This is a genomic window from Streptomyces mangrovisoli (genome assembly GCF_000974985.2).
In the GTDB taxonomy this organism is placed as follows: Bacteria; Actinomycetota; Actinomycetes; order Streptomycetales; family Streptomycetaceae; genus Streptomyces; species Streptomyces mangrovisoli.
Window position 1 is genome coordinate 1 of record NZ_LAVA02000048.1, and the last position, 53,742, is coordinate 53,742.

Consider the following 53,742-nt stretch of genomic DNA (forward strand, 5'->3'; position numbering starts at 1 on the left):
GCGAGGAACTGCGCGACCAGCCACCGGCAACCCGCACCCGAACACGACGCCCAGCCACCCCAGGGGCGCGAGGAACTGCGCGACCAGCCCCCACCCACCCGCACCCGGGACACCGCCCGAGCCGCCCCACACCCCCCAACCCCCAACCCCCCAGCCGAACCGCCCGTAGGGCTACCCCGCGTACTTGGTGTCCGCCGCCGGATCCAGCGCCAGCCGATACCCCCGCTTGACGACCGTCTGAATCAGCTTCGGCGCGCCGAGCGCGGTGCGCAGCCGGGCCATCGCCGTCTCCACCGCGTGCTCGTCACGCCCCGCGCCCGGCAGCGCGCGCAGCAGCTCCGCGCGGGCCACCACCCAGCCGGGCCGGCGGGAGAGCGCGCGCAGCAGGGACATGCCGGCCGGCGGCACCGGCCTGAGCTCGCCGTCCACCAGCACCGCGTGCCCGCGGATCTCCACCCGGTGCCCGGCGATCGGCAGGGTCCGGGCCCGGCCCGGCAGTTCCTGGCAGAGCAGCTGCACGAGCGGCCCGAGCCGGAAGCGCTCGGGCTGCACCGTGTCCAGGCCCCGGGCCTGCAACGGCAGCGCCGTGACCGGTCCGACGCAGGCCGGCAGCACGTCGTGGTGCAGGGCCCCGATCAGCTCGGGGAGCAGGCCCCGCTCCTCCGCCCGCGACATCAGCGACGCGGCGGCGGGCGCGCTGGTGAAGGTCACGGCGTCCACACCGCGCGAGACGACCGCGTCGAGCAGCCGGTCCACCGGCCCGATGTCCTCCGGCGGCATCCACCGGTACACGGGCACCCCCACCACCTCCGCGCCACCCGCCCGCAGCGCCTCCACGAACCCGGGCAGCGGCTCGCCGTGCAGCTGTACGGCGACCCGGCGGCCCTCGACGCCCTCCTCCAGGAGCCGGTCGAGCACCTCGGCCATGGACTCGCTGGACGGCGACCACTGCTCGGTCAGCCCGGCGGCCCGGATGGCGCCCTTGACCTTGGGGCCGCGGGCGAGCAGCTCCACCCGCCGCAGCCGGTCGAGGAGTTGCTCGCCGAGCCCCCAGCCGTCGGCGGCCTCCACCCAGCCGCGGAAGCCGATGGCCGTGGTGGCGACCACCACGTCCGGCGCCTGGTCGATCAAGTCCTTGGTCGCGGCGAGCAGTTCACTGTCGTCGGCGAGCGGCACGATGCGCAGGGCGGGGGCGTGCAGGACGGCGGCGCCGCGCCGCTTGAGCAGTGCGCCGAGCTCGTCGGCACGGCGCGCGGCGGTCACGCCGACGGTGAACCCCGCGAGCGGGCCGGGCCCGTCAGCCTCGGGCCGGTCCGGTCGGTCCGGTCGCTGCTGTGCGTCGTCCATGGCTTACGTCCCGAACTCGAGTGGTGGTACCCGCCGCACGGGGGCCGTACGGGGTCGTGCAATGCCGGTCGAGCCTGTCAACGCCGCGTGACAGGCTCGGTTCGGCTCCGTGTCGCCGGTGTTACGTCACACCTCGGCGTAGCTGAGCTGGGGCTTCGCCTCGGCGGCCGTTTCGGTGCGGGTTTCCCCGGCCGGACGTCGAAGGTATACGGCCCACGTCACCGCGAAGCAGGCGCCGTAGAAGGCGAGGAAGGCGACGAAGGCGCCGGTGCCGGAGCCGTAGGAGAGGAAGGACTGCCGGAAGGCCAGGTTGATGCCGACGCCGCCGAGCGCGCCCACCGCGCCGATCAGGCCCATGGCGGCCCCGGAGATCCGGCGTCCGTGGGCGGCGGCCTCCTCGCCGTCCAGACCCCGGGCGAGCGCCTTGGCGTGGAAGATGCCGGGGATCATCTTGAAGGTGGAGCCGTTGCCGATGCCGGCGAGCGCGAACAGCACGACGAACGCGGTGACGAACAGCGGCAGCGAGGTGTTCATGCTGGCGACGACGAGGACACCGGTCGCGGCGGCCATGGCGACGTAGTTCCACAGCGTGATCCGCGCGCCGCCGAGACGGTCGGCGAGCAGGCCGCCCACCGGCCGGATCAGGGAGCCGAGCAGCGGGCCCATGAAGGTCAGGTACGTCGCCTGCAGCGGCGTACGGCCGAACTGGGTGGTCAGCACCTGCCCGAAGGCGAAGCTGTAGCCGATGAACGACCCGAACGTGCCGACGTAGAGGAAGGACATGATCCAGGTGTGCGGGTCCCGGGCGGCGTCCTTGGCCGCGCCGGTGTCGTTCTTGACGTTCTCGATGTTGTCCATGAACAGCGCCGCGAGCACGGCGGCGACGACGATCAGCGGGATGTAGATCCCGAGCAGCACCCGCGGTCCGCCGCTCGCGCCGATGACGGCGAGGGCGGCCAACTGGATCGCCGCGACACCGATGTTGCCGCCGCCCGCGTTCAGCCCGAGCGCCCAGCCCTTCTTGCGCAGCGGGAAGAAGGCGTTGATGTTGGTCATCGAGGAGGCGAAGTTGCCGCCGCCGATGCCGGCGAGCAGCCCGGTCCACAGGAACGTGGAGAACGAGGTCCCCGGGTGCATCACCGCGAACGCGGCGATGGTCGGGACGAGCAGCAGACTGGCCGAGATCACCGTCCAGTTGCGGCCGCCGAAGACCGCCACGGCAAAGGTGTACGGCACCCGGACGACCGCCCCGACGAGGGTGACCATCGACGTGAGCAGGAACTTGTCGGCCGGGGTCAGCCCGTACTCCGGTCCCATGAACAGGACCAGTACGGACCACAGGGTCCAGATCGAGAAGCCGATGTGCTCGGAGAGGACGGAGAAGGCGAGGTTGCGCCGGGCGGTCCGCTCCCCCGTCGTGTTCCAGAAGGTCTCGTCCTCGGGATCCCACTGCTGGATCCAGCGGCCTGTACCAGCGACGGTCATGACGCCTCCACGGTGCTCCGGGGCTCGGATGGGGTGCTGAGCGGTGACGAGACCCGAAGGTAGAAAGGGCGCGTTTCCCTCATGTGGCTGTGAGTGACCGGAAGGGAACGTTGCTCTCACTCGGCCGGGGGTCCTCCGGTGAGAACGAGCGGCCTCCCCCCGCCGGTCACGCGCGCCCGCGCCCGCGCGCGGGACGCGCGAGGGCGCCGCCGCCCCGGATCGGGGGCGGCGGCGCCGTGGTCGCTCGGGGTGACGGGTGGTGCGCTACGGCCCCGCCACCGCATGGCGCTTGGCGCGCCCGCGCGGTGCGCCGTCCGGCCAGAGCCGGGGGCTGCGCTTCGCCGCGAGGTCCTCGATCCAGCCGAAGGCGAGGATGGCCAGCGCGATCAGCGGCCAGACCAGCAGGAACATCAGCCAGGTGTACGCCGAGGTGATCGCCGAGGCGTCGGTGTCGCTCTGCAGGAACGGCAGGCTGTACAGCTGGTCGATGATCGGGACCGTCAGCATGATCAGCAGGTTGTGCCAGAGGTAGATGGTCATGGCCCGGCTGTTGGAGAGGGTCACCAGCCGGTCGTAGCGCGCCAGCCGGCCCGGCAGTTCCTGCCACGACGGGGAGTACTGGAGCAGGATCACGACGAACCCGAACGACCAGGTGGCCTGGGCCAGCGGGATGTCGTTGAGGTCCCAGCCGTCCGGGCCGTGATGGCCCGAGGCCCACCACAGGCCGAAGGCCATCAGCAACGTCGAGCAGGAGACGGCGAGATAGCGCGGGACCTTCTGGAGCACGCCCTCGTGGTGGGCGATGCCGAGGGTCCAGCAGCCGCCGAAGACCACGAAGTCGGTGACGGCGTTGCCGGTCTCGCCGGGGATGGTGACGATCCCCGTGCCGACGACGGCCGTCAGGGCGAGCGGGGCGAGCAGGGTCGCCCAGGGCACCCGCCGGAACGCCCACAGGATCAGCGGGGTCGCGATCACGAACCACATGTAGGCGCGCAGGTACCACAGCGGGCCCGCCGCCTGCTCGGCCCAACTGGCGTCCAGAAGTCCGGAGTCGGAGCCGAGGTGCTCGGGGTAGGGCGGAGCGCCGACGGGCAGGAAGTAGTCCAGCACCTGTACGACGTGCCAGCCGCCGCCCAGGTCGGGGTCCTTCGACGGCTTCCATCCGGCCGCGAACATCATGGTCAGCGCCACCGCGCTGAAGGCCCACAGCGGCGGCAGCAGCCTGCGCAGCCGGCCGCGGATCACGCTGAGCGCGGGCCGCTTGAGCGAGCGCGCCATCAGGGAGCCGGCGAGCGCGAACATCACGCCCATGGACGGGAACACGATGGACAGCCAGGCCCAGCCGAGCAGGTGGTAGACGACCACCCGGATCAGGGCGAGGGTGCGCAGCAGGTCCAGGTAGCGGTCGCGGCCCGGCACCGACCGCCGGGCGGGCGGCTGCTCCTCGGGGGCGGGCGGCATCTCCGCCACGGGCTGGCGCGGGATGCCGAAGGCCGGGGTGGCGTCGGCGCTCGCGCCGGTCGGGTATCCGTGGGTCATGCCACGGGCCTCCGTTCACCGCTGCTGCGGGACTCGCGGTCGGACACGGGGCCGCCGCCGGGCGCCCCCAGGACGCCGGTGCGCCGCAGTTTCTGCCAGCGCAGCCGGCCGCCGGTGAGCGCCGTGATCCAGGACTGGAGCAGGACGACGTACATCAACTGCCGGTAGAGGAGTTGCTGGAGGGGCAGCGAGAGCAGATGGGTCATGCGCTCGCGGTCCAGGCGGAAGGCGTAGGCCGCGCAGACCAGTTGGACGGCGAGGACGCCCAGCCAGGCGATGATCGTCTTCTGGGTGGGGCCGAAGATCACGCCGTAGAGCAGGAAGATGTCGATGAGCGGCGCGAGCAGCGGGGCGACCACCATGAACAGCGAGACCAGCGGCAGGCCGACGCGGCCGAAGCGGCCCGAGGGGCCCCGGTCGAGGAGCGCTCCGCGGTGCTTCCAGATCGCCTGCATGGTGCCGTAGGACCAGCGGTAGCGCTGGGACCACAGCTGCTGGACCGACTCGGGCGCCTCGGTCCAGGCGCGGGCGTTCTCCGCGTACACCACGCGCCAGCCGTCGCGGTGGATGGCCATCGTGATGTCGGTGTCCTCGGCGAGGGTGTCCTCGCTCATGCCGCCGACGCGTTCGAGGGCGGTGCGGCGGAAGGCGCCGACCGCGCCCGGGATGGTCGGCATGCAGCGCAGGACGTCGTACATGCGGCGGTCGAGGTTGAAGCCCATCACGTACTCGATGTGCTGCCAGGCGCCGATCATCGAATCGCGGTTGCCGACCTTGGCGTTGCCCGCCACGGCGCCGACGCGCGGGTCGCCGAAGGGCTGCACCAGCTCGCGGACGGTGGACGGCTCGAAGACCGTGTCGCCGTCCATCATCACGATCAGGTCGTGACTGGCGTTCGCCACACCGCGGTTGAGGGCGGCCGGCTTGCCCGCGTTGACCTGCCGGACCACCCGCACCCCGGGCAGGTCGAGGTCCTCCACGATCCGCGCGGTGCCGTCCGAGGAGCCGTCGTCCACGACGATCACCTCGATCGGATGGTCGCTCGCGGTCAGTGAACGGACCGTGGCCTCGATGCACTTGGCCTCGTTGTACGCCGGCACCAGCACGGTCACCGGTTCGGTGACGGGCTTGCCCCAGCGGAAGCCGCGGCGGCGCACCCGGCGCGCGTGCAGCACGGAGAGCAGCAGCATCAGGCCGAAGCGGGCGATGACCAGGGCCCCGACGACGGCGAGGCAGACGGTCAGGGCGTCGGTGACGTCGTCGGACGCCGTCACCAGGAAGATCCAGGCGCGGCCCTTCCACAGGTCGATCCCGGTGACCGGGGTGAGCGCGCTCTTCGCGCCGAGGGCCTCGGTGATGTTGTCGAACCGGTAGCCCTTGGCCTGGAGTTCGGGCAGCAGCTTGTCGAGGGCCTCGACGGTCTGGTGCCGGTCGCCGCCGGAGTCGTGCATCAGGACGACCGCGCCCTTGCCGTTCTTGGGCTGGGCGTTCTGGACGATCTTGTCGACGCCCGGCTTCTGCCAGTCCTCGGTGTCCATGTCGTTGACGACGGTGATGTAGCCGCGGGTGCCGATGTACTCGGTGACCGGCCAGGACTTGTCGTCCATGGCGTCGGCGAAGGAGGAGTACGGCGGCCGGAACAGCGAGGTGCGCACGCCCGCGGCGCCGCTGATGGCGAGCTGGGTGGTGGACAGCTCCCAGTCGATGCGGCTCTTGGACTGGTAGGAGAGGTCGGGGTGGTCGAAGGTGTGCACGCCGACCTCGTTGCCCTCGTCGACGATCCGCTTGACCAGCTCGGGGTAGCGCGAGGTCATGGTGCCGGTGACGAAGAAGACCGCGTGCGCGTGGTGCTTCTTGAGGACGTCGAGGACCTTCGGGGTCCAGGTCGGGTCGGGGCCGTCGTCGAAGGTGAGGACGATCCGGTGGTCGGGCACCCTGAGGCTGGTGGTGCGGCCGCTGCGAGTGTCGATCACCGGGCCGCCGTCGAGGATCTTCTCCGGCACCTTGTCGGTGGCGGCCTCGGGCTGGATGCGGTGGTCGGCGAGGATCTCGCTGTGCACGTAGCCGCGGAGCATGAGCATCGCGACGATCGAGAGCAGCAGGGTGAGCGGCAGCAGCAGGCGCAGACGCAGCCGGGGACGGGAGCGGCCGGTGCCGGCCGCCCGGTGCTGGTGCTGCTGGCGGCGGGAACGGGAGGGCATCAGGCGAGGCTCCCCGTCGGGGTGGCTGCGGCGGAGGTCGTGGCGAGGGGCGCGGGGTCGCTGCCGCCGTTCGCCACGGTGCCCGAGCCGTTGCCCGAGCCGCCCGTGCTCTCGGTCGGGGTGGGCGTGGAAGTGGCGGGCGTGCTGGACTGGTTGGCCGCGGGCGTGGTCGCCGTCGTGGCCGGTGTGGTCGGCTGGGTGACGCCCGAACCGCTGCCCGGTGCCTTCGTCGTCTTCGACGCGCTCGGCTTGGGACTCGTCGACGCCTTCGGGGAGGCGGACTTGGAGGCCTTGGGCGAGGCGGACGCCTTGGCGCCGGGCGGCGCGGAGCTGGTGGCGTCGACGGTGGGCGCGGCGCCCGGGACGACCGGGGCGGCCTCGTCGCCGGACCGCTTCGCCGAACCGGAGGGTGACGGGGAGGGGTCGACCTTGCCCGCGGGTTTGCCGCCGCCCTGCCCGGGGACGGGCAGCCAGGGTGCGCTGGAGTTGCCGGACATCAGGGTGACGACGATGACCGCCGCGTAGACCGCGCAGGCCACGCCGACGAACAGGCCGATCCTGCGGAATCTGCGGCTGCGGCGGCCGGACGCGTCCACGAAGACGGGGCTGTCCGAGGCGCTCGGGGCCGGCGCGCCGCCGGACGGGTCCGGGGCGCTGTCGAGCTGGACGGTGACCTCGTTCGGGTCGGGTGCCGGTTCGTTCCACGGGTCCCGAGGCTGCCGCACGTCCATCAGATCGGCGCGCGGCTCCGTGCGCCGGCCGCCGCGGGCCCTCGTGCTTCCGGTCTTGTGGAGCGCCGTCCGGTCGGTCTTCGCCCTCGACGACTCTCGTGTCGCCGATGTGCTGAAGGGCCGATCCGGTTGGGCGTCTTCTCGCCAGTCTTTCACGTGCGCAATTCCCCCCATGGGATGATCCGGGTGCGCATATGGGTCGGAGCACACACCACGGAACCAGGCCCCCACCTGGTCCCAAGCGCCCCATTTATCACGGTGTGCTCAGGTCTCATGACTGTAGCCCACTTGGGGTGATCCGTGTGCGTCACATGTCAATATTGCGATTTCGCCATGTTCACGTCTATGGCCGGAATCCATCCATCCGCGGGCCGCTCCAGCCAGCCTTCACGAGCCGTCAATTCGGCGGCGGCGCGGCGCAGAGCGTCGAACGCCGGATGCACCAGCCCCTTTCGCCACACGAGCGACACGGGCGACAGCGGCACCGGGTCGATCAAGGGGCGCACCACCATGCCGCGCAGGGGCGGAAAGTCGACCACGGCGAGAACGGGATTCCGGGTCCGGGCCATCATGCGTTCGAATTCCTCGTCGCCGACGGCGAGCGGCAGCGCCGGGGCGACCCGGATGCCGCGCCCCTCGAAGAGCCGGTGCGCGAGATCGGTCCACTCCGGGGTGCGCTGATTGCCGGCGCCCGCGTAGACGGACTCGCCCGCCAGCGCGTCGACCGGTACGGCGGCCAGGGCGGCCAGCCGGTGCTCCTCGGGCAGCACGACGGCCATCCGCTCGTAGCGCACGGGCTGGTGGGCGAGGCCGGTGCGCAGCGCCGCGTCGAGGCCCGCGAACCGCCCGAACGAGGCGTCGAGGCGGCCCGCGAGCAACTCGGCCGCCGCGTGCGTCAGTCCGCTCTCGAAGCGGGCCATCAGCTCTTGTTCGGGGGCGAGTTCACGGGCGCGGTGCAGCACCTGCCGACCGGTGCTCAGACCAGGGGAGTTGAGGTCGACCAGCAGCGGGCGGCTCTCCCCGAGCGCGGCGAGCAGGGCGTCCTGCGCCTCCAACACCCGGCGCGCGTAGGGCAGCAGGCGCTCGCCGTCGCCGGTCAGGGTCACCTGACGGGTCGTACGGACGAACAGCTCGCGGCCGAACTCGCGCTCCAGGCGCCGCACATCGCGGCTGAGCGCCTGCTGGGCGACGTAGAGACGGGCGGCCGCGCGGGTGAAGTGCAGCTCCTCCGCGACGGTGACGAAGGCGCGCAGGAGGCGGGGGTCCAGGTGGGCGGGCATCCGGTGAACCTAGCAAGGATTCACAACCGAAGTGCGTGAATAGGCGCGGAGAAGGTGTTGGACCCCTTGATCCCTTTCGCAGGACCGTAAGGGCATGTCCACGTCGACCTCCGGCGCACGGCCGGACCCTCCCCTGCTGCTCACCGTCGTCTCCGACACCCTGGTCGCCGCCGACTTCGGCCCCCGCTTCGGGCACGGCGGCCGGGGCGGCGGACGGCCGCCGGGCCCGTACCGCCGGCTGTTCGCCCGGCGCGGCGCCCGCGCCTTCGCGTTCGGCGGCCTGATCGCCCGGCTGCCCAGCGGCATGTTCGGGGTCAGCGCGGTCACCATGATCGCCGGGGTGCGCGGCTCCTACGCGCTGGCCGGGGCGGTCACCGCGGTGGGCCTCGCGGCGAACGCCGTGACCGGGCCGTGGATCGCCCGCCTCGTCGACCGGCACGGCCAGGCCCGCGTCGCCGTGCCGGCCGCCGCGTGCTCGGCGCTCGGCAGTCTCGCGCTGCTGCTGTGCGTGCACTACGGCACCGCCGACTGGACCCTGTTCGCCGCGTACGCCGCCACCGCGACCACCCCCAACACCGGGGGCATGTCCCGCGCCCGCTGGGCCCGCCTGGTCGCGGACGACCCCGCGGCCCTGCACACCGCGAACTCCTTCGAGCAGGCCGCGGACGAGGTCTGCTACATGCTCGGGCCGGTGCTCGCGGCCTTCCTGTGCGGGACGTTCTTCCCGGAGGCGGGCACGCTGGTGGGGGCGGTGCTGCTGCTGGCCGGGATGCTGCTGTTCGCCGCGCAGCGCTCCACCGAACCGCCGCCCGGCGGCCGCGCCCGGTCCCGGTCGCCGCTGCGCGCGCCCGGCATACCGCCGCTGCTCGCCCAGTTCGTCGCCACCGGGGCCGTGTTCGGCTCGATGGAGGTGGTCACCATCGCCTACGCCGACGCGCTCGGGCACCGGGCCGCCGCCGGGGTCGTGCTCGGGCTCCAGGCCGCCGGTTCGGGCGCCGCGGGCCTGCTGTTCGGCGCGCTGAAGCCGGCCGGTCCGGCCGAGCGGAGGCTTCCGTGGTGCCTGGCGGCGATGGCCGTGCTGATGTCGCTGCCGCTGCTCTCGGCGCGCACCGGCGGCTCGCTCCTGGCGCTCGCGCCCGCCCTGCTCGTCGCGGGGATGGCGACCGCGCCGACGATGGTGACCGCGATGACCGTCCTCCAGCGGCGCACGCCCGAGGGCCGCCTCAACGAGGGCATGAGCCTCGCGGTCACCGGGCTGCTGGGGGGCATCGGCGCGGGGTCGGCGGCGGGCGGCTGGACGGCGCAGCACGTGGGGGCGGCGGCGGGGTTCGGGGTGCCGGTCGTGGCGGCGGCCGTGGCCCTGGCGGTCGGGGCGGCGTCGGCCACCCGTCCCGTCCCGGCCTAGCCCCGCCCCACAGCCCTCCGACCGGGGCCGGCCACCCACCCCGCACAGACCTCCGACCGGGGCCGGCCACCCACCCCGCACAGACCTCCGGGCGGGCCCGGCCACCCGCCCCGCCCGGACCGTCCGGCCCCGTCCGCCGGACACCCCCGCCGGGCCCCGACCGGGGCCCGGCGGGCCCATCCGCGCCGTCGACACCCGCGGCCCGGGACCCTTTCGCGCCGTTCCCTGCGCGGCTGGAGCGTGCGGCCCGGCGGGGCCCTTTCGCGCAGTTCCCCGCGCCCCTTGCAGGGGCCACCCGGCCTGTGGACGATCCCGCGGCCCGGTGGGGCTCCTTCGCGCAGTTCCCCGCGCCCCTTGCGGGGGCGCAGGTGGCCGTGCCCCGAAAGGGGCGCGGGGAACTGCGCGACCAGCCACGACGGCGCCGCACGGGGGCACTGTGCGAACTTCGCCGACCGCGGCCCGGCGGGGCCCCTCCGGGGCACGGCCACCCGGGCCACCCCAAGGGGCGCGGGGAACTGCGCGACCAGCCACGACGGAGCCGCACGGGGGCACTGTGCGATGCTCGCGGGCCGCGGGCCGGTGGGGGCTGGGCGCGCAGTTCCCCGCACCCCTTCCGGGGCACCGGCCCCGCACGCCCCAGCGGCGCGGGGACCGGCGCGAAAAGCACCCGCAGGGGCGCCGGTGCCGGCGGCGCGGGTGGGCGCAATCGGGCCATCCCGGGCGAACCCACCCCCATTTGTCGACCCGCTTGGCAAATTCCTGCCGGACCCATTGACGTCGTCGCAGCCCCTACATACCTTCCTCCGTCGAAGCGCTTCGACGTTTCGCGTCGAATCGATTCGATGACCGAATCGACAACCCGCGAAACATCCCCGCGCCTCACGCTCGACCCCTCCCGACCCCGACCCACCCCATCCGATTCCCCAGGAGGAACGGGATGTTTACGGCACGAAGGCGTGTGGTGGCCTCGGCACTGATCCTGACCGGATCACTGCTCCTGACCTCCTGCGGCAACTCGGACAGCGAGTCGTCCGACGGCAAGACGCTGACCCTGTGGCACTACGAAGGCTCCGACAGCGCGATGGGCATCGCCTGGAACGAGGCCATCAAGGAGTTCAAGGCCACCCACCCGGGCGTGACGGTGAAGTTCGAGGCGAAGGGCTTCGAGCAGATCCAGAAGACCGCGTCGATGGTGCTGAACTCCTCGGACGCGCCCGACATCATGGAGTACAACAAGGGCAACGCGACCGCGGGCCTGCTCTCCAAGCAGGGACTGCTGACCGACCTCACGGCCGAGGCCACCAAGCGCGGCTGGGACAAGAAGCTCAGCGCCGGCGTGAAGACCACGAGCCAGTACGACAGCAACGGCGTCATGGGCTCCGGCAAGTGGTACGGCGTGCCCAACTACGCCGAGTACACGATGGCCTTCTACAACAAGGACATGTTCAAGAAGTACGGGATCGCCGAGCCGACCACGTACGACGAACTGACCGCCGCGATGGACAAGTTCGTCGCGAAGGGCATCACCCCGCTGGCCAACGCCGGCGCCGAGTACATGGCCCAGCAGTACCTCTACCAGCTCGCCCTCTCCAAGGCCGACCGCACCTGGGTCGACAAGTACGAGCTGTACAAGGGCAAGAACGACTTCCACGACGCGGCCTGGACCTACGCGGCGAACACCTTCGCCGACTGGGTGAAGAAGGGCTACATCGCCAAGACCTCCAGCGGCACCAAGGCCGAGGACGCGGGCGTCTCCTGGATCCAGGGCAAGTCCCCGATCCTGTTCTCCGGCAGCTGGTGGTACGGCCGCTTCGAGTCCGAGGCCAAGTTCGACTGGGACTCCGGCCTGTTCCCGGGCTCGAACCTGACCCTGGGCTCCGGCGGCAACCTGTGGGTGGTCCCCAAGGGCGCCAAGAACAAGAACCTGGCCTACGACTTCATCGACATCACCATGTCGAAGAAGATCCAGAACCTGCTGGGCAACAAGGGCGGCGTCCCGGTCGCCGCGGACGCCTCCGCGATCACCGACCCCAAGACCAAGACCCTGATCTCGAACTACAACACCCTCTCCAGCCGTGACGGCCTGGCCTTCTACCCCGACTGGCCGGTGGCCGGCTTCTACGACACCCTCGTCTCCGAGACGCAGAAGCTGATCACGGGCAGCGAGAAGCCCGACGCCTACCTGGACAACCTCCAGAAGGCGTACGACAAGGGCGTACCGCAGCAATGACGGTGACCGCCGAACGCGGCGGGCAGGTGACCGGCCGACAGGTGAAGGCCGGTCACCCGCGTCGCCCGCGCGACTCCTACGCACTGTTCCTGATCCCCGGGATCATCGCCTTCACGGCGATCATCATCGTGCCGTTCCTCATGAACACCGGGATCAGCTTCACCAACTGGCAGGGCGTCGGCACCCCTTCGTGGACCGGCCTCGCCAACTACCGCGAGCTGTGGGACGACAGCGAGTTCTGGGCGTCCTTCCGGCACAGCCTCTTCATGGTGCTGGCCATGGCCGCGATCCCCACCGCGGTCGGACTCGTCCTGGCCGCGGCCCTCTTCGACTTCGTCGGCAAGCACTTCGGCAGCCGGATCGTCGCCGTGCTGCGGGCCTGCTTCTACCTCCCGCAGGTGCTGCCGATCGCCGTCGCGGGCATCGTGTGGAGCTGGATCCTCGCCCCCGAGAACGGCTCGCTCAACGCCCTGCTGAAGGCGATCGGCCTCGGCTCCTGGCAGCAGGACTGGCTCGGTGACCCCGACATCGCGCTGTACAGCGTGATGGGCGTGATGGTCTGGGTGCAGCTCGGCTTCCCGCTCGTGGTCTTCATGGCGGGCCTCCAGCGCGTCGACCCCGGTCTGCACGAGGCGGCCGAGCTGGACGGCGCGGGCTGGTGGCGCCGGTTCTGGCACATCACGCTGCCGCAGATCCGCCCGGAGATCTACGTCGTGCTGACCTGGTGCTCGATCGCCGCGCTCAAGGTGTTCGGCGCCGTGTACGTGCTGACCAAGGGCGGACCCGGCGGCGCGACCGACGTGCCCTCGTACTTTTCCTTCAGCACGTTCTTCGAGAAGACCCAGGTCGGCTACGGCGCCGCGATCTCCACCGTGCTCACGGCGGTGATCCTCGTCCTGGCCCTGATCGGGCTGAAACTCCAGACCCGCGCCGAGGACGCGGAGGAAGGGGTGCGCTCATGACGACGGCCCTTCGCCGCTGGCCCGTTCTGGTGGCCCTGTGCATCGCGGCACTGTTCATGGTTCTGCCGTTCCTCATCGTGCTGATGAACGCGATCAAGTCGCCGGCCGAGTACTCCCAGCACGGCCCGCTGAGCATGCCCCACGGCCTCTACCTGGACGGCCTGAAGGACTTCTGGCAGCGCGTCGACTACGGCCAGAAACTCTTCAACTCGGTGCTGATCAGCGGCTCGGTGGCGATCCTCGCGGCCCTGCTGTCGATCCTGAACGCGTACGCGATCGGCATCGGCCGGATCAAGGGCCGTACCTGGGTGCTGGCGTTCTTCGTGCTCGCCAACATGCTGCCGCAGGAGGCGCTGGTCTACCCGGTGTACTACCTCGCCAAGGAGGTCGGGCTCTACGACACCCGGCTGAGCGTGATCATCGTGTTCACGGTGATCCAGGCGGCGTTCGGCACCTATCTGCTCTCCTCGGTGCTCGGCCAGTTCCCGCGCGAGATCATCGAGGCGGCCAAGATCGACGGAGCGACCACCTGGCAGGTGCTCTGGCGGATCGTGGTGCCGGTGAGCAGGCCCACCCTCGGCGTCCTGATGGTCTTCTTCTTCATCTGGACCTGGAACGAGTTCCTGCTCCCGCTGGTCATGCTGATCTCCAACGACAACCAGACGGTGTCGGTGGCGCTCGGTGTCCTCCAGGGGCAGCGGCTGATGGACGCCACGATGACCAACGCGGCCGCCCTGCTCGGCGTGCTGCCGGCCCTGGTCTTCTTCCTCGTCTTCCAACGGACCCTCACCCGCGGCATCGCCGTCGGTGCTGTGAAGTAAGGACCCCCCACGTGAAGTTCACCGACGGCTACTGGCTGCTGCGCGAGGGCGTCACCGCGGCCCACCCGGTCGAGGTGCTCGACGTCACCGCCCTCGGGGACGGCTCCTCGGGCCGTTCGCTGGAGATCCACGCGCCGACCCAGCCCATCCGCCACCGCGGCGACCTGCTGAAGGGACCGGTCGTGACGATCAGCGCGCACGCGCCGATGCCCGGTGTCATCGGCCTCACCCTCACCCACTTCGCGGGCGAGCAGCCGAGGGGACCGCGGTTCGAGGTGCGCACGGAGGACGCCGGCACCCAGGTGTCGTACGACGACGACACCGCGACGCTGACCGCCGGTGACCTGTCGGTGCGGGTTGCCCGCAAGGGCGACTGGCGCGTCGACTTCCTGGCCGGCGGCCGGGTCCTCACCTCCAGCGGCTCCAAGGGCATGGGCATCATGCGCGACGCGAGCGGGGCGCACTATCTGCGCGAGCAACTGGGCCTCGGCGTCGGCACCGCGGTCTACGGCCTCGGCGAGCGCTTCGGGCCGCTGGTGAAGAACGGCCAGGTCGTCGACATCTGGAACGCCGACGGCGGCACCTCCAGCGAACAGGCGTACAAGAACGTCCCGTTCTACCTGACGGACGCCGGCTACGGCGTCTTCGTCGACCACCCCGGCAAGGTCTCCTTCGAGGTCGGCTCCGAGAACGTCTCCCGGGTCCAGTTCAGCGTCGAGGCCCAGGAGCTGACGTACTACGTCATCCACGGCCCCGACCCGAAGGAGATCCTGCGCAAGTACACGGCGCTGACCGGCCGTCCGGCCCTGCCGCCCGCGTGGTCCTTCGGCCTGTGGCTGTCGACGTCCTTCACGACGTCGTACGACGAGAAGACCGTGACGTCCTTCATCGACGGGATGCGGGAGCGCGAACTTCCGCTGTCCGTCTTCCACTTCGACTGCTTCTGGATGCGCGAGTTCAACTGGTGCGACTTCGAGTGGGACCCGCGCGTCTTCCCCGACCCGGAGGGGATGCTCGCCCGGCTGCACGACAAGGACCTGAAGGTCTGCGTGTGGATCAACCCCTACATCGCGCAGCGCTCCCCGCTGTTCGCGGAGGGCAAGGCGCTCGGCCATCTGCTGCGCAGGCCCGACGGCAGCGTGTGGCAGTGGGACCTGTGGCAGCCGGGCATGGCCCTGGTCGACTTCACCAGCCCGGCGGCGCGCGAGTGGTACGCGGCCAAGCTGGAGGCGCTGCTGGAACAGGGCGTGGACTGCTTCAAGACCGACTTCGGCGAGCGCGTCCCCACGGACGTGGCGTGGGCCGACGGCTCCGACCCGGAGCGGATGCACAACTACTACACGCACCTCTACAACCAGACCGTCTTCGACGTGCTGAAGAAGCACCGCGGTGAAGAGGAGGCGGTGGTCTTCGCCCGCTCGGCGACCGGCGGCAGCCAGCAGTTCCCGGTGCACTGGGGCGGCGACTGCGAGTCGTCGTACGAGGCGATGGCGGAGTCGCTGCGCGGCGGTCTGTCGCTGGGCCTGTCCGGCTTCGGCTTCTGGAGCCACGACATCGGCGGCTTCGAGGGCACCCCGTCGCCCGGGGTGTTCAAGCGGTGGATCGCGTTCGGCCTGCTCTCCTCGCACAGCCGACTGCACGGCTCCTCCTCCTACCGGGTGCCGTGGCTGTTCGACGAGGAGTCGGTGGACGTGCTGCGGCTGTTCACCCGGCTCAAGCTCGGTCTGATGCCGTATCTGCACCAGGCCGCGCGCACCGCGCACACCGAGGGCACCCCGATGATGCGGGCGATGGTCCTGGAGTTCCCCGACGACCCCGGGTGCACGCACCTGGAGCGGCAGTACATGCTCGGCCCGGACCTGCTGGTGGCCCCCGTCTTCAGCGACGAGGGCGACGTGACGTACTACGTGCCCGAGGGGACCTGGACCCACTACCTCGGTGGGCGGACGGTGACCGGTCCGCGCTGGGTGCGCGAGACGCACGGCTTCGACAGCGTGCCGCTGCTGGTCAGGCCCGGCGCGGTGATCCCGGTCGGGGCGGTCGAGGACCGGCCGGACTACGACTACGCGGACGGGGTGACGCTGCGGGCCTACGAACTCGCGCGCGGTGCCCGGGTGGAGGTGCCGGTCGGCGACGTGACCTTCACCGTCGTCCGCGAGGGCGACACGCTGCGCGCGACGTCCAGTGACCCGTCGGCGCCGTGGGCGCTGGCCGCGGGCGACCGGACGGCGCGGGCGGAGGCGGGCACCGGCTTCCTCACGCTGGAGCTGGGCTGATGACGCCATGCGTGGCGGTGCCGGCCTGATGGTCAAGATCACCGATGTGGCCCGGCACGCCGGGGTCTCCCCCAGCACCGTCTCCTACGCGCTGAGCGGCAAGCGCCCGATCTCCGACGACACCCGGCAGCGGGTCGAGGCGTCCATCCGGGAACTCGGCTACCGTCCGCACGCCGGCGCGCGGGCGCTGGCCAGCAACCGCTCCAACGTGCTGGCGCTCGTCGTGCCGCTGCGGGCCGGCATCCACGTGCCGGTGGTGATGCAGTTCGCGGTGTCGGTGGTGACCACGGCCCGGCAGTACGACCACGACGTGCTGCTGCTGACCCAGGAGGAGGGCGAGGAAGGGCTCAGCAGGGTGGCCGACAGCGCCCTGGTGGACGCCCTGATCGTCATGGACGTCCAGCTCCACGACCCGCGGCTCGCGCTGCTGCGGTCGCTGGAGCGGCCGTCCGTGATGATCGGTTTCCCGCTCGAACCGGCCGGGCTGACCTGCGTCGACCTCGACTTCAAGGCGGCCGGCGAGCTGTGCGTGGAGCATCTCGCGCGGCTCGGGCACCGGGCGGTCGCGCTGGTCGGCTCGCCGCCCGAGGTGTACGTGCGCCAGACCGCGTTCGCGCAGCGGGTGGTGGAGGGGTTCACCGCCGCGGCCGACCGCAACGGCATGGTGTCGTCGGTCCACCCGTGCGAGGCCGACCCGGCGGCGGCCCGCGCGGCCGCCGAGCGGCTGCTGCGCGAGCAGCCGGCGCTGACCGGTGTCGTCGTGCACAACGAGGCCGTGCTGGAACCGCTCGTCGAGGCGTTCGAGCAGCTGGGCCTGCGCATCCCGGGCGATCTGTCGGTCACCGCGATCTGCCCGGACGAGCTGGCCGGGTCGCTGCGGCTGCCGGTCACCTCGGTCGCGGTGCCCTCGGCCGAGCTGGGCGAGCGGGCGGTGCAGCTGCTGATGCGCAAGCTGAACGGCTCGGACTCGGTCCCGGAGGCGACGCTGCTGCCGCCGCGGCTGACCGACCGCGGGAGCACGGCCCCGCGCGACGCGCTCTGACCCGGCGGACCGCCCTGACGGTCCGGGCGCCTGACCGCCCGGGCCGTTCGGGCCGTTCCGGGCCGGGCGCGCGCGGTGGGCCGTGGCGCGCCCGGCCCGGACACGACGAAGGCCCCGCTGCTTTGAGCAGCGGGGCCTCGTCACACATGGGGTGGTGGAGATGGCGGGAATCGAACCCGCGTCCAACGGTGCAGAATCAGGGCTTCTCCGTGTGCAGTTCGCTGTGATTTTCTCGGCCCCGGCAATCACGCGAACAAGTCGCCGACGGGCCCAGTCACTGTTTGGTTTCCCATCCGACCCCGTGACCGGGCCGGATGGTTTAGTCCCCTAGATTATGCCAGGGTCCGGGTCGGGAACATCCCCGGTCTGACACCCGTTAGGGCCTTCACTCACTGCTTATTAGGCAGCGAGGGCGAAGGCGCGGGAATCGCTCTTGGAATTGGCGATTATTGGTTGCGACATATGGTTAACGAGATCATTGCCGCTTCCTCGACACGCTTCCCCTGCTTCGACAGCCGCTGTCGAAACCGATCATCCCCATGTTGATTTTTCAATGCGCGCACCGGCTTCCACCCGGTGTCGTGACCATCGTACGGGATCAGCGCACGACGGGGCCAGCCTATTCCCGCGGGTCACGCGCCCCGCGGGAACACGCGCCCCGCTGGCGTCGCTTGGCCGCGGCGATCGCGCGGTCGCTCTCCCGGCGGTCCTGCTGCTCGCGCAGGGTCTGCCGCTTGTCGTACTCCTTCTTGCCTCGGGCGAGGGCGATCTCCGCCTTGGCCCGGCCGTCCTTGAAGTACAGGGCGAGGGGCACGATGGTGTGACCCGTCTCCTGGGACTTCGCCTCCAGCTTGTCGATCTCCTCGCGGTGCAGCAGCAGCTTGCGCTTGCGGCGCACCGAGTGGTTGGTCCAGGTCCCCTGGCTGTACTCGGGGATGTGGGCGTTGTGCAGCCACGCCTCGTTGCCGTCGATCTGGACGAAGCCGTCCACGAGCGTGGCCCGGCCCTGCCGCAGCGACTTGACCTCGGTGCCGGACAGGACGATGCCCGCCTCGTAGGTGTCGACGATCGCGTAGTCGTGCCGCGCCTTCTTGTTCTGCGCGACGATCTTGCGCTTGCCGCCCTTCTCGCCGTCCCTGGCGTGGGCGGGCGTCCCCTGCTGCTTCTGCTGGGACTCTTTCGGTACGTACATTCCCTTGGCCATAGTGCCCTCCATTTTCGCACTACGGAGGGGGTGCGAGGGAAGCGGTTTACCGGCAGGTCAGCCGCGCGTCACGGGGCGTCGCCCAGACCGCTGAGCACGGTCTCGGCGCGCGCGATCGCGCCCTCGTCCGACTGGTCGACCTGGTCGTCCTGGAGGTCGGGGGTGATGCCCTTGCCGTCCACGGCACGTCCGGAGGGGGTGCGGTAGTGCCCGACGGTCAGCTCGGCGACGGCACCGTCGGGCAGCCGGCTCGGCATCTGGATGGAGCCCTTGCCGAAGGTGCGGGAGCCGACGACGACCGCGCGGCCGCGGTCCTGGAGGGCGCCGGTGAGCATCTCGGCCGCGCTCATCGTGCCGCCGTCGACGAGGGTGACCAGCGGTCGGCCGGTGTCGCCGCCGGTGACGGCGTGCAGGGCGTGCTGGGTGCCGTCGACGTCGTAGGTGGCGACCAGACCGCCGTCGAGGAAGGCGGAGGCGGTGGTGACGGCCTCGGTGACCAGGCCGCCGGAGTTGCCGCGCAGGTCGAGGATGACCCCCGCGCCGGGCGGGGCCTGCCGCACCGCGGTGCGGACGTCGTCCCCGGCGCCCTTGGTGAAGGACGCGATCTTGATGACGGTGACGCCGTCGGGGAGCTTGCGGACGGTCACGGAGTCGGTGGACAGGCGCGCTCTTCGCAGCGTCTCGGTCCACGTGCGTCTGCCGCGCTCCAGCCCGAGGGTGACCGTCGTGCCGGCCGGCGCGTCCTGCGCGTCGCCGCGGAGTAAGGAGACGACCTCGGTCACCGGTTCCCCGTCGACCTTCTTCCCGTCGACGCTGCGCAGCCGGTCGCCCTTGCGCAGCCCCGCGTCGGCGGCCGGCGATCCGGACTGCACCTTGGTGATCTCGATACGGCCGTCCCGCTCGCGCCGCGCCCACAGGCCGACGCCGGTGTACTGGCCGTCGAGGGCCTCCTGGAACTCCTGGTACTCGCCCGGGGAGTAGACGGCGCCCCAGCGGTCCCCACTGCGGCTCACGGCCCGCTCGGCGGCCTCGGTGGGGGACTTGCCGTCGGCCAGCGCGTCGGCGGCCGCCTTCTGCACGTCCTCGCCGCCGGTCGGGGCGGCGTGCCGGGCGGCCGAACGGGCGGCGCCGGCGCCCTCGTTGTCGTCGCCCCGGGCGGTGCCGGGGAACGATCCGGTGGCGGCGCCCGCGACGAGCACACTGGTGAACACCAATGTCAGGGCGGCCCCGCGGCGGATGCGGCGGGGCTGACAGAACAGGTCACGACCTGACATGGCGGTGAGTCTAGGACAACACAGGAGGGCCGAACGGTTGGTTGACCGTTCGGCCCTCTTGGTATGTGTCACACCTTCAGGTACTTGCGCAGCGCGAAGAACGCGGCAAGCGCGGGCATCAGCAGGCTCGTGGCGAGAATGAGCGGCAGCTTGGTCAGCACCGCGTCCCAGCCGATGAAGTTGATCAGATTGAGCTTGTGGGACAGGTCCAGGCCGTGATCGATGATGAAGTACCGGGCGACCACCAGGAATCCGCAGGCGACCGTGCCGCCGATGAGTCCGGCGACCGCCGCCTCCATGATGAACGGCGCCTGGATGTAGAAGCCGGAGGCGCCGACCAGCCGCATGATCCCGGTCTCCCGGCGGCGGCTGAAGGCGGAGACGCGCACGGTGTTGACGATCAGCATCAGGGCGACCACCAGCATCAGCGCCATGACCGCCCGCGCGGCCCAGTTCATGCCGTTCAGCAGGCCGAAGAGGTTGTCCAGGATGCCCTTCTGGTCCTGCACGGACTGCACGCCGTCGCGCCCGTCGAAGGCGGTCGCGATCACCTGGTACTTCTGCGGGTCCTTCAGCTTGATGCGGTACGACTCCTGCATCTGGTCCGGCGTGAGGGAGCTGGCCAGCGGGGAGTCGCCGAACTGCTCCTTGTAGTGCTTGTACGCCTCGTCCTGCGACTCGTAGGAGACCTTCTCCACGACCGACATCTTGTTCAGGTCGGCCTTGATCTGTGTCTTCTGGTCGTCGGTCACCGCGCCCTTGGCGCAGTTGGGGTCCGACTCGGCGTCGCTCTTGTTGCAGAGGAAGATCGAGACGTTGACCTTGTCGTACCAGTAGCCCTTCATGGTGGTCACCTGGTCGCTCATCAGCAGCGAACCGCCGAACAGGGCCAGGGACAGGGCGACGGAGACGACGACCGCGAAGGTCATCGTCAGGTTGCGGCGGAGACCGACTCCGATCTCCGACAGAACGAACTGGGCGCGCATGGCGTCGGGTTATGCCTTTCCGTCGTGGAGCGTCAGTGCTGGTAGCCGTAGACGCCGCGGGCCTGGTCGCGGACGAGGCGGCCCTTCTCCAGCTCGATGACGCGCTTGCGCATCTGGTCCACGATGTTCTGGTCGTGCGTCGCCATCACCACGGTGGTGCCGGTCCGGTTGATCCGGTCGAGCAGCTTCATGATGCCGACGGAGGTCTGCGGGTCGAGGTTGCCGGTGGGCTCGTCCGCGATGAGCAGCTTGGGCCGGTTGACGAAGGCGCGCGCGATGGCCACGCGCTGCTGCTCACCACCGGACAGCTCACCGGGCATCCGGTCCTCCTTGCCGCCGAGCCCGACGAGGTCGAGCACCTGCGGCACGGACTTGCGGATCTCGCCCTTGGACTTGCCGATGACCTCCTGCGCGAAGGCCACGTTCTCGGCGACGGTCTTGTTGGGCAGCAGGCGGAAGTCCTGGAACACCGTCCCCAGCTGGCGCCGCATCTGCGGCACCTTCCAGTTGGACAGCCGCGCGAGGTCCTTGCCCAGGACGTGCACCTGACCGTGGCTGCACCGCTCCTCGCGGAGGATGAGCCGCAGGAAGGTGGACTTGCCGGAGCCGGAGGACCCGACCAGGAACACGAATTCGCCCTTCTCCACTTCCAGGGAGACATCCCTGAGTGCGGGGCGGGTCTGCTTGGGGTAGACCTTGGAGACGTTGTCGAATCGGATCACGGGTGCACCACGGGTCGCCGGGGGTAGATGAGCGTGACCATACGCGACCCGGGTGTGCGAGCGCAGGCGCCGGTACAGGTTGCGTGAGGGTTGTGCGTTTTTGTACCTGCGGACTCGGCCGGAAAAGCCTCTCGGGAGCGCTCCTGGCTTCGGCGCCGCAGGATGCCGCGGAATCTGGGACAGTGGAGAGGGGAACGTTCTCGGTCGCGGGGACGTTGTGGAGAGAGTTGACCGGTGCAAGGAGGGCGAGCGCATGACGTACGACCGGTTGGTGTGCGCGAACTGTGCGTCGCCCGTGAGCGAGGGCCGGTGCCCTGTGTGCCGCGCCAACCGCGCACGGCTGCAGCAGGAGAACTTCATGTCGGGGCTGAACCCGATGGCTCTCATCGCGTTGCTGGCGGTGCTGATCGCGGCCGTGGCGCTGCTGGCGCACCAGACCGCCTGACGGACGCCGGGACGCGGGCCGGCCGGCCCTGAGAGCCCCAGGAACACGCGAAGGGCCCGGAGCGAGACGCTCCGGGCCCGTTGCCGTCATCGGGCGCGCACGCGGCGCACCCGTGCGGCCACGCTCAGGCAGCGGCTCCGCCGCGGCCGCCCGCCAGACGCGGCAGCACCCGGAAGCCGATGCCGCCGGCGATCATCGTCGCGGCGCCGATCAGCAGGAACACGGTCTGGCCCGCACCGGTCTCGGCGAGCTCGCTGTCGCCGCCCTGGGCGGTGGTGTCCGAGCCGGTGTCGGTGAGGGCCGAGGAGCCCTCCTCCTGCGCGGAGGTGCCGCCGTCGGGGTCGGTGTTGTTGCCGCCGCCGCTGCTGCCGCTGCCGCTGGTCGAGCCGTCGGTCGGGGTGCCGGTGGAGTCCGTCGGGTCGTCCGTGGGCTCGGTGGGCTCCTGCGTGGGCTCGGTCGGCTCCGACTCCGTCGGGTCCGGGGCGGTGCTGGTGGCCGGGTCGGTGGGCGCCTCGGAGGTGGCCGGGTCCGTGGGGATCTCCGTGCCGGGGTCGGTCGCCGTCGGGTCGTCGGTCGGGTCGTCCGGGGACGCCACCGAGGCGTCCAGGGTCACGCCGAGGTCGAGGGCCGAGGCCGCGCCGGCCGCGGTCAGCGAGGCACCCGCGGCGATCACGACGCCGGCGGCTATGCGCGCGACCCGGATCCGCGTCTTCTTCGTCATCTGCTTGCTACCCCCAGTAGCGATTCGTCGGTGAGGCGGCGCCCGGGGCCGTGATCGACGGGGTCGGCTACTGCGTGTGCGAAGCCCCCCGGTTCACATGCGCCCCAGAGATACGCATGCCACGCTTCACCCTTCCGATTTTTCACAGCACCGTCAAGGCCGTTGCGTGCGCAATGTCCAATTGACCGCTGTTTGCCGGGGGTTGGAGTCTGTGAGTGTGATGTAAAACCCAGCCGGGCCGGGCGGAGAAGATAGTAGAAACGGCAACTGCCGCCCGATGGGCGGCAGTTGCCATGTCGACAAAGCGCCTTCCCCAAGGGGTGCGCACGCTCGGCCGGTTGCGCTCCGACGGAGTGTCCGCCTACTTCTCCCGCTGCTTGCGCCAGCGAATTCCGGCCTCCAGGAAACCGTCGATCTCGCCGTTGAACACGGCCTCGGGGTTGCCGACCTCGAACTCGGTGCGCAGGTCCTTGACCATCTGGTACGGGTGCAGGACGTACGAACGCATCTGGTTGCCCCAGGAGTTGCCGCCGTCGCCCTTGAGGGCGTCCATCTTGGCCTGCTCCTCCTGGCGGCGCCGCTCCAGCAGCTTCGCCTGGAGGACGTTCATCGCGGTCGCCTTGTTCTGGATCTGCGACCGCTCGTTCTGGCAGGAGACGACGATGCCGGTGGGGATGTGCGTCAGGCGGACCGCGGAGTCGGTCGTGTTGACGCCCTGGCCGCCGGGGCCGGAGGACCGGTACACGTCGACGCGCAGCTCGGACTCGTCGATCTCGATGTGGTCCGTCGTCTCGACCACGGGCAGCACCTCGACACCCGCGAACGAGGTCTGGCGGCGGCCCTGGTTGTCGAAGGGCGAGATGCGCACCAGGCGGTGGGTGCCCTGCTCGACGGAGAGCGTGCCGTAGGCGTACGGCACCTGCACGGCGAAGGTGGTCGACTTGATGCCGGCCTCCTCCGCGTACGACGTCTCGTAGACCTCGGTCTTGTAGCCCTTCTGCTCCGCCCAGCGCAGGTACATCCGCTGCAGCTTCTCGGCGAAGTCGGCGGCGTCGACGCCGCCCGCCTCGGCGCGGATGTTGACGAGCGCCTCGCGGGAGTCGTACTCCCCGCTGAGGAGCGTGCGGACCTCCATCTCGTCCAGCGCCTTCTTGACGGCGGTGAGCTCGGTGTCGGCCTCGGCACGGGTGTCCGGGTCGTCCTCCTCCTCGGCCATCTCGAAGAGCACGGCGAGATCGTCGATCCGGCCGCGCAGCGCCTCCGCCTTCCTGACCTCCGCCTGGAGGTGGGAGAGCTTGCTGGTGATCTTCTGCGCCTCGTCCGGGTTGTCCCACAGGGACGGCGCGGCCGCCTGCTCCTCGAGCACGGCGATGTCTGCCCTCAGCTTGTCGAGGTCCAGAACGGCCTCGATCGACTCCATGGTCGAGGAGAGGGACTTGAGCTCTTCGGATACATCGACGACTGCCACGCCTCCAGCGTAACGGCTCCGCCAACCGAGCCGCGCCGGGCCGCCCTGGGTACCGGGGGTACCGGGCGGACGAGGCGGGGCCGGGCCCCGCACCCCGGGGTGGACCGTGGGGTCCGCGAGCGGGGGCCGAGGTCCGTGGGCTCGTGCGGGTCCGTCGGTGGTCGCTCGCGCAGTTCCCCGCGCCCCTGACGGGGTGGCCGCGTCGGCTCCCTCAGGGGCGCGGGGAACTGCGCGACCAGCCCCCACCAGGCCGCGGGCAGGCGCCGACACCGGGGGCTTCGGCCTTCTGGTCCCGCGCGGGACCGGTGGGGCACCTTCGCGCAGTTCCCCGCGCCCCTTTCGGGGCGCGGTTGCCGGGGCGTCCCTGAAAGGGGCGCGGGGAACTGCGCGACCAGCCCTCACCGGGCCGCGGGCGGGCGTGCGGCGGCCCCTCGTCCCGGGTCAGGGGGTGGCGGATGTCGCGTGGGTAGCGGGTTGGGTAGGGGCGGCGGAGCCGTCGTCCGACGTGGCCAGCCAGGCGCCGACGGCCACCGCCGCCGCCACGACCGCCCCCGCCACGCCCAGCGTGATGCGGCGCCGGCGGGCCACCGCGCGGTGCCGGGCCGAGCCGGGGCGGGGCGCGCCCGCCGCGCGGGGGACCCGGGCTGTGCCGCGGGCGCCGCCCGCCAGCTCGTCGGGGCCCGGCACCCGCATCGAGGTGTGGGTGTCCCGGTTGGAGTCCGGCTTCGCGCCCGGCACCAGCGGTACGGCGCCGCGCCGGGCCCGCTCCACGACGGGCGCCGCGGGCGCCGCGCTCGCCGCGGGCTCCGGCTCCTCCTCGGGGTCTGACTCCGGCTCGTCGACGTCCAGCGGCGGCATCCCGGCCAGCATCGGCAGCAGCTCCCGCAGCCGGGTCCCCATCTCCGAGGCGCGCAGCCGGGACGCCGGGGCCTTCGCCAGGCACTGCACGATCAGCTGCCACAGCTCATCGGGGATGCCGGGCAGCGGGACCACGGTCTCCGTGACATGGCGGCGCAGCACCGCGCCGGGGTGGCCGCCGCCGAACGGCGTGAAGCCCGCCAGCAGTTCGTAGAGGACGGTGGCCAGGGCGTAGATGTCCACTGCGGCCCGGGGCGGCAGGCCCTCGACGATCTCCGGCGCCAGATAGTCCGGCGTGCCGATGATCTTCGTGGCCTTGGTCCGGCGCGGGGTGTCGATGAGCTTCGCCACCCCGAAGTCGGTCAGCAGCGCGCGGTGCGAGCCGCCGGGACCGAGCGGGCCCTGCATGTCGAGCAGCACGTTCTCCGGCTTCACGTCCCGGTGCACGACGCCCGCGGCGTGCGCGGCGGCCAGGCCGTCCGCCACGTCGGCGGCGATCGCCACGGCCGCCTCCGGCGCGAGCCTGCGCTCGCGCTCCAGACGGGTGCGCAGATCGGTGCCGCGGACCAGGTCCATGACGAGCGCGAGATCGTTGCCGTCCACGACGAGGTCGCGCACGGACACCACGTTGGGGTGCTCCAGACCCAGCAGGGCCGTGCGCTCCTGCACGAAGCGGCCCACGAGCTCCTGGTCGGACGCGAGGTCCTCGCGCAGCAGCTTGACGGCCACCGGCCCGTCCGGCCCCTCGCCCAGCCACACCGTGCCGGCGCTGCCCCGCCCCAGGATCTGGTGCGCGGTGTACCGGCTGCCGATCTTCCGTGCCAAGACTGCTCCTACAGACGCGTGTTGCCGACGCTGCGCCGCTCCGGGGAGGACTCACTTCGGACCTTCGGCCGCCGGACTCGGACCCCCAGCCGATAAAAGTACGCGTCCCGCGCTCCAACCTTCACCACGGGGACGGAAATCACCCGCTGGTTGTCGACAAATCCCCAACATGATCGGGCGGAAGGGTGCGAAGGGGCACACCGAGGGGGCGTACGGCGACCGGGATGTCGTACGGCGAACAGGGGCTCGGGGCCGGCCGAACAGTGACCCGGGACCGACCGGGCGGCGGACGGGGCGGCCGGGCGGCGGACGGGGTCGGCCGGGCGGCGGACGGGGCGGCCGGGCGGCGGCCCGCCCGGGGCGCCAGGAGCGCCCTAGTTGCCGCCCGACCCGTTGTCGAGGTCCTTCACCCAGTGGCTCACGTCGTGCGCCCAGTGGTTCAGCTGGGACCAGTAGCCGCGGCCCGTGCCGATCCAGTCCTGGAGCGGGGTGAGCTCCCAGACCAGCCAGCTCGCCACGAACAGGATGATGATCGTGAACAGGCAGCCCTTCAGGCAGCCCAGACCCGGGATCTTCATCGGGTTGGCGCTGCCCCGGCGCTCCGCGCGCGGCTCGCGCGCGGGCCGCTGCGGCTCCGGCGGCGCGTACCGCTGGGGCTGCGGCTGCTGGGGCCGGCGCTGCGGGGCGTACTGCTGGGGCTGCTGCTGGTCCGGGTAGCCGTAGCCCTGCTGCTGGCGCCGCTGGGGCGGGCGCTGCACCGGCTGCGCCTGCTGCGCCGGGCGCTGCTGCTGCGGCTGCTGCTGCGGGCGGGCGACCTGACGCTGGGGGCGGCGGCGCAGCGGGTCCTCACCCGGGTCCAGGTACTGGATCTGGGTCTGCTCGTTGCGGTCGCGGGCCGCGCGCAGCTGGGTCTGCCAGGGGTGCGGCTGCTCGGGCTGTCCGGCTCCGGGCGCGTTCTGCGGCATCGGCGGCATGACCGTGGTCGGGTCGGCGCCGTTGGTGGGCAGCACGGTGGTCGGGTCCGCGGCGCCCGTGGTGTGCGGGAGCACGCTGGTCGCGGCGTTCGGGTCGTAGGCCCCGGGGGCCTGGCCGTGCGGCAGCACCTGGGTGGGGTCGGCGGCGCCCGGGACGCCCGGCACGGCGGCGGGCGCCGGGTCGGGGGCGAGCAGGGCGGCGACGGCGTCGGCCGCGGCGATCTGCATCGTGTTCGCGTGCACCCCGACGCCCTCGGCGACGACGCGCAGTGCGCGGCCGAGGCTCTCGGCGCTGGGCCGCTCGTCGGGGTTCTTGCGCAGGCAGCGCTCTATGACCGTCCACAGCGGGTCGGGGACCGTGGAGGGGCGGCGCGGCTCGGCGCTCAGATGCTGGTGCAGCACCTCCAGGGCGGTGCTGCCGGCGAACGGCGGGCGGCCCGTGATCAGTTCGTAGAGCAGGATGCCGGCGCCGTAGACGTCCACCGCGGAGGTCTGCGGCCGGCCCTCGGCGGACTCGGGCGCGACGTACGCGGGCGTGCCGACGAACTCGCTGGTGCGGGTGAGGCCGGGCGAGTCGGCGAGGCGGGCGATGCCGAAGTCGGTGAGCATCGGGTGCATCTGGCCGCCGTCCTGGCGGAGCAGGACGTTGGCCGGCTTGAGGTCGCGGTGCACGACGCCGTCGGCGTGGCTCGCGGCGAGCGCGTCGGCGATCTGCGCGGTCAGCAGGGCGGCGCCGACGGGGCTGAAGGGGCCGCTCTCGCGCAGGTAGCGATGCAGGTCGGGGCCGTCCACGAGGTCCATGACGAGGGCGAGCAGATCGCCCTCGACGACCAGGTCGCGGACCCGGACGATGTTGGGATGGGTCAGCCGCAGCAGCACGGAGCGCTCCCGCAGGAACCGCATCACGATGTCGGGGTCGCTCGCGAGCTCTTCCTTGAGGACCTTGATCGCGACCGTCTCGCCGGGCTGGCCGGGCACGGCCGCCTCGGCGCCCGCGGTCTCCCGCTGGCGGGCGCGCCAGACAGTGCCTGTGGCGCCGCGTCCAAGCGGCTCCTCAAGGAGGTACTTGCTCCCTACCGGCCGCACGTCATGCGCTCCCTGCTGCTGGCTTACGTTCCGACCCACTCTAGTGCCGCACCCCCCGGGCACGGCCTGTCGTCCTTCTGTGCGTCTTACGTAGCGCCAGCCGGACATGTTCGAAGGAAAGACGCTCACCTCGGTCCGCCGGTTGCCCCACCCGGGCGTGACCGATCTCAAGCGGTCGTCCGCGGACACCTGGTCAGGCACTTTTGGGGGCAGAGCCGACCAATCAAGATCACTTGGTGACGGGTGGCGGGCGCGTTGTCGGTGGCAGGTGCGAGGATGCGGGTGTAAAGGCCGACGTGCTCGCGTGCGGTGGGTGGGGATGCTCCGCGGTGGTGGGACCGCGGGCCCGGTCCCGTTTCCGTCACCGCCGTGCGGGCGCCCGTGCAGAAGGGACCGCTGACGGCGATGCAGATCCGGCTGACCGTCGAAGACCCGCTGGGTTCGTCCCCGCAGCCGCGGGGCCGCGCCGCGAGCCGCGACGTGCTGGTCACGGCGCCGGCCGGCACCGCCCTCGCGGCGGTCGCCTCGGCGCTGGCGTCGGCGGTCGCCGGCGAGAGCGGCACCGCCGCGCACGAGCGCGGCCGCGAGCCCGGCGCGGGCCCCGTCGTGCTGTACGCGGGCGCGGAGCGCCTGGACGCCCAGCGCTGCACGCTGGGCGAACCGCCGCTGACCGACGGCGCGGTGCTCTCCCTGGGCGCCCCCGCCGACCCCGAACCGCACCCCGAGGTGGACGACGCCCCGGCGCGGCTGCACGTGGTCGCGGGCCCCGACGCGGGCGGCGTCCATCTGCTGCACGGCGGCCGCATCGACATCGGCCGCTCCGCCGACGCGGACGTACCCCTGGACGACCCGGACGTCTCCCGGCTGCACTGCGCGGTCACGGTGGACGACGACGGCCGGGTCTCGGTCGCCGACCTGGGCTCCACCAACGGCACGACCCTGGACGGCACCCGCGTGGGCCCGCGCGCGGTGCGCTTCCCCGCGGGGGCGCTGCTGCGGATCGGCGAATCCACCCTGCGGCTTGCTCCGGCCGGGGGACCCGGCGCCCGCGTGGCGACCGCCCCCGACGGCGAGGGCCATGTGCGGCTCGCCCCGGCGGCGGGCCCCGACGCGCCGCCCGCGCCCGCCGCCCCCACGGCCCCGTCCGACGGCACCCGGCACACCTACGGCTCGACGGAGTTCGACGGCCCCGACGGCCGCGCCGGTGCCCCGGGACACGGCGCCGGGCAGCCGCCCGCGGTGCCCGTCCAGGGCGGGGCGCCACGGATCGAGAGCCGCGCCGGGCACCCGCGCCACCTGCCGGGCGGCCCGGCCGCACAGCCTTCCGGGAGCCTGCCGGGGACGGCCCCCGGCGGCGACACGCACGGCGCGGGCCTGCGCACCGGCACCACCGCGCCCGGCTCCCCGTACGGCTCCGCACCGGGCTCCCCCTACGCCGCCGCGCCCGCGCCGGGCTCCGCGCCCGCCACCACCCACACCCCCGTGCCCGTCCAGCGCGCCACCGCCTTCGAGGAGGCGGCGCACTCCGGACGGACCGACCTCCCCGAGACCCCCGACCTGCCCCGCCCCCGCGCCGAGGCCACGGACACGCCGCCACGCCCGAGCACCGGCACCGGCACCACCCGCAAGGGCACCCCCCTGCGCGGCACCGACGTGCCGCAGGGCGTGCGCCGCCGCGGCCTGTCCGCGTGGGCGCGCCGGCTCACCGGCGGCCGCCCGGAGGAGACCCCGGACGGCGCGGCGTACGGCGACCCGGGCGCGGACCCGGCCGCCGCGGCCGCCCCCGCGCACCGGCCGGAGACCTGGCCCGACCCGGCGACGCTGCTGCTGACCGCGCTCGGCCCCGGCCCCCGGCTGTGGGAGCGCGGACCGGGCCACCCGGAGACGCTCACGGTGCGGCTGGGCACCGCCGACCGCCCGGTCGAGGACGGCGCGGCACTGCTGCCCGCGGTGCCGGTCACGGCGGATCTGCGCGAGGCCGGCGCCCTCGGCCTCGCGGGCCCGCGCCCCCGGCTGTCCGGGCTGGCGCGCGCGGTGCTGGCCCAGCTGGCCGCGCTGCACTCCCCCGACGTCCTGGAGATCGTGCTGATCGGCGCGGACCGCGCCCGCTCCCTGGAGGAGCGCACGGCGGAGTGGTCCTGGCTCGGCTGGCTGCCGCACGTCCGCCCCGGCCACGGCCAGGACTGCCGCCTGCTGCTCGCCCACGACCGCGAACAGGCGGCCGCCCGCACCGAGGAACTCCTGCGCCGCCTGGAGGACCAGCCGCCCGCGCCGGACACCGCACCCGGTCACCGGGAGGCGCACCCGGACCACGCCGAGCGCGGCGCCGCGCACCGCCCCTCCTGGGCGCGGGCCGGGGACGCGGGCGCGCCGCCCTTCCCCGGGCCGTACACGGTCCTCGTCGTGGACGGCGATCCCGGCTCCGCCGCGGTCCGGGAGGCCGTGGAGCGGCTGGCCCTGGAGGGCCCGCGGGCCGGCATCCACGTGCTCTGCCTGGCCGAGACGCCGCCCGCCTCACCCGCGTCGCCGGTGACGGCGACCTACGAGGCCGCCTGCGCCGCCGCACCCTCCTTCCGCGCCTGCGGCGCGGTCGCGCTGCTCAGCGGTGACGTGGCGACGGCCCTGCACCTGATGCGGGTCGCCCGGACCGCCGCCGCGCCCGCGCCGGTCGGGCACGGCACGTCGGCCGCGGTGGACGCCGTCTCCGCCGCCTGGGCGGAGCGGTTCGCCCGCGCGCTGGCGCCGCTGCGCACGGACGCGGCCGCCGGTGAGCGGCACGCACGCGTGTCGGCGCCGCTGCCGCAGTCGGCCCGGCTGCTGGACGAGCTGGGGCTGGCCCGGGCCACCCCGGCGTCGCTGATGGCCCGCTGGGCGGATGCCGCCGACGACCCGCGCACCCCCGGCGGGCGGGCCTGGGCGGTGCTCGGCGCGGGACCGCGCGGCCCGCTCGGCGCCGACCTCACGGCCGACGGCCCGCATCTGCTGATCGAGGGCCCGCGCGGCAGCGGGCGCACCGAACTGCTGCGCGCGGTCGTCGCCTCGCTGGCCGCCGCGGAGCGCCCGGACCGCCTCGGGATCGTCCTGGTCGACGGCCGTGACGGCACGGGCGCGCCGGGCGGCCACGGCGAGGGCCTGCGCGTGTGCACGGACGTACCGCATGTGACCACCCATCTCGCCGCCAACGACCCGGTGCGGATGCGGGAGTTCGCGCAGTCGCTGAGCGCGGAGCTGAAGCGGCGCGCGGAGCTGCTGGGCCTCTCCGACTTCGCCGAGTGGCACACCCGGCACGCGGCGCCGGGCGCCGCGGCGGGCCGGCGCGCACCGGCCGCGCGTACGGCCCACCCCGCCGCGGGCACCCACTCCACCACCGGCACGCACGCCGGCGCCGTCCTGCCCGACCCGGTCGGCGCGGGCGACCTGGAGTCGGCGTCCAGCGCCACGCTGCGGCTGCGGCCCCCGTCCGCCGCCCGCCGGTCCGAGCCGGGTCCGCCGCTGCCCCGGCTGGTCGTCGTGGTGGACGATCTGGACGCGCTGGTCTCGCCGCCGCTGGGCTCGCCCGGCCGGCCCGCCGCGGGATCGGTGATGCGGGCGCTGGAGGCCGCGGCCCGGGAGGGCGAGCGGCTGGGCGTGCATCTGGTGGCCGCCACCGGCGACTGCCCCCGCACCGCGGAGACCGAACCGGTGCGCCGGGCCGGTCTGCGCGTGCTCCTCGACGCCCCGCCGGCCGGCCGCGCGGGCGGGCCGGCGCCGGAGCGCGCCGGGGAGCAGGGCGGCGAACCGGCCCCCGGGCGCGGGCGGCTGACCGGTCCCGACGGGCGGATGACGCCGTTCCAGGGCGGCCGGGTCACCGGCCGCATCCCGCGCACGGCGACGCTGCGCCCCACGGTCGTACCGCTGGAGTGGCACCGCATGGGCGACCCGCCGGCCCGCCGTCCGGTGCGGGAGCTGGGCAACGGGCCGACCGACCTCGCCCTGCTGGCCAGCGCGCTGGACCGGGCCGCCCGCTCGGTGTCGGCCGCGGAGGTCCCGTCCCTGCTGTGAGGTGCGGCGCGCCGCACCTCACAGCAGGGACGAGGTGCGGCGCGCCGCGCCGTCGGCACCCGGCGCGCCCCTCTCCCACCGGCCGTGGACCGGGCCGCATTGCTGCCGCAACTTCCCCCGGTCGGACCGTCACCCCCGACACCCCTTGACATCACGAGGTTTTACGTCAACGCCCCGATATACCGTCACGAGCCGGTCACGATCGCGGTGTTTACAGGTGAGGCGCTCTTGCCGCCCTCAACTGCCGAGGCGTAGACCGGATGGACGGGACAGCGCTCGATCGTTCGACGAGGAACGAAAGAACGGGGCAGTGATGCGCAGCATCAGCGGCACGATCCGGACACCATGGGCCGTCACGACGTTCACCGGCCTGCTCGCGGGGGCGATGGCGCTCTCGCTCACGGCATGTGGAGGCGGCGACAACGACAAGAGCAGCGGCGACAGCAGCGCCAGTGCGACGACCGGCACGGTCACCCTTCCGAAACTGAACGGCCAGAGCATCGAGGTCGCCGCCGTGTGGACCGGCGCCGAGCAGACGAACTTCAAGAAGGTGCTGGCCGAGTTCGAGAAGCGCACGGGCGCGAAGGTCACCTTCGTGCCGGCGCAGGACCCGATCATCAACTTCCTCGGCTCGAAGATCGCGGGCGGTCAGCCGCCGGACGTGGCCATGCTCCCCCAGCCCGGCGCCATCAAGCAGGCCGTGGACAAGGGCTGGGCCAAGCCGGTCGGCGCCGAGGCCGAGGCCCAGCTGAAGAAGAACTACTCGCAGGGCTGGCAGGACATCGGCAAGGTCGACGGCAAGCAGTACGGCGTCTACTACAAGGCCGCCAACAAGTCGCTGGTCTGGTACAACGCGAAGGTCTTCGAGAACGCGGGCGCCAAGGAGCCCAAGACCTGGCAGGAGCTGCTGACCACCGCGCAGGCGGTCTACGACTCCGGCGTCACCCCGTTCTCGGTCGGCGGCGCGGACGGCTGGACCCTCACCGACTGGTTCGAGAACGTCTACCTCTCCCAGGCCGGCCCCGAGAAGTACGACCAGCTGGCGCAGCACAAGATCAAGTGGACGGACCCGTCGGTCAAGCAGGCCCTCACCACGCTCGCGCAGATCTGGGGCAAGAAGGGCTATGTCGCGGGCGGCGCGGACGGCGCGCTCCAGACGGAGTACCCCGCCTCGGTCACCCAGGTCTTCACCGGCGGCGACCAGCCGAAGGCCGGCATGGTCTACGAGGGCGACTTCGCGCAGGTCAACATCGGTGAGACCAAGGCGAAGGTGGGCAGCGACGCGAAGGTGTTCGCGTTCCCGTCGGTGGGCTCGACGGCGCCCGTGGTCTCCGGCGGCGACGCGGCCGTCGTACTGAAGGACTCCAAGGCGGCGCAGGCACTGGTGACGTTCCTGGCGTCGCCGGACGCGGCGACGATCCAGGCGAAGCTCGGCGGCTATCTCTCGCCGAACAAGAACGTGCCGACCTCGGCTTACCCGAACGAGGTGCAGCGCACGATCGCCAAGTCGCTGATCGCCTCCGGCGACGACTTCCGCTTCGACATGTCCGACCAGGCCCCGCAGGCGTTCGGCGGCACCCCGGGCAAGGGCGAGTGGAAGGACCTCCAGGACTTCCTGAAGAACCCCACGGACGTGGCGGGCACCCAGGCGAAACTGGAGAAGGACGCGGCGGCGGCGTACGGCAGCGGGAGCTGATCCGGTGCGCACCGGAGAACGGACCGCTTCGGCGGGGGCACGGCGATGACGTCGGCCACGGCGGCGGGGGCCGGTCCGGCCCCCGCACCGCCGCCCCGTGGCCGCCGGAGCGTGACCGGCACCCGGGGAGTGGTGGTGGCGCTGTTCCTGCTGCCCGCCCTGGTGCTGCTCGGCGCGCTCGTGGTCTACCCGATCGGGTACTCGCTCGTCCGCAGCTTCTACGACTCCTCAGGCGACGGCTTCGCCGGGTTCGCCAACTACAAGGCGCTGTTCACCGACGACAGCATCCGCACCGCCCTGCGGAACAACGTCGTCTGGGTGGTGCTGGCGCCGACGGTCGCCACCGCGCTCGGCCTGATCTTCGCGGTGCTGACCGAACGGGTGCGCTGGGGAACGGCGTTCAAGCTGGTCGTCTTCATGCCGATGGCGATCTCCATGCTCGCCGCGGGGATCATCTTCCGGCTGGTGTACGACCAGGACCCGGACAAGGGCGTGGCGAACGCGGTGTGGGTCGGCGTGCACGACACCTTCACCCAGGCGTCGGCGTTCCCGAGCGCCCACCCGGGCCGCGAGTCGCCGCTGAAGGCCGACCACGGCGGCTTCGTCACCACGGCGCCGGTGCACACCGGGCAGTCCGTCGCGCTGCCGCTGGTCGGGGTGGCCCCGGACGAGATGCCGGACGGCGCGCGGCGGGCCGTCGCCGCGCGCCCCGAGGCCGGCAAGGTCACCGGCACCACCTGGCAGGACTTCACGCGCGGCAAGGGCGTGGGCCGGCTCGGCACACCCGACCCGTCCGAACAGGGCTATGCCGGGATGCGGATCGAGGCGGTCAAGGACGGCAGGGTGGTCGCCTCGACGAAGGCCGCGGACGACGGCACGTTCACGCTGCCGGCCGCCGCGGACGGGGCGCTGCTGCGGCTGCCCGCGAGCAACTTCAAGGAGCCGTACAACGGCGTCGACTGGCTCGGGCCGACGCTGGTCACGCCGGCGATCATCGGCAGTTACGTGTGGATGTGGGCCGGGTTCGCGATGGTGCTGATCGCGGCCGGACTCGCCGGTCTGCCACGGGAGTTGCTGGAGGCGGCGCGGGTGGACGGCGCCAACGAGTGGCAGGTCTTCCGCCGGATCACCGTGCCGCTGCTCGCGCCGGTGCTCGCGGTGGTCATGGTCACCCTGATGATCAACGTGCTGAAGATCTTCGACCTGGTCTACATCATCGCCCCGGGCTCCTCGCAGGACGACGCGAACGTGCTGGCGCTGGAGCTGTACCGCAAGGGGTTCTCCGAGGACCAGCCGGGCATCGCGAGCGCCATCGCGGTGTTCCTGCTGCTGCTCGTGATCCCGGTGATGCTGTTCAACGTCCGGCGGCTCAGGCGGGAGGTGCGGCGATGACGACGCACGCGGGAGAGCTCACCGAGACGGGGCCGTCGGTGCCGGTCACGGCGGTGAAGGGCCGGCGGTCCCTGGCCGGTCGGCTCACGGACGCGGTCGGCGGCGGCCTGGTGCGGGTCTTCCTGATCGTGGTGGGGCTGTTCTGGCTGGTGCCCACGATCGGGCTGCTGCTGTCGTCGCTGCGCACGCCCGAGGACATGAGCGCGAGCGGCTGGTGGAAGGTGTTCGCGAAGCCGTCGCAGCTGACCTTCACCAGCTACCGGAAGCTGCTGGAGAACGGCGACATCACCCACTCGCTGCTGAACACGCTGCTGATCACCGTGCCGGCCACGGTGCTGGTCGTCCTGATCGGCTCGCTCGCGGGGTACGCGTTCGCGTGGATGGACTTCCCGGGCCGCGACTGGTGGTTCCTCGGCGTGGTCGGGCTGCTGGTGGTGCCGGTGCAGGTGGCGCTGATCCCGATCGCCGAACTCTTCGGGAAGATCGGCCTGTTCGGGACGATCCTCGGGGTGGTGCTGTTCCACACGGGCTTCGGTCTGCCGTTCGCGGTGTTCCTGCTGCGCAACTTCTTCGCGGAGATCCCGCGCGAACTGCTGGAGGCGGCGCGGCTCGACGGCGCCGGTGAACTGCGCCTGTTCACCCGGGTCGTGCTGCCGCTGGGCGGCCCGGCCATCGCGAGCCTCGGCATCTTCCAGTTCCTGTGGGTGTGGAACGACATGCTGGTCGCGCTGGTGTTCACCAAGTCCAGCACCCAGCCGATCACCGTCGCCCTCCAGACGCAGGTACGGCAGTTCGGCAACAACATCGACGTGCTGGCGCCCGGCGCGTTCATCTCGATGGTCGTCCCGCTGGCCGTGTTCTTCGCGTTCCAGCGGCAGTTCGTGTCCGGTGTGATGGCGGGCGCCGTCAAGTAGCGCGGCCGCGGCCGGGGTTGCGGAGTCGGCCGGACGAATCCGCGGCGAAAGGGTTCGGAGGCGGGCCGGAATCGGCCCGCCTCCTCCCGTTCGTCCCGATGTCCCCCCAATGCCGCGCGAACCGTGACCGGTTCACTCCGTCGGCCGTTCCCGGGCAGAACTCCCGCGCCGAGCGACCCATGGATGCCCCTTGCCCAGGTTCAGTGTCATTGTCCCCGCGTACACGGTCCAGGCGTGTCTGCTCCGCGCGTTCCGCCGGGCCCGGCCGGCCGCGGCGCTGCGGCGGCGCACGGCCAAGGCCGCGCTGAAGCTGCTGCGCGGGACCCGCGCGGCCGCCCTGCACCTCCACCGCCACGTGCACCCGCGGCTCCCGCTGCGCGCGGCGTCCCCGCGGCCACGACACGCAGCGAGGTCGGGCCCAGCTCCCTGGGGGCGCGGGGAACTGCGCGACCAGCTCACCGCAGAGCCCGCCGCAGAGCCCTTCGCGGAGCCCTTCGCAAGCGGAACGCGGCCGGTCGGCGTGTGCGTTCATCCGATGAGGTGAGGGGCGGCGAGGGTGTGGACCGTGCCGGGAACATACCGGCAATGCCTCCCATCACCTGCCCCCCGATCCGGTGAGCGCCGAGGTCCTGAGCCGGCGCCCGGTGCGCGGTGTCACGGCCCTGCGCGCCGTCCGGATGTGGCGCCCGACGCCGTACCAGGCCGCCTGTCTGCTGTTCTGGCTGCTGATGACGCTGGCGTACTGGCGGCTGCCGCTGTGCTGCGACACGGGCCGGTACGCGGCGGCCGTCGACCGGCTGCGCGCGGACCTGCTGCACCCGCGCCATCCGGTGGCCGACCTGCCGGGCACGGGCAGCGCCGCCTACTCGCCGTACACCGTCCTTCAGGGCGTGTTCGCGCGGCTGACCGGGCTGACCGGATGGGAGGTGGTGCGGCTCGCCGGGCCGCTGAACCTGGTGGTGCTGCTCACCGGCGTCGGCCGCTTCGTGCGGATGCTGACCCCGCGCCCGTGGGCGCCGGTGCTGGCGCTGGCCGCGACGGCGCTGCTGTGGGGCACCGAGCCGGCGTCGTGGGGCGCGTATCTCGGCCTGATGCCGATGACGGTCACCGTGGGCTACCCGGCGGCCTGCGCGATCGGGCTCACCTTCTGGGCGTGGGCGCTGACCGGCGCGCGGGCCCACGACACCCGCCCGGTGCGGTACGTCGGCCCGAACGGCCTGCGGGGGCTGACCGGCTTCGCGGGGCTGGGCGTGCTCTACGGCGTGGTCCTGCTGACCGACCCGGCCGTCGCGGCGGGCGCGGCCGTCGGCGCGCTGGCGGTGGTGGCCGGGCGGCAGCGCGCGTGGCGGCCGGCGGTGGCCGCCCGCTGGGCGCTGACCTGCGGCACGGCGGTCCTGACGGCGGCGGTGTGGCCGTACTTCGACGTGCTCGACGTCCTCGCCCTGGCCCGCGGCGGTGGCGCGGACGGCGTCCACCGGGCGCTCTACGACGATCTGGCCGCCCGGTCCTGGCTGGCGCTGCTGGGCCTGCCCGCGCTGTGGCTGCGGGCGCGCCGGGGTTCCTGGCGGGACCCGCTGGTGCTGATGTTCGCGGCGGACTGCCTGGTCGTCGCGGGCGGCTGGCTGAGCGGCCACTACGCCTACGGCCGGGTGCTCGGGCTCGCCGCGGTGGGCCCGCAGTGCGCGCTGGCGGTGGAACTGGCGGCGCCCCGCCCGTGGCCGCGGTGGCGGTGGGCGCTCGCCACCGTGGCGGCGGGCGGGGCCTGCCTCGGCCTGCTGACCGTGCAGGCGGGCGCGGTGGTCCCGCGCGCGCTGGACCCGGTCGGCTTCGTGCAGCCGCCCGACTGGCCGACGTACTGGTGGGCGGCGCGTTACATCCGGCCGGGCGAGACGGTGATCGCGGACGGCTACCGCGCCGTCCACGCGCTCCCCGGCTACGGCCCCGTGCTCGCGGCTCCCCCGTGGCCGGACGCCTCGCTGCCCGAGCGGGACCGGCTGCGCCGCCTCGCCGACGTCCGGGCCTATCTCTCCCCGACGTCCACCCGCGCCCAGCGCCGGGCCGTCGTGCGCCGCTACCGCGTGCGCTGGCTGCTGCTGCCGCCGCGGCGCAGGGTGCCCGAGGAGGCGGTGGTGGTGGCGTGGAGCGGCCGCACGGGCGAGGTGCTGGCGCGGGTCGGGCCCTGACGGGCCCGGGGGTCACTCGATGACGAGGTCGACCTCTATGTTGCCGCGGGTGGCGTTGGAGTACGGGCAGACCTGGTGGGCGGTCTCGACCAGCTTGCGGCCGGTGGCCTCGTCCACGGTCGCGGGCAGCTCCACGCGCAGCGTGACCTTCAGGCCGAAGCCCTCGCCCTGCTTGCCGAGGCTCACCTCGGCGGTGACGGCGGCGTCGGTGACGTCCACCTTGGCCTGGCGGCCGACCAGGCCGAGCGCGCTGCCGAAGCAGGCGGCGTAACCGGCGGCGAAGAGCTGCTCGGGGTTGGTGCCCTGACCGTTGCCGCCGAGCTCCACCGGGGCGGCCAGCTGAAGGTCGATCTTGCCGTCGGAGGAGACGGCGCGACCCTCACGGCCGTGGGTGGCGGTGGCGACCGCGGTGTAGAGCGCGTCCATGGATGACCATCCCTCTCGAAACGTCGTGTTCCGGCGGCTCTCCGCGGCCGCCTCACGCCAACGAGTCAAGCACACAATTAAATTGTGCACAACCAAATGGCCCGCCGGGGCTATCCTGAGGGCATGAACGCGACGCCCACCCCGCACGCGGACCCGGCAGCCGACCTGGACTGGCTCCGCCTCGACCACCAGATCTGCTTCTCCCTGCACGCGGCGTCGCGCGCCTTCAACGGCGTCTACCGCGTGCTTCTCAAGGAGCTGGGCCTCACCTATCCGCAGTACCTGGCGATGCTGGTGCTGTGGGAGCGGGGCGAGCTGCCGGTGAAGAAGCTCGGCGAGCATCTGCGGCTGGACTCCGGCACGCTCTCCCCGCTGCTCAAGCGGCTGGAGGCGGCGGGTCTGGTGGTGCGCGAGCGCAGCGCCCGCGACGAGCGCTCGGTGGTGGTGCGGCCGACCGCGCAGGGCACGGAGCTGCGCGAACGCGCGGTGCGGGTGCCGCACCGCATCGTCACGGCGACCGGCTTCGACCTCGCCGAGATCGGCGACCTGAAGGCCCGCCTCGACACGCTGACCGCTGCTCTGGACACGGCGGCGGCGCTCGAAGCGGGGCCGGACCGGACACCGACGGCTGCCGCCGAGAACCCGACAGGCTGCCGTTGACCCCCGCGGGGGTCACGCCCCCCAGCCCCCGCCCGCGGCTCCGTCGTGGCCGTTCGCGCAGTTCCCCGCGCCCCTGAGGGACGCGGGCAACCGCGCACAAAGGACCCACCGGACCCGAAGGGGGCGCGCGGAACTGCGCGCGAACGGGCCCCACCGGGCCCCTGAGGGGCGCGGGGAACTGCGCGCAGAGGCCCCACCGTCCCGCACCGGACCACGACGCTCAGCCCCCCAAGGGGCGCGGGGAACTGCGCGAACAGGCCCCACCGGCCCGCAGACGGTCACGACGCTCAGCCCCAAGGGGCGCGGGGAACTGCGCGAACAGCCCCCACCGGCCCGCAGACGGTCACCGCGTGCGCCCGTCCACGCGAGCCGCCGCACGCCAGGCCCGCACGCCGTACGTACAGCCGCAGCACCACCCCACCCCGCACGAACTCCCGCCGCGGCTCCCACGGGACGAAGTCCTCCTCCACGGCCGTCACCTTCAGCCGCTCCACCGGGTCACCCGGATACCGCGGCGAACGCAGCACATAGGGGTCCGCGACCACCCACAGCCGCCGCACCCCGGCGAGCCGCCGCCGCAGCGCACCGGCGCCCACCTCGCGGCCGTAGAGCGTCCCGGACCGCGCCGCCGGACCGGCCAGCGCCAGATCGCGCACGTGCCGGAAGTCCCCCGGGTAGGCCAGCGCGGAGCGCCGCACGAGGGCGGGCAGGTAGAGCACAGGATCCCCGGACCGCATCTCCCGGGCGGCCACGGCCGCCACGGCGGCGAGGTCGTCGGGCCGGTGCGCGGCGACGCGGTCCTGCCGCAGCAGCGGCACCTGGTGCACGAGGACGGCGGCCACGGCGGCGGCCCCGACGAGCGCGACACCCGCCGATCGGAGCGCGGCCCGAAGCCCCGGCCACCGCCCCCCGGCGGCCGAGCCCCGTCCCGCGGCCGAGCTCCGCCCCGCGGCCGCCCGGACCGCGGCCGCCCGGACCGCGAGCCGCCCCGCCGCGGAGCACACCCGGTCCGCCCCCGCCGCCACCAGCAGCGGCGCACCCGCCAGGGCGTAGAGTACGTACCGCTCGTCGTACAGCGGGGAGACCCGGGACACCGTCAGCAGCACGACGGGCGGCACCACCAGCAGCGGCAGGGCGACCCGCCCGGCCGCCGACCGCCACGCGCCCGCCAGCGCGAGCGCCACGCACCCCCAGAACACGACCGGCGTCGGGCCCAGGAAGTCCCGCGCCAGCCGCAGCCAGCTGTGCGCGTCCGGTACCGGCAGCCAGGAGACCTGCGCCGACTGCCGCTGCGACACCACCGCCAGCGGCGCGAGCACCGCCGCCGCGGCCCCGGCCGCGCACCCCCACCGGCGCCAGACCCGTCCCGGCACCCGCGTGAGCGCCAGCGTCACCGCGTGCGCGGCGAGCAGCAGCACGGCCAGTTCGTGCAGCAGACAGGTGCCGGCGACGACGGCGCCGTAGGGCCACCAGGACCGGCCCGCGAGCGCGCGCAGGAGCAGCAGCGTGGCGCCCGCCGCACCGGCCGCGACCATGGCGTACGACCGGCCCTCCTGGGCGTAGTGGCCGGCGATCGGCGTGACGGCGTACAGCAGTCCGGCCCAGAGCCCGGCGCGCGGCCGTACCAGCCGGACCCCGAGGGCGGCCACCAGCGCGGCGGCGACGGCGGCCGCGCACACGGACGGCAGCCGCAGCCCGACCTCGTCGGGGCGGACGGCGAGGACGGCGTGCATGAGGAGGTAGTAGAGGCCGTGCACGGCGTCCACCCCGTGCAGCAGCCGCCAGATCTGCGGGACCGAGCGGCGCGCCACCTGGAAACTGGCCGCCTCGTCGCGCCACATGCCGCCCCGGTCGAGCCCCCACAGACCGAGTGCGAGGGCGAGAGCGGCGGGCGCGCCGACGGCCGCCGTCCGCGAGGTCCGTCCCGGCTGCCGTACGGCGCGCTCAGTCTCCACGCGCCCAACTTTGTAGTATTAACAAGCAGTTATCGATCATTGACGGCACAGCAGAAGGTTCGAGGCATTCATCCGGCCTACGGCCCGCCGCGCGCCGCCGCCTGCTTCACTGATAGCCGGTTCCCACCGGCGGCCGGTCCTCACCGGCGGCCGGTCCGGCCATCGGACGAGGAGACGGCAGCAGATGACCTGGATGATCACCGGAGGCGCCGGCTACATCGGGGCGCACGTCGTACGCGCGATGACCGAGGCGGGCGAGCGCACCGTCGTCTACGACGATCTGTCCACCGGCATCGCGGACCGGATCCCGGACGACGTACCGCTGGTGCGGGGTTCCACGCTGGACGGCGAGCTGCTGGCCCGCACGATCGCCGGCCACGAGGTCACCGGCGTGGTGCATCTGGCGGCGAAGAAGCAGGTGGGCGAGTCCGTCGAGCGCCCGTTGCTCTACTACCGGGAGAACGTCGAGGGTCTGCGGGTGCTCCTGGAGGCGGTGACCGAGGCGGGCGTGGGGTCCTTCGTCTTCTCCTCCTCGGCGGCCGTCTACGGGATGCCGGACGTGCACGCCGTCACCGAGGACACGCCCTGCGCCCCGATCTCGCCGTACGGCGAGACGAAGCTGGCCGGGGAGTGGCTGGTCGGCGCGGCGAACCGGGCCTGCGGCCTCGCCACGGCCTGCCTGCGCTACTTCAACGTGGCGGGCGCGGCGGCCCCCGAACTCGCCGACGTGGGCGTGTACAACCTCGTGCCGATGGTGTTCGAGCGGCTCACCGACAACGCGCCGCCGCGCATCTTCGGCGACGACTACGACACCCCCGACGGCACGTGTGTGCGCGACTACATCCACGTGGTCGACCTCGCCGAGGCCCATGTCGCGGCGGCCCGCGCCCTGCGCTCCTCCCCCGGCCGCCGGCTGACCCTCAACATCGGCCGCGGCGAGGGCGTGTCGGTGCGCGAGATGATCGACCGCATCAACGCGGTCACCGGCTACGGCCTGCCGCCCGTCGTCGGCCCCCGGCGGCCCGGCGACCCGGCCCGCGTCGTCGCCTCCGCCGACCGCATCGCGACGGAGCTCGGCTGGAAGTCCCGTCACGACGTCCACGACATGATCGCCTCGGCCTGGTCCGGCTGGCTCCGCCTCCACCCGGACGCGGCCCGCGGCTGAGCGACAACCGGGGGTGCGGGTCCGTCGTGGCTGGTCGCGCAGTTCCCCGCGCCCCTTTCAGGCGCTCCCCGCAGCCGCGCCCCGCCAGGGGCGCGGGGAACGGCGCGACCAGCCACGACACAGCCGCAGACAACCGCCGGCCCCCAAGGGGCGCGGGGAACTGCGCGAACGGCCACGACGCACCGGCACGGACCCACCGACCGAGGACACCCCCGGGGGCGCGGGGAACTGCGCGGCAAGGCGCGACGGACCGCAGCCCGAGACCAACCGCGAACCGGCGGAGCCTCAGAGCGCCTTGAGGGCCGCCGCCGTCGCACGCGTCAGCGCGGCCAGATACCCCTTGGGAAGCTTGGGCGCGCGAATGACCACCGCACGCCAGTACAGCGGGCCCGAGATCAGATCGAGGGCCAGATCCTCGTCGATGTCCGCGGCCAGCTCACCGCGCGCGGCCGCCGAGCGCACGATGCCGCTCGCGACGGAGTCCTGGCCCTCGCGCAGCGCCTTCTGCATCGCCTCGGCGATCTCCGGATTGCGCGCCGCCTCGGCCTGGAGGTCGGGGATGATCTGCGAGGCCACCGGGTGACGCAGCGCCCGCGAGGTCACCTCGTACAGCAGCCGCAGGTCGCCCTCCAGGGAGCCGGTGTCGGGGGCGGGCAGGCCCTGCACCGCGATCGCCGAGACCAGGTCGAGGACGAGGTGCAGCTTGGAACGCCAGCGCCGGTACACCGCGGTCTTGCCGACGCCCGCCCGGCGCGCGATGCCCTCGATCGACATCCGCGCATAGCCGGCGGACGCGAGCTCCTCGAAGACCGCCGCCCGGATGGCCTCGGTCACGTCCTCCCGCAGCACGGCCGCTCCGGCGGGGGCCCGGCGCCGCGTGCGCGTCTTCGGCTCCTCGGCGTTCGTCGTCATGAAGTCCAGCATAGGGCGTTACGACGAAACGGTTGCGTTCCGACGTCGAAACGGCCTAGTCTCGCGTTGCGACGATACGGTCCCGTTCCGACGTAAGAAAACGCGAAGGAACGCGTAAGAGAACGAAAGGTGACGGGACCGAGGAGTCGCCGCCCCTCCCTCAGGGCGCAGCACCCCCCGCATCAGCACCCCTCCCAGGGGCACCCCCTCCCCCCGAGCGAAAGCAGCGGATGTGAGCCAGGTCCTCCACACACCGCCCTCCACGGCGGCACCGGTCGACGACGATCTCGACCTCGCGGCGCTGGCCGCCCGACACGGCCTCTCCGTCAGCGGCGCCCGCCCCTCGCTGCCCGAGTACGTCCGCCAGCTGTGGGCCCGCCGCCACTTCATCACCGCGTTCGCCACCGCCAAGCTCACCGCCCAGTACAGCCAGGCGAAGCTCGGCCAGATCTGGCAGGTGATGACCCCGCTGCTGAACGCGGCGGTCTACTACTTCATCTTCGGCGTCCTGCTCGGCACCAAGCGCAACGTGCCGGACTACATCCCGTTCCTGGTCACCGGGGTGTTCATCTGGACGTTCACGCAGAGCTCGATCATGGCGGGCACCCGCGCCATCGCCGGAAACCTCGGCCTGGTCCGCGCGCTGCACTTCCCGCGCGCCGCCCTCCCGATCTCCTTCGCGCTCCAGCAGCTCCAACAGCTGCTCTTCTCGATGGCCGCGCTCGTGGTCATCCTGCTCTGCTTCGGCGTGCCGATCTCCGTGTCCTGGGTCCTCGCGATCCCCGCCCTGGTGCTCCAGTTCACCTTCAACGCGGGCGTCTCGATGATCATGGCCCGGATGGGCGCCAAGACCCCCGACATCGCCCAGCTGATGCCCTTCATCCTGCGCACCTGGATGTACGTCTCCGGTGTCATGTGGAGCATCGACCGGCTGACCGCGAGCGACAACCTGCCGCATCTGCTGACGATCGCGCTGGAGACCAACCCGGCCGCCGTCTACATCGACCTCATGCGGTACGCCCTGATCGACAGCTTCCACTCCAGCCAGCTCCCCCCGCACGTCTGGGCGGCGGCGATCGGCTGGGCCCTGCTGGCCGGGGTCGGTGGCTTCATCTACTTCTGGAAGGCTGAGGAGACGTACGGCCGTGGCTGAGCAGACCATCTTCGAGCAGGCTTCCCCGGTGGACGACGTCCCCGAGGACGCCGCCCCCGTCCTCCCGACCACCGCCGACGGCGAACTCATCCCCACCGTCGTCTGCGACGGCGTCGACATCGTCTACCGGGTCAACGGCACCGGCGCCGGACGCGGCACCGCGACGGCCGCCCTGAACCGGATCCTGCGCCGCGAGAAGGCCGAGAAGGCCGCCGGCGTGCGCAAGGTGCACGCGGTCAAGAAGGTCTCCTTCGTCGCCTACAAGGGCGAGGCGATCGGCCTCATCGGCACCAACGGCTCCGGCAAGTCGACCCTCCTCAAGGCCGTGGCCGGCCTGCTGCCGGTCGAGAACGGCAAGATCTACACCCACGGCCAGCCCTCGCTGCTCGGTGTCAACGCGGCCCTGATGGGCGACCTGACCGGCGAGCGCAACGTCTTCCTCGGCGGCCTCGCCATGGGCATGTCCCGCGAGGAGGTCAAGGCGCGCTACCAGGACATCGTCGACTTCTCCGGCATCAACGAGAAGGGCGACTTCATCACCCTGCCGATGCGCACCTACTCCTCCGGCATGGGCGCGCGGCTGCGCTTCTCCATCGCCGCCGCCAAGGACCACGACGTCCTGCTCATCGACGAGGCCCTCGCCACCGGCGACCGCTCCTTCCAGAGGCGTTCCGAGGAGCGCATCCGGGAGCTGCGCAAGAGCGCGGGCACGGTGTTCCTCGTCAGCCACAACAACAAGTCCATCCGCGACACCTGCGACCGGGTGCTGTGGCTGGAGCGCGGCGAGCTGCGCATGGACGGCCCGACGGAGCAGGTCCTGGAGGCCTACGAGGCCTTCACCGGCGGGGCGGACAAGCCCAAGGCCAAGGCCAAGCCGAAGCCGAAGGCGTAGCCGTAGCCGTAGCCGTAGCCGAAGAGGTGGAAACGCGAAGGGCGCCCCCGGGTCATGTGACCCGGGGGCGCCCTTCGCGTTGCGCCGTGCAGCCGGGGTGGCGCGCACACCTGGCGCGCGCCACCCCGGCTGCGTACGCCCTACATGTGCGTGCGCAGCAGCGTCCGCATCGTGCGCATCGCCACCGACAGGTTGGCCAGGTCGAACGCGTCCGAGCCCTGGATCTCCTCCAGCGTCGTGCGCGCCCGGCCGAGGATCGCGGCGTTCTTCTGCTCCCACACCGCGAACCGCTGCTCCGGCGTGGAGGTGCCGTTGCCGACGGCGAGCACGTCCGCCGTCACCGCGGCGTGCGCCGCGAACAGGTCCTCGCGGATCGCCGCGCGCGCCATCGACTGCCAGCGGTCGGCCCGCGGCAGCTCGATGATGCGGTCCATCAGCTGCGTGATCCCGAGCCGGTCGGCGAGGTCGTAGTAGACGTCGGCGACGTCCATCGGGTCCTTGCCCATGCGGTCCGCGATCGAGACGATGTCGAGCGTCGGGAACGCCGACGAGAACCCGGCCACCCGCGTGGCCAGCTCGTCGGGCACGCCCGCGCCGGACAGCTCGTCGTAGATCTGCTGCCACCACTCCAGGTCCGCGCCGCGCAGCAGCTTCGGCAGCTGCCCCCAGACCTGCTCGACACGCTCCGAGAAGAACTCGACCGTCTCGGAGAGCTGGAGCGGCTGCGGCCGGTTGTTCAGCAGCCAGCGCGTGCCGCGCTCGACCAGCCGGCGCGAGTGCAGCCGGATCCGGGTCTGCACGATCGCCTCGACCTTGGTGTCGAGCTCCTCCACCGCGTCCCACACCGAGGCCGAGCGGAAGATCGCCCGCGCCACGGTCTGCGCCCGCACGATCTCCTCCAGCGAGGCACCGGTCTCCTCGCGCAGGCGGTGCAGATACGTCGTACCGCCCGTGTTGACCGTGTCGTTGACCAGCACGGTCGTGGTGATCTCACGGCGCAGCGGGTGGTTGTCGACCTGCTCGCCGAACTTCTCGCGCAGCGCCGTCGGGAAGTACGCGTGCAGCAGCCCGCGCAGATAGGGGTCGTCGGGCAGCGAGGTGGTGAGCAGCTCGTCGGCGACCGTGATCTTCGTGTACGCCAGCAGGACGGCCGTCTCCGGACCGGTCAGGCCCTGGCCCTGGGCGAGCCGCTCGCGGATCTGCCGGTCCGTCGGCAGGAACTCCAGCGCCCGGTCCAGGTGGCCCTCGCGGACCAGGTGGCGCAGGAACCGCTGCTGGGCGTGGATCATGTCCTTGGACTGGGCGAGCGCGTTGGCGATCGCGGTGTTCTGCGCGTAGTTGTTGCGCAGCACCAGCGCGCCGACCTCGTCGGTCATCCCGGCGAGCAGCTTGTTGCGCTGCTTGACCGTCATGTCGCCCTCGGTGACCAGGCCGTTGAGCAGGATCTTGATGTTCACCTCGTGGTCGGAGGTGTCCACGCCCGCGCTGTTGTCGATGGCGTCGGTGTTGATCCGGCCGCCGTGCACCGCGAACTCGATCCGGCCCAGCTGGGTCAGGCCCAGGTTGCCGCCCTCGCCGACGACCTTGACCCGGAGGTCTGCGCCGTCGACGCGGATGGCGTCGTTGGCCTTGTCGCCGACGTCGGCGTTCGACTCCGCGGACGACTTCACGTAGGTGCCGATGCCGCCGTTCCACAGCAGGTCCACCGGCGCCCCGAGGATCGCCCGCATCAGGTCGGCCGGGGTCATCTTGGTGACCGCGCCCTCGATGCCGAGCGCCTCGCGGACGTGCGCGTTGACCGGGATCGACTTGGCCGTGCGCGGGAAGATCCCGCCGCCCGCCGAGAGCAGCTTCGTGTCGTAGTCGGCCCAGCTGGAGCGGGGCAGCTCGAACAGGCGGCGGCGCTCGGCGTAGGAGACGGCCGCGTCCGGGGTGGGGTCGAGGAAGATGTGCCGGTGGTCGAAGGCGGCGACCAGGCGGATGTGCTCGCTGAGCAGCATGCCGTTGCCGAACACGTCGCCGGACATGTCGCCGACGCCGACGACCGTGAAGTCCTCGCTCTGGGTGTCGGTGCCCAGGTCGCGGAAGTGCCGCTTGACGGACTCCCACGCGCCGCGGGCGGTGATGCCCATGCCCTTGTGGTCGTAGCCCGCGGAGCCGCCGGAGGCGAAGGCGTCGCCCAGCCAGAAGTCGTAGGACTGCGCGACCTCGTTGGCGATGTCCGAGAACGTCGCCGTGCCCTTGTCGGCCGCGACCACCAGGTAGGTGTCGTCCTCGTCGTGCCGGACCACGTCCGCGGGGTGCACGACCTCGCCGGCCACCAGGTTGTCGGTGATGTCGAGCAGCGCCGAGATGAACATCCTGTAGCTGGCGATGCCCTCGGCCAGCCACGCGTCGCGGTCGGCCGCCGGGTCGGGCAGCTGCTTGGCGACGAAGCCGCCCTTCGCGCCGACCGGCACGATCACGGTGTTCTTGACCATCTGCGCCTTGACCAGGCCGAGGATCTCGGTGCGGAAGTCCTCGCGCCGGTCGGACCAGCGCAGACCGCCGCGCGCGACCTTGCCGAAGCGCAGGTGCACGCCCTCGACGCGCGGCGAGTACACCCAGATCTCGAACGCCGGGCGGGGCGCGGGCAGGTCCGGGATCGCCTGCGGGTCGAACTTCATCGAGACGTACGCGTGCGGCTCGCCGCTCGCGGCCTTCTGGAAGAAGTTGGTGCGCAGGGTCGCCTTGATGACGGTGAGGAAGGACCGCAGGATCCGGTCCTCGTCGAGGCTCGCCACCTGGTCGAGCGCCGCGTCGACCTCTTCGAGGAGGGCGTCGACGATCTCCAGGCCGGCGCTCTGGCGCTCCGGCGCCATCCGCGCCTCGAACAGCGAGACCAGCAGCCGCGTGGTGTGGACGTTGTTGCGGAGGGTGTCCTCCATGTAGTCCTGGCTGAAGGTGGAGCCCGCCTGCCGCAGGTACTTGGCGTACGCGCGCAGCACGGTCGCCTGGCGCCAGTTCAGGCCGGCGCTCAGCACCAGGGCGTTGAACCCGTCGTTCTCCGCCTTGCCGGTCCAGGTCGCGGAGAAGGCGTCCTGGAACCGCTCGCGGCCGTCGTCGCCGAGGTAGTCGCCGTTGCCGCCGCCGAGCGACTTGGGCATCCGCAGACCGAAGTCGTAGATCCACGCCGTCGTACGGTCCGAGCAGCGCAGTTCGTACGGCCGCTCGTCGGTGACCTCGACGCCGAGGCGGTTGAGGACCGGCAGGACCGCGGAGAGGGAGACGGAGTCGCCCTTGCGGTAGATCTTGAAGCGGCGCTCGTCGGGGGCGGCGCCCACCGGCTCGTACAGGCTGAGCGAGAAGCCCTGCTCGACGGTGAGCGCCTCCAGGTGCACCAGGTCGGCGACGGCCGCGCGCGGGGTGTGGTCGGCCTTGTAGCCCTCGGGGAAGGCGCTGCCGTAGCGGCGGGCGAGCTCGGCCGCGCGCTCCTCGCCGCACTCGGCGTTCAGCGCCTCGGCGAAGCCGTCGGCCCAGGAGCGGGCGGCCTCGACCAGGCGGGCCTCGATGCGCTCCTTGTCGCCCTCGCTGAGCTGCGGCAGCTCGGTGCCCTGCGGCACGCGGACCACGAAGTGCAGCCGGGACAGGATCGACTCGGTGTTCCAGGCGGTGAAGTCGACGCTGATGCCGCCGAGCTCCTCCTTCAGGATGTCGATGATCCGCAGGCGCACACCGGTGGTGTAGCGGTCGCGGGGCAGGTAGACGAGCGCGGAGTAGTAGCGGCCGTACTCGTCCTGGCGCAGGTACAGGCGCAGCCGGCGCCGCTCCTGGAGGTAGAGCACGGAGGTGACGATGGCGCGCAGCTCGTCGGCCGGGGTCTGGAACAGCTCGTCGCGCGGGTAGGTCTCCAGGATCTGGAGCAGGTCGCGGCCGTCGTGGCTGTTGGGCGAGAACCCGGCGCCGTGCAGCACCTCCTCGACCTTGCGGCGGATGACCGGCACCCGGCGCACGGACTCGGTGTACGCGGCCGAGGAGAACAGGCCGAGGTAGCGGCGCTCGCCGACGACGTTGCCCTCGGCGTCGAACTTCTTCACCCCGACGTAGTCGAGGTAGGACGGGCGGTGCACGGTGGCGCGGCTGTTGGCCTTGGTCAGCACCAGCAGCTTGTGCTCGCGGGCCTTGGCGCGGGCGTCGGCGGGCAGCCGCTCGAAGGACGGGCTGACCGGGTGGGCGTCGTCGACCGCGTGGTGCGGGTCGGAGCGCAGGATGCCGAGGCCGGTGCCGGGCACGGCGGCCAGCGAGTCGTCCTCGCGCAGCTGGTACTCGCGGTAGCCGAGGAAGGTGAAGTGGTCGTCGGCGAGCCAGCGCAGCAGCTCGCGGGCCTCCTCGACGTCCTGCGCGCGCAGGTCGCCGGGGACCGGCTCGCCGGGCAGCTCCTCGGCGAGGCGGGTCGCCCCGGCGCGCATCTTCTCCCAGTCCTCGACGGCCTCGCGGACGTCGGACAGCACGCGCAGCAGGTCGGCGGTGATCTGCTTGAGGTCGGCGCGGTCGGTCTCGCGGTCGATCTCGACGTGGATCCAGGACTCGGTGTGCGCGTCGTGCGGGAGGTCACCCGCGGGCGGCGCGCTGAGCACCTCGATGAGCTTGCCGGTGACGTCGCGGCGGACGACGACCTGCGGGTGGATGACGACGTGGATGCCGCGGCCCTGGCGGGTGAGCTCGTTGGTCACCGAGTCGACGAGGAAGGGCATGTCGTCGGTGACGACCTCGACGACCGAGTGGCTGCACGTCCAGCCGTTCTCCTCGACCGTCGGCGTGTGCACCCGCACGTTGGCCGTGCCCTGGGGGCGGTTCTCGGCCAGTCGGTAGTGGGAGACCGCGGCGCCGAAGACGTCGACCGGGTCACGGTCGCCGAGGTCCTCGGGTGCGGTGTGCAGGTAGTAGCGCTGGAGGAACGCGAGCACGGTGTCCCGGTCCGGGGTGCCCTCGTCCGTCGTCCCGGTCGGTAGGCGCCCCCCGACCGGGCTGTTCTCAGCTACCCGGGCGGCCCTCTCGAGCAGCTCGGCCTTGGCTTCGTCCAGCTTGGTCTGCATTGTCCTCTGGCTCCTGTCGCGCGCCGTTGCGTGACGTAGAAGGAAGTACGGTCTCTTCCCCTGCGGCTCGACGCCACGGCCCGGGATGTCCGGTCCGCTCCGACGCTATGCCGCACGGTGAGATGAGCGGGGGGTTATCGGCCATTCTCGACGCGCCCGAGGGATGTGACGCTGCTCTCGGCGACGTCCGGGCGAAGGAGGAGATCGGCGTCCTGGGGGCTCTGAGGGCCCCGTCCCGCCCGCGCGGACCAGCGATCGACGCCCGGTCACGGATGTCGTCCGTGCTCACCGGGCGCAGAGCAGGGGCGACAGTGCCCCCGCGACCTATCGCGCTGATCACGCCACCAGGCTATCGCCCCCGACCGGGGGCCCGTCATGAGCCGTATGTGTACAAAACCGAGGGGGGAACTTTGACAGTCTGCACAGGGGCACGCGGGGTTGCGGCGGCGTATCCGGCGCGGCAGGTTGCTCATGTCGGCACGTTCCGATCCGGCGGTCCGGACGGGTCAGGCGATCCGGCCCCAGCCGTCCGGACGGGCCCGACGATCCGGCGGTCCGGCCGGGTCCGGCGGTCCGACGGTTTCGACCGGTCCAGACAGGTCCATTCGATCCAGGCAGTTCGAGGGGAGCGCGGCATGACGGCGAAGATCCTCATCGTCACCGGCGACGCGGCGGAGTCATTGGAGGTCCTGTACCCCTACCAGCGGCTGCGCGAGGAGGGCTACGAGGTCCACATCGCGGCGCCCGAACGCAAGAAGCTGCGGTTCGTCGTCCACGACTTCGAACCCGGTTTCGACACCTACACCGAGAAGCCCGGCTACACCTGGCCCGCCGACCTCGCCTTCTCCGAGGTCGATCCCGGCCAGTACGCCGCGCTCGTCGTCCCGGGCGGACGCGCCCCGGAGTACCTGCGCAACGACCCCGAGCTGCGCAAGATCCTGAAGTCGTTCTTCGACACGGACAAGCCGGTCGCCCAGATCTGCCACGGCCCGCTGCTGACCGCGGCGGTCGACGCGCTGCGCGGGCGGCGCGTCACGGCCTATCCGGCACTGGAGCTCGACATGCAGACCGCGGGGGCGACCTTCCAGGACGCGGAGGCCGTGGTCGACGGCACGCTGGTCTCGGCGCGGGCGTGGCCGGACCACTCGGCGTGGATGCGGGAGTTCCTGACGGTGCTGCGGGCGAAGGCGCCCGTCACCTGAGACCGGAGACGGACCGAAGACCGGACCGGGGACGGACCGAGGACGGACCGGGGGCCGGACCGGGGCGGTGTGGATGGCCGGAAAGCGGTTCACACCGCCAGCCGCCGGGCCTCCTCGACCGCCTCCGCCAGCGTGTCCACCACGGGCACGCCGACCTCCTCCAGGCTCGCGCGGCTGTGCGAGCCGCCGGTGTACAGCACGGCCCGCGCCCCGACGTGCAGCGCGGCCACCGCGTCGTCGGCCGCGTCCCCGATGACCACCGTGCGCGCCGGGTCCACGCCGGCCAGCCCGCCGAGATGGCGCACCATGTGCTCGGCCTTGCTGCCCCCGGACGGCCCGGTCCGCCCGTCGACGCGTATGAACTGCGCCTCGATCCCGAGGCGCCGTACCAGCGGCACGAGCTCCTCGTGCTGGTACATGCTGAGGATCGACTGGCTGTGGCCGGCGGACCGCCACCCGTCGAGCAGCTCCGTCGCGCCCGTGGTCAGCGCGCAGCGCGCCCGCTGCTCGGCGTAGTACCGGTGGAAGATCTCGTCCATGACGATCCACTCGGCGTCCGTGGGCAGCCGCCCCATCAGCCGCTCGTAGAACTTCGGCACCGGCACGCAGTACAGCGCGCGGTAGCGCTCCAGCGTGATCGGCTCCAGGCCGAGCTCGGCGAAGGCCGCGTTCGTCGCCACGATGATCGCGTCGTTGTCGTGGAACAGGGTCCCGTTCCAGTCCCAGACGATGTGCGCCGCTTGCTGCATCCCCATGCCCGACAACGTACCCGGCCCCACTGACAATCAAGGGAACCGCAGGTGAGGACCCGGGGGCGGCCGTCAGCCGAGGCCCGACGCGGGGCCGGCCCTCAGCCGAGGCCGACCAGGCCGGGGATCTCCTGCGTGGCGTACCAGAGCAGTTCGTGGTCCTCGGCGCCGTCGACGACGAACTGCGCGTCGTCGTCCCCGCCGTCCGCCGCCGGGAGCGCCGCCGCGGCCGCGGTCACGTCGCGCTCGGCGTCCTCGAGGTCGACATGGACCGCGGCGGCCTTGGCCAGCGCCACCGTGCCGGCGACCCGCACCTCGCCGAGGGCGGCCGGGTCCAGCCCGCGGTCGGGGTCGGCCGTCGCGGTGCCGTCGGGCACGTCGACGGCCACGACCACCCGGCGCCGCGGCGCGTCCGCGTCCGCCGCCAGCAGGCGCAGCGAGGCCAGTGCCGCGCGGCTCAGCGCCGCGTACTCCAGCTCCTCGATGTCGTCCGAGAGGTACCACTCGCGCAGGGCCGGCGTGACGGCGTACGCGACGAACGGTCCCGCCCCCAGCTCGCCCGTCTTGTGCGCCTCGGCGAGCCCGGGGAGCGTCAGGGGGACGTAGACACGCATGGCTGGCCGCTTTCCTAGTCGTTTGCGCGAACGTCGTGCACCGCGCGCCGCGCACTGCGGCAAAAGGGCCTTCAGGATACGTGCGGGCGTCCCCTTTCGGGTCCGTGCCCGGGGCCGCCGACGCGTCCATCCGGCGAACCTCCGTTCACCCGGTGACGCCCGTGTTCTCCCGGCCTCCGCACCACCCGCGTCACCCTGATAAGTGAATTCCGCCGGGCCCCCGGCACGGCCCGGCGCTTCCTTGCCCCGGCCGTCCCCGACGCCGTACAAGATCCACACCGCCAAGTTACCGCCTGGTATCCGATCCGGCTCAGCGAACGGGGACATCCATGAACAAGGTCATGACCAGGGCCCAGCAGCACCCGGCCGGGTCCCGCCCGCCGGGGCGGCGCGACTCCCGGCGCCCCGGCGGCGGCCGCCCGCCCGCCGTGCCGGCCCGGCCCCGTCCCACCGACCTGTTCGCCGACCGCCTCCTCGCCGTCCTCAGCGGCGAGCGCCCGGTGCACTGGATGCTCGGCCACACCGCGGGCAGCGCCTACGACGACCTGGCGCGCCTCGCCGAGCACGGACCGCTGCGCACCCGCGGCACCCGTCCCGTGGTCCGCGACATCGGCTACTACGTCCCCCGCCGGGGCGCCGTCGAGGCGTTCGCCCGGATCGGCGCGGGCGAGCGGCTGCGGGCGCTGGCCTTCCGCCTGGAACAGGGCGAGGACCTCCGCTGGCGCTGCACGGCGGTCGAACTGGGCGGCCCGTCCACCCGCAGCCCGGAGACCGCCCGAGGGGCCTGAGGGGGCACGAGAGGGCCCGGGAGGGGGCCTGGGGGCCCGGGAG

General features: G+C 72.6%; 38 protein-coding genes and 1 other RNA gene. 18 read left to right on the forward strand and 21 right to left on the reverse strand.

Annotated features, from left to right (window positions below; all coding sequences use genetic code 11):
* Positions 1–171: 171 nt before the first annotated feature.
* From WN71_RS21140 to WN71_RS21165, 6 genes are all read right to left on the reverse strand, one after another.
* Positions 172–1,347, reverse strand: a complete 1,176-nt coding sequence (locus WN71_RS21140; protein WP_046584598.1) for a uroporphyrinogen-III synthase — start codon at positions 1,345–1,347, stop codon at positions 172–174.
* A 126-nt stretch (positions 1,348–1,473) separates the two neighbouring features.
* Positions 1,474–2,832: a nitrate/nitrite transporter gene (locus WN71_RS21145; protein WP_046584599.1), complete on the reverse strand. Its 1,359-nt coding sequence runs from the start codon at positions 2,830–2,832 to the stop codon at positions 1,474–1,476.
* Between the two features lie 264 nt (positions 2,833–3,096).
* Complete coding sequence (locus tag WN71_RS21150) at positions 3,097–4,371, reverse strand: acyltransferase family protein (RefSeq protein WP_046584600.1); 1,275 nt, start codon at positions 4,369–4,371, stop codon at positions 3,097–3,099.
* A complete protein-coding gene (locus tag WN71_RS21155) occupies positions 4,368–6,572 on the reverse strand; it encodes a bifunctional polysaccharide deacetylase/glycosyltransferase family 2 protein (RefSeq protein ID WP_046584601.1) in 2,205 nt (734 codons plus the stop codon). The genes WN71_RS21150 and WN71_RS21155 overlap by 4 nt, the downstream gene beginning before the upstream one ends.
* Positions 6,572–7,297: a hypothetical protein gene (locus tag WN71_RS21160; RefSeq protein WP_143074862.1), complete on the reverse strand. Its 726-nt coding sequence runs from the start codon at positions 7,295–7,297 to the stop codon at positions 6,572–6,574. Before WN71_RS21160 ends, WN71_RS21155 begins: the two co-directional genes overlap by 1 nt.
* A gap of 320 nt (positions 7,298–7,617) precedes the next feature.
* Entirely contained in the window at positions 7,618–8,583 is a 966-nt protein-coding gene (locus tag WN71_RS21165; protein ID WP_046584603.1) for a LysR family transcriptional regulator, read from the reverse strand.
* Positions 8,584–8,677: 94 nt separating this feature from the next.
* On the opposite strand from WN71_RS21165, the gene WN71_RS21170 reads away from it, so the two are divergent.
* The 6 genes from WN71_RS21170 to WN71_RS21195 all read left to right on the forward strand — a co-directional run bounded on the left by WN71_RS21170 (position 8,678) and on the right by WN71_RS21195 (position 17,319).
* A complete protein-coding gene (locus WN71_RS21170; protein WP_046584604.1) occupies positions 8,678–9,988 on the forward strand; it encodes an MFS transporter in 1,311 nt (436 codons plus the stop codon).
* A 937-nt stretch (positions 9,989–10,925) separates the two neighbouring features.
* On the forward strand, positions 10,926–12,218 hold the full coding sequence (locus WN71_RS21175; protein WP_206300111.1) for an ABC transporter substrate-binding protein: 1,293 nt from the start codon (positions 10,926–10,928) through the stop codon (positions 12,216–12,218).
* Positions 12,215–13,180: a carbohydrate ABC transporter permease gene (locus WN71_RS21180; protein ID WP_046590707.1), complete on the forward strand. Its 966-nt coding sequence runs from the start codon at positions 12,215–12,217 to the stop codon at positions 13,178–13,180. The genes WN71_RS21175 and WN71_RS21180 overlap by 4 nt, the downstream gene beginning before the upstream one ends.
* Complete coding sequence (locus WN71_RS21185; protein ID WP_046590703.1) at positions 13,177–14,001, forward strand: carbohydrate ABC transporter permease; 825 nt, start codon at positions 13,177–13,179, stop codon at positions 13,999–14,001. The genes WN71_RS21180 and WN71_RS21185 overlap by 4 nt, the downstream gene beginning before the upstream one ends.
* Positions 14,002–14,012: 11 nt before the next feature.
* Positions 14,013–16,277, forward strand: coding sequence for an alpha-xylosidase (gene yicI, locus WN71_RS21190; protein WP_046590701.1), 2,265 nt, complete (start codon positions 14,013–14,015; stop codon positions 16,275–16,277).
* A 28-nt stretch (positions 16,278–16,305) separates the two neighbouring features.
* Positions 16,306–17,319, forward strand: coding sequence for a LacI family DNA-binding transcriptional regulator (locus tag WN71_RS21195; protein ID WP_079177999.1), 1,014 nt, complete (start codon positions 16,306–16,308; stop codon positions 17,317–17,319).
* 152 nt (positions 17,320–17,471) lie between these two features.
* Here the strand turns inward: WN71_RS21195 and ssrA are convergent.
* From ssrA to ftsE, 5 genes are all read right to left on the reverse strand, one after another.
* Positions 17,472–17,858, reverse strand: a transfer-messenger RNA (tmRNA) gene (gene ssrA / locus WN71_RS21200).
* Positions 17,859–17,938: 80 nt separating this feature from the next.
* Positions 17,939–18,511, reverse strand: coding sequence for an SsrA-binding protein SmpB (gene smpB, locus WN71_RS21205; RefSeq protein WP_046590719.1), 573 nt, complete (start codon positions 18,509–18,511; stop codon positions 17,939–17,941).
* Between the two features lie 80 nt (positions 18,512–18,591).
* The gene (locus WN71_RS21210; RefSeq protein ID WP_206300112.1) at positions 18,592–19,797 is read right to left on the reverse strand and encodes a S41 family peptidase; all 1,206 of its coding nucleotides are present in this window, start codon (positions 19,795–19,797) and stop codon (positions 18,592–18,594) included.
* 68 nt (positions 19,798–19,865) lie between these two features.
* Positions 19,866–20,783 carry a permease-like cell division protein FtsX gene (gene ftsX, locus WN71_RS21215; RefSeq protein ID WP_046590693.1) on the reverse strand — a complete coding sequence of 306 codons (918 nt, stop codon included), beginning with the start codon at positions 20,781–20,783 and terminating at the stop codon, positions 19,866–19,868.
* 32 nt (positions 20,784–20,815) lie between these two features.
* Positions 20,816–21,505 (reverse strand): cell division ATP-binding protein FtsE, encoded by a 690-nt coding sequence (gene ftsE / locus WN71_RS21220; RefSeq protein WP_030943440.1) that lies wholly within the window; start codon positions 21,503–21,505, stop codon positions 20,816–20,818.
* 253 nt (positions 21,506–21,758) lie between these two features.
* On the opposite strand from ftsE, the gene WN71_RS21225 reads away from it, so the two are divergent.
* Positions 21,759–21,950 carry a hypothetical protein gene (locus WN71_RS21225; protein WP_046590690.1) on the forward strand — a complete coding sequence of 64 codons (192 nt, stop codon included), beginning with the start codon at positions 21,759–21,761 and terminating at the stop codon, positions 21,948–21,950.
* Between the two features lie 124 nt (positions 21,951–22,074).
* On the opposite strand, the gene WN71_RS21230 is transcribed toward WN71_RS21225, so the two are convergent.
* The 4 genes from WN71_RS21230 to WN71_RS21245 form a co-directional block, all read right to left on the reverse strand.
* Complete coding sequence (locus tag WN71_RS21230) at positions 22,075–22,671, reverse strand: superantigen-like protein SSL4 (protein ID WP_046590685.1); 597 nt, start codon at positions 22,669–22,671, stop codon at positions 22,075–22,077.
* Positions 22,672–23,032: 361 nt separating this feature from the next.
* A complete protein-coding gene (prfB, locus tag WN71_RS21235) occupies positions 23,033–24,139 on the reverse strand; it encodes a peptide chain release factor 2 (protein ID WP_046590683.1) in 1,107 nt (368 codons plus the stop codon).
* 441 nt (positions 24,140–24,580) lie between these two features.
* Positions 24,581–25,822 carry a serine/threonine-protein kinase gene (locus WN71_RS21240; protein ID WP_046590681.1) on the reverse strand — a complete coding sequence of 414 codons (1,242 nt, stop codon included), beginning with the start codon at positions 25,820–25,822 and terminating at the stop codon, positions 24,581–24,583.
* 374 nt (positions 25,823–26,196) lie between these two features.
* Positions 26,197–27,882 carry a serine/threonine-protein kinase gene (locus tag WN71_RS21245; protein ID WP_046590679.1) on the reverse strand — a complete coding sequence of 562 codons (1,686 nt, stop codon included), beginning with the start codon at positions 27,880–27,882 and terminating at the stop codon, positions 26,197–26,199.
* A 405-nt stretch (positions 27,883–28,287) separates the two neighbouring features.
* On the opposite strand from WN71_RS21245, the gene WN71_RS21250 reads away from it, so the two are divergent.
* The 5 genes from WN71_RS21250 (at position 28,288) to WN71_RS21275 (ending at position 38,108) form a co-directional block, all read left to right on the forward strand.
* Positions 28,288–31,923: an FHA domain-containing protein gene (locus tag WN71_RS21250; protein ID WP_046590716.1), complete on the forward strand. Its 3,636-nt coding sequence runs from the start codon at positions 28,288–28,290 to the stop codon at positions 31,921–31,923.
* Positions 31,924–32,236: 313 nt separating this feature from the next.
* Entirely contained in the window at positions 32,237–33,619 is a 1,383-nt protein-coding gene (locus tag WN71_RS21255; protein WP_046590672.1) for an ABC transporter substrate-binding protein, read from the forward strand.
* A gap of 111 nt (positions 33,620–33,730) precedes the next feature.
* Positions 33,731–35,011, forward strand: coding sequence for a carbohydrate ABC transporter permease (locus tag WN71_RS21260; RefSeq protein WP_046590670.1), 1,281 nt, complete (start codon positions 33,731–33,733; stop codon positions 35,009–35,011).
* On the forward strand, positions 35,008–35,925 hold the full coding sequence (locus tag WN71_RS21265) for a carbohydrate ABC transporter permease (protein ID WP_046590667.1): 918 nt from the start codon (positions 35,008–35,010) through the stop codon (positions 35,923–35,925). Before WN71_RS21260 ends, WN71_RS21265 begins: the two co-directional genes overlap by 4 nt.
* 614 nt (positions 35,926–36,539) lie before the next feature.
* A complete protein-coding gene (locus WN71_RS21275; protein WP_046590664.1) occupies positions 36,540–38,108 on the forward strand; it encodes a hypothetical protein in 1,569 nt (522 codons plus the stop codon).
* Between the two features lie 12 nt (positions 38,109–38,120).
* Here the strand turns inward: WN71_RS21275 and WN71_RS21280 are convergent, their stop codons facing one another.
* On the reverse strand, positions 38,121–38,534 hold the full coding sequence (locus tag WN71_RS21280; protein WP_046590661.1) for an organic hydroperoxide resistance protein: 414 nt from the start codon (positions 38,532–38,534) through the stop codon (positions 38,121–38,123).
* A gap of 123 nt (positions 38,535–38,657) precedes the next feature.
* On the opposite strand from WN71_RS21280, the gene WN71_RS21285 reads away from it, so the two are divergent.
* Positions 38,658–39,194 (forward strand): MarR family winged helix-turn-helix transcriptional regulator, encoded by a 537-nt coding sequence (locus WN71_RS21285; protein ID WP_046590714.1) that lies wholly within the window; start codon positions 38,658–38,660, stop codon positions 39,192–39,194.
* A gap of 287 nt (positions 39,195–39,481) precedes the next feature.
* Here the strand turns inward: WN71_RS21285 and WN71_RS21290 are convergent, their stop codons facing one another.
* Positions 39,482–41,035: a glycosyltransferase family 39 protein gene (locus tag WN71_RS21290; RefSeq protein WP_079178000.1), complete on the reverse strand. Its 1,554-nt coding sequence runs from the start codon at positions 41,033–41,035 to the stop codon at positions 39,482–39,484.
* Positions 41,036–41,333: 298 nt separating this feature from the next.
* On the opposite strand from WN71_RS21290, the gene galE reads away from it, so the two are divergent.
* A complete protein-coding gene (gene galE, locus WN71_RS21295) occupies positions 41,334–42,314 on the forward strand; it encodes a UDP-glucose 4-epimerase GalE (protein WP_046590659.1) in 981 nt (326 codons plus the stop codon).
* A gap of 285 nt (positions 42,315–42,599) precedes the next feature.
* On the opposite strand, the gene WN71_RS21300 is transcribed toward galE, so the two are convergent.
* Positions 42,600–43,226, reverse strand: a complete 627-nt coding sequence (locus WN71_RS21300) for a TetR/AcrR family transcriptional regulator (RefSeq protein ID WP_046590711.1) — start codon at positions 43,224–43,226, stop codon at positions 42,600–42,602.
* Positions 43,227–43,458: 232 nt separating this feature from the next.
* Between WN71_RS21300 and WN71_RS21305 the strand changes: the two genes are divergently transcribed.
* Together WN71_RS21305 and WN71_RS21310 are read left to right on the forward strand one after the other, a co-directional pair.
* Positions 43,459–44,379 carry an ABC transporter permease gene (locus tag WN71_RS21305; protein WP_046590656.1) on the forward strand — a complete coding sequence of 307 codons (921 nt, stop codon included), beginning with the start codon at positions 43,459–43,461 and terminating at the stop codon, positions 44,377–44,379.
* Positions 44,380–44,407: 28 nt separating this feature from the next.
* Entirely contained in the window at positions 44,408–45,271 is an 864-nt protein-coding gene (locus tag WN71_RS21310) for an ABC transporter ATP-binding protein (RefSeq protein WP_046590709.1), read from the forward strand.
* Positions 45,272–45,411: 140 nt separating this feature from the next.
* On the opposite strand, the gene WN71_RS21315 is transcribed toward WN71_RS21310, so the two are convergent.
* Entirely contained in the window at positions 45,412–50,346 is a 4,935-nt protein-coding gene (locus WN71_RS21315) for an NAD-glutamate dehydrogenase (RefSeq protein ID WP_046590654.1), read from the reverse strand.
* A 635-nt stretch (positions 50,347–50,981) separates the two neighbouring features.
* Here WN71_RS21315 and WN71_RS21320 point away from each other — a divergent pair.
* The gene (locus WN71_RS21320; RefSeq protein WP_046590652.1) at positions 50,982–51,548 is read left to right on the forward strand and encodes a DJ-1/PfpI family protein; all 567 of its coding nucleotides are present in this window, start codon (positions 50,982–50,984) and stop codon (positions 51,546–51,548) included.
* 89 nt (positions 51,549–51,637) lie between these two features.
* Here WN71_RS21320 and WN71_RS21325 read toward each other — a convergent pair whose 3' ends face one another.
* Entirely contained in the window at positions 51,638–52,303 is a 666-nt protein-coding gene (locus tag WN71_RS21325; RefSeq protein ID WP_046590650.1) for an HAD family hydrolase, read from the reverse strand.
* A 95-nt stretch (positions 52,304–52,398) separates the two neighbouring features.
* Positions 52,399–52,911 (reverse strand): DUF6912 family protein, encoded by a 513-nt coding sequence (locus WN71_RS21330; protein WP_046590648.1) that lies wholly within the window; start codon positions 52,909–52,911, stop codon positions 52,399–52,401.
* Between the two features lie 329 nt (positions 52,912–53,240).
* Here WN71_RS21330 and WN71_RS21335 point away from each other — a divergent pair, with 329 nt between their 5' ends.
* The gene (locus tag WN71_RS21335) at positions 53,241–53,699 is read left to right on the forward strand and encodes an Rv3235 family protein (RefSeq protein ID WP_046590645.1); all 459 of its coding nucleotides are present in this window, start codon (positions 53,241–53,243) and stop codon (positions 53,697–53,699) included.
* Positions 53,700–53,742: the final 43 nt, after the last annotated feature.

What these genes read in the sequence shown, in the direction of transcription:
- WN71_RS21210 (WP_206300112.1), bottom strand. Translation starts at nt 19,797, where the DNA reads ATGTCAGGTCGTGACCTGTTCTGTCAGCCCCGCCGCATCCGCCGCGGG.
- WN71_RS21290 (WP_079178000.1), bottom strand. Translation starts at nt 41,035, where the DNA reads ATGTGGCGCGACGAGGCGGCCAGTTTCCAGGTGGCGCGCCGCTCGGTC.
- galE (WP_046590659.1), top strand. Translation starts at nt 41,334, where the DNA reads ATGACCTGGATGATCACCGGAGGCGCCGGCTACATCGGGGCGCACGTC.
- WN71_RS21300 (WP_046590711.1), bottom strand. Translation starts at nt 43,226, where the DNA reads ATGACGACGAACGCCGAGGAGCCGAAGACGCGCACGCGGCGCCGGGCC.
- WN71_RS21315 (WP_046590654.1), bottom strand. Translation starts at nt 50,346, where the DNA reads ATGCAGACCAAGCTGGACGAAGCCAAGGCCGAGCTGCTCGAGAGGGCC.
- WN71_RS21155 (WP_046584601.1), bottom strand. Translation starts at nt 6,572, where the DNA reads ATGCCCTCCCGTTCCCGCCGCCAGCAGCACCAGCACCGGGCGGCCGGC.
- WN71_RS21255 (WP_046590672.1), top strand. Translation starts at nt 32,237, where the DNA reads ATGCGCAGCATCAGCGGCACGATCCGGACACCATGGGCCGTCACGACG.
- WN71_RS21165 (WP_046584603.1), bottom strand. Translation starts at nt 8,583, where the DNA reads ATGCCCGCCCACCTGGACCCCCGCCTCCTGCGCGCCTTCGTCACCGTC.
- WN71_RS21175 (WP_206300111.1), top strand. Translation starts at nt 10,926, where the DNA reads ATGTTTACGGCACGAAGGCGTGTGGTGGCCTCGGCACTGATCCTGACC.
- ftsX (WP_046590693.1), bottom strand. Translation starts at nt 20,783, where the DNA reads ATGCGCGCCCAGTTCGTTCTGTCGGAGATCGGAGTCGGTCTCCGCCGC.
- WN71_RS21225 (WP_046590690.1), top strand. Translation starts at nt 21,759, where the DNA reads ATGACGTACGACCGGTTGGTGTGCGCGAACTGTGCGTCGCCCGTGAGC.
- WN71_RS21285 (WP_046590714.1), top strand. Translation starts at nt 38,658, where the DNA reads ATGAACGCGACGCCCACCCCGCACGCGGACCCGGCAGCCGACCTGGAC.
- WN71_RS21180 (WP_046590707.1), top strand. Translation starts at nt 12,215, where the DNA reads ATGACGGTGACCGCCGAACGCGGCGGGCAGGTGACCGGCCGACAGGTG.
- WN71_RS21145 (WP_046584599.1), bottom strand. Translation starts at nt 2,832, where the DNA reads ATGACCGTCGCTGGTACAGGCCGCTGGATCCAGCAGTGGGATCCCGAG.
- WN71_RS21265 (WP_046590667.1), top strand. Translation starts at nt 35,008, where the DNA reads ATGACGACGCACGCGGGAGAGCTCACCGAGACGGGGCCGTCGGTGCCG.
- WN71_RS21280 (WP_046590661.1), bottom strand. Translation starts at nt 38,534, where the DNA reads ATGGACGCGCTCTACACCGCGGTCGCCACCGCCACCCACGGCCGTGAG.
- WN71_RS21325 (WP_046590650.1), bottom strand. Translation starts at nt 52,303, where the DNA reads ATGGGGATGCAGCAAGCGGCGCACATCGTCTGGGACTGGAACGGGACC.
- WN71_RS21140 (WP_046584598.1), bottom strand. Translation starts at nt 1,347, where the DNA reads ATGGACGACGCACAGCAGCGACCGGACCGACCGGACCGGCCCGAGGCT.
- smpB (WP_046590719.1), bottom strand. Translation starts at nt 18,511, where the DNA reads ATGTACGTACCGAAAGAGTCCCAGCAGAAGCAGCAGGGGACGCCCGCC.
- WN71_RS21230 (WP_046590685.1), bottom strand. Translation starts at nt 22,671, where the DNA reads ATGACGAAGAAGACGCGGATCCGGGTCGCGCGCATAGCCGCCGGCGTC.
- WN71_RS21185 (WP_046590703.1), top strand. Translation starts at nt 13,177, where the DNA reads ATGACGACGGCCCTTCGCCGCTGGCCCGTTCTGGTGGCCCTGTGCATC.
- WN71_RS21250 (WP_046590716.1), top strand. Translation starts at nt 28,288, where the DNA reads ATGCAGATCCGGCTGACCGTCGAAGACCCGCTGGGTTCGTCCCCGCAG.
- WN71_RS21330 (WP_046590648.1), bottom strand. Translation starts at nt 52,911, where the DNA reads ATGCGTGTCTACGTCCCCCTGACGCTCCCCGGGCTCGCCGAGGCGCAC.
- WN71_RS21335 (WP_046590645.1), top strand. Translation starts at nt 53,241, where the DNA reads ATGAACAAGGTCATGACCAGGGCCCAGCAGCACCCGGCCGGGTCCCGC.
- WN71_RS21170 (WP_046584604.1), top strand. Translation starts at nt 8,678, where the DNA reads ATGTCCACGTCGACCTCCGGCGCACGGCCGGACCCTCCCCTGCTGCTC.
- WN71_RS21150 (WP_046584600.1), bottom strand. Translation starts at nt 4,371, where the DNA reads ATGACCCACGGATACCCGACCGGCGCGAGCGCCGACGCCACCCCGGCC.
- WN71_RS21195 (WP_079177999.1), top strand. Translation starts at nt 16,306, where the DNA reads ATGGTCAAGATCACCGATGTGGCCCGGCACGCCGGGGTCTCCCCCAGC.
- WN71_RS21320 (WP_046590652.1), top strand. Translation starts at nt 50,982, where the DNA reads ATGACGGCGAAGATCCTCATCGTCACCGGCGACGCGGCGGAGTCATTG.